The organism is Puniceicoccaceae bacterium (assembly GCA_040224245.1).
In the GTDB taxonomy this organism is placed as follows: Bacteria; Verrucomicrobiota; Verrucomicrobiia; order Opitutales; family JAFGAQ01; genus JAKSBQ01.
Window position 1 is genome coordinate 1 of sequence record JBEGIR010000059.1, and the last position, 52,913, is coordinate 52,913.

Below are 52,913 nucleotides of genomic sequence, written 5' to 3' on the forward strand. Positions count from 1 at the left end.
AACCCCAGCACCAGTGCAGCGATGCCCAAAAGACCGGCGGAAATGACGGTGCTGGCTTCGGGGACGGGTTGCAGGGAATCACCGAACGAAATGTTACCGATGCCGATGGACTGCAGGCTGGGACTGATCTTGTGCTGTTTATCCTGATCCCACAGAGCGTTGCTGCCGCTCGAGTAGTAAAATTTCACGTAGTTCACGGGATCGTTCCAGCTCACATTCATGGAAGAGGATGAACTGTCGTGAGCACTGGCGTTTTGATCATCGTAGGAACCGTCAGCCAGTGTGCCGCGATAAAGCGGACGGTTGTTGCTGGATGCATTTGCATCGGTGTAGACATTTGAACCAGTGGTGACAGTGTGGTTCTGGGTGCTGCTGTTCCAGTTTTCGTCATAGGAGGTGAATCCCCAGATCACGTCCTCGTAGGTGTAGTAGGAGTTGCCCTTGTATTTGACATCGGCTCCACGATCGATGTCAAAAATATCAAAGCTCAAATTGTTTACCGGAGTGATGGAATTGTATTCATTTAAGAATCGCATCTCGACCATCACATAGGAATTGGTGTAGATGTTGTTGAGAAAATCCACCGTGAGTTGCAGGGATTCGTCTCCATTATAAAGCCCGTCGTTTCCATCATAGCGTGCCGTATCGTCCAGAGTCACCCAGTTGCCACTCGAAATGGAAAGCGTGATTTGCACGTTATATCCCGATCCTCCGACATTGGTGATAATTTGGCTGGTACTGCCAGCCGACCAATCCGTCTGGTTCCAGTCCAGCACCACAGCGGTGCAGGAGTGAATCAGAGCAAGAAAGGCGATAATGTGAGCGATGAAATTGCGAAGCACGATAATCATGAATCCTATGATGTGAGGGTTCATTGCAATCCTACGTCAGAAACGCGAGCTTATTTAGCCACATAAACCAACGATTTACATTTGGATCATTCATACTAACGAATAACTCGGAAATCTGTTTTCAAAGGATTGGAAAATCGGAGACTTTTTCGGCTAACATGTGCTGCAATGCAACAACTGGCTGCGCGAAAACGTTCGCGTTATGAAATCGTCCAACTAAGTTGGTAATCGAAAGCAGAGCAGTGGATGAATAGAAAGCGAATGGGAATCTGGGTCGTCGCGACCGGCATTGTTTTGGGGATGGTGGTGTTCGCGAAGCCCGCGTATGTGAAATTCAGGGAATTTCGGGCTGACTGGCTCGCACGGGAGGCACTGGCGCGCTTTGAAAGCGGACCCGAAACGGTGGAAGCAACTCAAGAAGCACTGCCAAAAGCATTGAGTGCCCACCAGCTGGAACCACAGCGGTATCTGCCGCTGCGCGTGCTCGGAACCATTCTGACGCTTTCCCGTCCCCGGGAAGCCCTGGATTTTTGGACTCAGGCGAGGGCTATTCAACCGGAATTGCCGTACGACGATGCCCTCGACTATGTGCAGTGCCTGCTGGTGAATGGCAAATTGAACGAAAGTCGGGAAATGTTGCTCGAGCTGCGTGAACAGCGCGAGTCGGATCCTCGGGTGAGCTATCATCTCTCCCGAATTGCATCTCTGACAGGTGATCACGAATTGGCTTACCGCTACGCGAAGGACCTGATCTGGAGTCGAAACACTCACATGCGATACCGGTTGTTTTTTATCAAACAGGGACTTGAGTCCGGGGTGAAGCAATGGGCCAGTGATGCTGAAAACCAGATGGAACTTTTGCTGAAAAATCCTGATCTGCTTGAGGATGAGTTTCTCTGGCGCCTGATCAGTGTCGGTAACGTGGGAAAGGAACTACAGCGAAAAATGGTCGATCAGCTGGCTTCAAGAGTGGGTTCCTTTCCTCAGGAACTGCTTTGGGTTGAATATCAGATCCGAAATCAGTTCTTGAGCCCAGAGCAAGGCCTGGACTACCTGAAATCGAAACGGTCCCCTGATTCACATTCAGAGCTGATTTTATTGGCAAGCTGGTGCAATCAACGACGACTATATTCCGAAGTTGTGGAATTGATCGACAACGAAACCGCGTTGAGTCGAAGGGATGCTTATGCCATTTTGATGGCGGCGCTTCTGATGACGCAGGACTGGGATCGCGTAGAGGTGTTGATATCGAATGACAATCCTCCTCTGGAAGCATTCTGGTTCAATCTGCTCAAGGCGCAGTTAATGGCAGTCCGGGGAGAGCATTCGCAAGCCACTCACTTTTGGTACCGAGCTAAAGCAAGGGTAGTGGACGACGCGCGGGAAATGTGGAGTTTGATCGAGGTGGGGGATCGATTGGGACTTCATGAAGAGACGCGTCCCCTTCTTGAGCAGGTGGTGAACCGCTCCGGTTCTCCGGAACGTGTCGTCGAATATCTGGGAGCGAGGCTGTTAAAGCAAAAGCAGTATGGGCGATTGCTCGAGGAACTCAAACGATTTGCGGATCGCTTCCCCAGGCAGGATTCAATTGTGAGCGAGTGGGCCTACTATGCCTTTCTGTTGCAGCAGGATGTGGAGGAAGCCTCTGTGAGAATCGACGAGATCTGTGACGAGCATCCTGAAGTATTGGCATATCACATGACCTGGGCAATGGGGGAAATCATGCAGGGTCGTTACCGCGAGGTGTTGGCACGACTCAGTCAGGTTTCCGTGGACTGGGAGAACGTCTATCCAAAATGGAGGTTTATCCTTGCGCTTGCACTGGCCGGAGTTGGTGAGCATGCCCAGTCGGAGCATTATCTGAGCGGGATTGACCTTTCTGCATTGGCTGCGCCAGAGGCAGCGGTCTTACAACGCCTGCGAAAGAACGGAGCCGAATCCGCGGAGTAAGGATGCCTGTGGGAACGGATGGATAGTGTTACAGTCGGGGAGGTCAGGGGGCATCTTTCATCGCCTTAAAATGAGCGGTGAGTGCTTCATGCACATTGGGAGGAACGAGGCCCGTGTTGCGGTGCGAATACATGTGCACCTGCTTCACCAGATTTGAGGACGTGAAAAAATACTTTTCGTTGGGCATGAGGAAGATGGTTTCCACCTTGTCATCGAGCAGACGGTTCATCTGAGCCATTTGGAACTCGTATTCAAAGTCAGAGACGGCGCGAAGTCCGCGAATGAGGGCTTTGGCTTCCATTTTGACTGCAAAATCCACTACCAGTCCATCAAAGGGCATCACCGTCACATTGCTGAGGTGTGAAATATTTGCTTCGATCAACGCAATGCGCTTTTCGATGGAAAACAGAGGGTGTTTGGTTTTGGAATCCACGACCGCCATGATGACTTCATCGAAGATTTTTGCCCCTCGGGTGAGCACGTCAAGGTGGCCGAATGTTACGGGATCAAACGTACCCGGATAGATGGCTTTTTTCATTGGTGGTATGGTAGGTTTTCAGCGAAAACAAAATAGGGTATTGGTGCTTTGTGACCGAGTCAAAATTTCTTCCTTTGGCTGCGGTGCTTGAGTTTGTGAGCATAAAAATCAAAAAGAAGTTCAATAATGCCAAAATTTAACCATTAGTGCTTTGTTATGCTTGGAGTCATGAAAGACCGGCAGCATCCGGACATTTCCCATTGATCCGCAGATGATTCCATGAAACGAAACTATCAAACCCTGTTGACCCATATGTTCCTGATATCGAGCATTCCCATGACTGCTATTTCCGGGAGTGAAACCCGTTCTGAAAAGGCGCTGATCGACGATTGGCAACTGATCCCTCCCGAGACAGTGGAGTCGATGGACTCCCTGCATCAGGTAAATGCATCCCTTCCCGGTGCACACATCATATCCGTTCCATCTACCGTGTTTGGCGCACTCGTGGAGGGCGGCACTGTGCCCGATCCTTTCGTGGGTACGCGCCTCGCGGAGGTGGATACTGCACCTTATCGTCAGCCGTGGGTGTATCGCCGCCAATTTGATCTCGATCCATCATTGCCCAAGGACTTCGTGGAGCTGATTTTTGAAGGCATTCAGCAAACCGGAAAGGTATGGCTCAATGGCGAATTGCTTGCCGACAGGGACGCCTTTCAGGGGCCGTTCAAGATGTACCGATTTGACATCAGCACGCGGGTGAAACCTGAAAACAACGTGCTGGTCGTGCAGATTTTCCCACCTGAAAAAGGCGATCTTTCCATCGGCTGGGTGGATTGGAATCCCTACCCGCCCGATCAAAACATGGGCCTCTGGCGATCAGTAAAAGTGCGGCAAAGCGGACCCATCAGTCTCGAAACTCCCTTCGTTCGCACCCAGCTGGACCTGAATGCGTTCGAGTGGGCTGAACTCACGATTGAGAGCGAGGTCTGCAATCGAAGCACCGGGTTACAGCATGCGGTGCTCGAACTGCAGTTTGACTCAGAAACCGTTGAAATCCCCTTCACCCTCGATCCGGGCGAGACGCGCAAGCTGATCGCCCAGGCCAGCGATTTTGCGCAGCTGCGGCTGACGGACCCGAAGGTCTGGTGGCCCAATGGCATGGGTGAACAACCACTCTATACGCTGCATGCTCAGGTAAAACTTGCCGATGACAGTTCTGTGACTGAGCAGCGGGCCACGCGGTTTGGGATCCGCGAAGTTTCCGATTATCTGAATGCCCAGGGGCATCGTGGCTGGAAGGTCAATGGACGCCCCGTTCTCATTCGCGGCGGTGGCTGGGTGGACGATCTGTTCCTGCGCGAGCATGCCGACCGCCTGGAGGCACAGGTGCGATACGCGAAGCACATGAACTTGAATACACTTCGCCTGGAGGGATTTTTTGGTGCAACGCAGCGCTTTTATGATCTCTGCGATGAAAACGGTCTGCTGGTCATGATCGGGTGGAGTTGTCACTGGGAGTGGGAGAACTACTGCCACCGCCCTGAGGATGGCTACCTGCTGATCCGCCCCGAAGAAAATGCCTTTCATGCTGCGTCCTATCGCGACCAGGTGCTCTGGCTGCGCAACCATCCTTCGGTTTTCCTCTGGGTATTTGGCAGCGACACCATTCCTCGTCCCGAATTGGAAACCCTTCTCTACCAACACCTCGACGAGGTTGATGGTACCCGCCCGATTTTGCTGGGCTGCAAGAGTGGTTCCAATGCGGGCGAAGCCGAACGAAAGTTTGAAAGTGAAACCTATGGTCCCGTTGCGGTGAAGATGAAGGGGCCATACCACTATGTGCCGCCCATCTACTGGTTTGAAGACCGTCAGTTCGGTGGGGCTTATGGATTCAACACCGAAACCGGACCTGGTTTGCAGCCAGTGGTGTATGATTCCCTGAAAAAATTCACACCCGCTGACAAGCTCTGGCCCATGAACGAAGTGTGGGATTTTCACACCGGTCGCGGCGACGTATTTGGTTCCTTTGAACTGTGGAAGCAGCCCTTCGAGCGACGCTATGGCAGCTTTGACAGTGCTGAGGCGTTCAGCGCATGGGCGCAGGTGAGCAACTATGAGGCCATGCGACCGATGTTTGAAGCGTTTGTGAGCAACCAGCCAGAGGCAACGGGGGTGATCCAGTGGATGTACAACTCGTCCATGCCCAATCACCTCTGGCAACTCTTTGATTATTACCTGATGCCTACGGGTGCCTTCTATGCGGCACGTAAAGCGAACGAAACGGTGCAGGCGATTTACGATTATGCCCGCGAGGCAATCCTGCTCAGCAACGACGATCATGCCGCAGTCCACGAGTTGGAAGTCAAGGCCACGCTCTATGACCAGAATTCCAAGGTCCTCTGGGAACATGACAAGCGCACCGTGATGGCACCCAAGACGGTGCAGCGCATTGCGGATCTGCCCGGAAAACTGCTTCAGTCCGCTGAGCCAGGTTCAGTGTTTTTCCTGGACCTTCGCATTGAGCGACCGGATGGAACAGAACTCACCCGGAATTTCTATTGGCTCTCGCAGCAGCGTGAGCAGCTGGACTATCCGGTCAGTTCCTGGTATCAGACTCCGATTACCCGAGCGGCAGACTTCAGCGGATTGCGCAGCCTGCCCGGTGCGCAAGTGCAATCCGAGTGGAAACTCGGTGAATCCGTGAACGGGCTTCAGTCTGCGGAAGTGACGCTGACCAACGCCTCTGATCACATCGCGTTTTTTGTGGAGCTGATGATCCGTGAGAACGTGAGTGGAGAAGCCATCCTTCCCGTGTATTGGCAGGATAATTACCTGAGTCTGTGTCCGGGAGAAACCCGCACCGTGCGGGTGCGATATCCCGATCAGGACTCGACTCGAAATGCGGTCTTTTCCCTGAGTCTGCTCAATCCGCTTAACTGAGAAAGGAAGCGCCATGACACACAAACCACGATATTTCACGGTCGCGCTGATCTTCCTGATTTTTGCCGTGATCTCCTTTCTCACAAACATTCTCAATCCGCTGATCCCGGAGGTGAAGCGCAGCTTCGACCTGAGCAACGCAATGGCGGGACTGTTGCCCTTTGCCTTTTTCATCGCCTACGCGGTGATGTCGATCCCGGCTGGCATTCTGCTCGACCGCACGGGTGCCAAGTTCATGACTGTGCTGCCGTTTGCGCTGGCGTGCTTGGCGGCATTTGCCTTTGCCCTGCTTCCGAACTATGGGGTGTACCTTATTTCTCTGTTTGCGATAGGACTCGGCATGGCCATGCTTCAGGTGACGATCAACCCCTTGCTGCGTGCAGCTGGTGGTGAACCTCACTTTGCTGCCTTCTCCGTTCTCGGGCAGTTGTTTTTTGGGGCGGGCGCGTATCTGGCTCCCCAGGTCTACAAGCACCTGGTTTCAGGGCTTGCCGAGCGGGACAGTTTGTCCGGTGCCATGGCGGTCTTGGGGAAAGCGGTGCCAGAGCAACTGCCTTGGCTCTCGCTCTACTGGGTTTTTGGATTGGTGACACTGTTGATGGTGCTGCTCCTGTTGGTTGTGCGCATACCCCGCATTGAACTGACCGAGCAGGAACAGTCGGGGGACAAGCGATCCTACCTGCAGCTCATTCGCAGCCGCACGGGTTTGCTCTTCTTTCTGGGGATCTTTGCCTACGTCGGAACGGAGCAGGGCGTTGGAAACTGGATCTCCGAATTCCTGTATCAATACCACGGGGTGGATCCGCAGACTGATGGCGCCAATGTGGTCTCCTGGTTTTGGGCGGCGCTGACTTTTGGCTGTCTACTGGGGCTGGTTGTGATCAAACTCTTCGACAGCCGCAAAGTGCTGATCGGTGCAAGCGCAGGTGCCATGGTTGCGCTGCTGCTGGCACTGACCAGTGGAGAAGAAATGGCAAAGTTGGCCTTCCCCGCTGTTGGATTTTTTGCGTCGGTAATGTGGTCCATCATCGTATCACTGGCACTCAATTCGGTTGCGAGCCATCATGGTTCGTTTTCAGGAATCCTCTGCACGGGCATCATGGGCGGTGCCATTGTCCCGCTGATCGTGGGTTTTCTCGCGGATCACATTGGGCTGCGCCTGGCAATGGGGTTCCTTTTTGTGACCCTTGCCTACATCCTTTCGATTGGTATTTGGGCACGTCCGCTGATTGCGAACTCAACGGTTCAATGGCGCAGGTTGCTCCGGAAGAACGCATCAACCCCTGCTGCGCGATGATGCGAGACATGAACCTATTAACCAGCAACGACCGCGTCATCGGCGTCGACATGGGCGGAACGAAAATCCATGCGGGCCTGGTCTCCCGTAACCATGTGCAGGAGCGTTCCTTGCGACAGGTGAACGGTGCCGCGCGCAAAGAAAAAGTGCTGGCGGATCTCATCCTGTGCATTGAGGAACTGATGCAGGACTCGGTCCAAGGCATTGGAGTGGGAGTTCCCAGTCTCGTCGATGTGACTTCGGGAACGGTCTATCAAATGCAGAACATTCCCTCCTGGGATGAAGTACATTTGGGAGAAATCCTCCGGGAGCGCTTTGCTGTACCTGTCTACGTGAACAATGATGCAAACTGCTTTGCCATAGGAGAAAAATACTACGGTGCCGGGAAGCATCATGCCAATTTTGTAGGGCTGACCCTTGGGACAGGCCTGGGTGGAGGTGTGGTCATCCATGATCGCCTCTACGAGGGTACCAGTTGTTGTGCAGGAGAGTTTGGCAGCATCCCTTATCTCGAAAGTATTTTTGAGGACTATTGCAGTGGCAAATTCTTCAAACGCTTACTGGGTATGGAAGGAAGGGTGGTCAGTGAACAGGCCCGTGCGGGAGAGCATGCTGCAATCCGTGCGATGCATGCATTTGGGGAGCATCTCGGCAATTTGCTGCAGACGATCCTGTTTGCCTATGATCCTGAGGCAGTGATTTTTGGCGGTTCCATCCGCCGGGATTTTCCGCTCTTTGAACCCGGAGTCCGCCACGCACTGCAGCGCTTTCCCTATGTGCATTGTGTCGAGCGCCTGAAACTGTACGCGTCGTCACTCGCAGACAGTCCTGTGCTCGGTGCAGCAGCGCTCTACTGGGATGCGCATGCGAAGCGGGAACAGGGAGAATCCCTGGGTGTGGGCGTGAGTTGATCTGTCCTTAACGACTGTTGATTCTATGCAGGCCCGGTTCATTTGAGCCGGGCTTTTGTCGTTAAAGAGCGACCGCCATGGCATTCATGCTCCCGACTTTGATTTGCCTGAAATCTCAAAATGATCAAATAAATCAAGAGGATGCGCAATTTTAGCAAAATTTGACTCGTGGCGCTCTGCTAGAATGCCAGACAGTTCGATTGATTGCACTGCTTTGCATCGAAAAAACTCATCACTGTCAAACCTATGACTAATTGCAAACTCCCCCGGCCGTGGACCGTTTTTTCCACGCTTGCGCTGTTCAGTTCGCTGACAGTTCTCGTCGCTCAGGACGAGCTATCCGAAATCGATGACGATGTTTATGAACTATCGCCCTTCACGGTAGAATCTGATGCCGGTACGGGCTATCAGGCCACTGCGACCCTTGCGGGAACGCGCGTTCGCACCGACCTCAAGGATCTCGCTTCGTCGATCAGTGTCATCACCTCTCAGTTTCTTGAAGATACCGGAGCAAAGGGCAACGAAACCCTGCTGCAGTACACCACCAACACGGAAGTTGGCGGCATCTTTGGTAACTTCGCTGGAGTAGGCAATACGCAGGGCATCGGGGAAGGGCGCAACCTCACCGCACCGAGTACCAATACCCGTGTTCGTGGATTGGATGCGGCGGATAATACGCGCAACTATTTCCTGTCCAATATTCCCTGGGATTCCTACAACGTCGACCGTGTGGAACTGCAGCGCGGTCCCAACTCCATTCTGTTCGGGGTCGGCAGCCCTGCCGGTATCATCAATACCGCCACAGTGGTGCCTTACTTCGAGAACGGTGGAAAATTTGAGAATGTCTTTGGCAGCTATGACAGCGTGCGCAACAGCCTCGACTACAATCGCGTGCTCATCCCGGATGAGTTAGCGGTGCGCGTAACGTTGCTGCACGACGATCAGAAGTTTCGGCAAGAACCCGCCTTTGAGGAAGATCAGCGCATTTATGCAGCCCTGAGTTACCAGCCGAAATGGTTTGGTGATCATGTGAAGACGAACTTTCGTGCAAATGCCGAGCGCGGGGAGATCGAAGCCAATCGTCCCCGGATTCTGACACCGGTGGATTTCATCACACCCTGGTGGACGGGGCTGGGTCAGGGCACTTGGGATCCCGCCTGGGCCTGGAACTTTGGTGCCCAGTTGGACCGTGGAGGTGCGAGTGTCTCGCTCAATCCCTGGATCAATCAGCCATGGCTGGGCAATGACATGCCGGGCATCGCCAATACAGGAATTGCCTTCTTTTACGACAACGGCAATCCGAATCCCAGCTGGGTTCGCACACCGACCGCTGGCAAGAATTTCGGGATTGGTCCTGATGGCTCCATTGACCGCGGTATCAGCGGCTACACCTTCTCCCGTCAGATGGCGGTAGCGGGATTCAACGAGTACACCAAAAACGTTAACGCCGAGTATCCAGATCGCTATCCCGGTGCCAGCAAGGACTTTTACAAGGACTTTCACCTGACAGATCGCAGTGTCTTTGACTACTACAACCGGCTCATCGATGGTGACAACAAGCGGGAACTGTCCGACTGGACTGCAGTGAATCTGGCCTTTGACCAGGTCTTCTACAGTCGCGTGGGCTATGAGTTTGTGTTCGACCGCCAAAACTATCATGAGGAAAATTGGAGCCTGCTTGGGTATCGTCCCTTCATCGGGGTGGATTTGAACACGCACACCAACCTGATCCCGACAGAATACCCGACTGCGATTCCTCCGGAGCAGGGCGGCGGTGTTCCGGAACCGTCCACCGTACAGGGTGGGCACCTTAACCCCTTTGTTGGACGTGCTTACACCAGTGTGGACCGTCCGACGGGTTCCTCCCGCGAGACAACCCGCACGAACTTGCGTTTCACCGCCTTCGGTGAGCTGTATGGATCGGATTTCTTCCGTGACGACTCCTGGATGGCTCGCCTGATCGGGCGCAACATTTTTACGGTGCTTGCCAATCGCGATGAAAGTGACAGCGATGAGCGCGTGTGGCGTTTGTTTGGGACGACACCGGATTATGCGCAGTCCATGGATGGCAGTCTTATGGTTGATGGTTACGACCGATCGGTCAATTTTGCAGTCTATCTGAGCGGGGATCTGCGCAATACCAACTCACCGCACGGGCTGAACTTATCTGGACTGACCGAGCGCATCAGCCCGCGTGGCAATGCGACGGCCCTGGTGTTTGACTCCCATTGGAATGCACCAGATGTGGACCCGAGTGCCGCGTATCGCCTGCCATTCAGTGGAGGAACCAGTACACAGTCCGAAAATCCGGCAAACTATGTCGGGCTGAAGGAAATGACCGTGTCGGTACTCAACGCTGAGCAGGGAGACCGGGATGCACTTACGACCAGTTCGGTCAAGCGCACCGAGGTTCTCGAATCCTACGGTCTCACCTGGCAGGGCTACTGGTGGGATGGCATGCTGGTACCGACCTTTGGCTGGCGTCACGATGAAATTGAAACCTGGGGAACCTCGGGTCAGGCTGATCCCCTGACGGGCGTGGTCAGTTCCGATTTTTCGAATGAAAAGGTCGAGGGCGAATCGTTTGTCAAGTCTGGTGAAACCGTCAGTTGGGGCACGGTCTTTCACACGGCGGACTGGTTTCGCGACCGCCTGCCGCTCGATGCACACGTGAGTTTGTTTTACAATGATTCCAAGAATTTCCGCGCGGCCAATCGTGTGGGTTACAGCGGAGCGGAGTTGCCGAGTCCGGAAGGCCGCAGCAAGGACTATGGATTTGTGCTCAACATGCTCGACGACCGCATCTCCCTGCGTGTGACCTGGTATGAAACCAAGGTGGAAAATGCAGATATCGGTTCGACGAGTCCGCTGGGGGCGCAGTCCTGGTTCATGCACATGAGTGAAGCCTGGGGTACGGCTGCCGTCTGGACTGCCGAACTCTATTGGGCCGGAGAACTGCCCGGTATGAGCTGGGCGTCGAACTATGGCCTGATCGACGATGGTCGATGGGGGCAGGAGGGCTGGGAAAACGCACCATTCTCCGAGGAGGCAATCAATCATCCGTCAAATCAGGCACTGTTTGCTTCCATCGCAGACTGGTATGCCACCATGCCGAGCCAGGCCTACTTTGACGCCTGGGGGTTGCCAATTGATGTGTCCAAGGCACAGGGGTCGTTCGAAGATCGTCGTACCATGATCGCCAATGGCACCTGGAATCCCTACGATACGGTGGGAACGATTCAGGCATCCGGTGGTAATCGTGTGAACGGTCTGCTGCCTTCCATGACGATCAATCAGGAATCCAAGGGCGTTGAGTTCGAACTCACTGCTCGGGTGACTGACAATTGGAATCTCACGATCAATGCTTCCAAGACCAAGGCTGTTCGCACGGATCTTGGCAGCGAGATTCAGGAATGGATCGAATATCAACACGACCGCTATGCGGGTCCGGCAGGAGATCAGCGCTTGTGGTGGGGTGGAGACCGCACCTTCCGCGAGTACTACGAGGACTGGATCTGGGCACCTTATCAGTTTCAGCTCGATGCCAACGGGCAGTCGGCTCCTGAAATCCGTCCCTGGCGCTTCAACCTGATCACAGGGTATCGCTTCAGCGATGGGGTATTCTCGGGATTCAACGTAGGTGGAGCCTTGCGCTGGCAGGATGATGCCATTCTTGGCTACGAACTCGATGATACCCGCACCAAGCTCGACGTGCATCGACCCATCCATGGAGGTGCCGAGAGCAACGTGGATCTATGGCTGGGCTACGGACGTGAATTGACCGACAAAGTCTCCTGGCGTGTGCAGCTCAACCTCCGTAACGTGGGCGAATCTGCCCGACTGGTGCCCATTTCGGTCAATCCCGACGGTCAGGTTGCCGCCCACCGTATCGCGGATGGCATGAGCTGGGCCCTCACCAATACTTTCAGTTTCTAGCGTTATCACTATCCAGGGGTTATCCACTCACAACTCAGGGCATCCGGTTCAGCAACCGGGTGCCCTTTTTTTAAGCGAACCTGTTCAGGTAGTGTATTGCTTGCGGTATTGGGAAGGAGAGACTCCAAAGCGCAGTTTGAAGCTGCGGCTGAACGCGGAGATTGAATCGTAGCCGCACAATTCGGCAATTTCGGTGAGTGAAGTGTCCGTATTGAGTAGGTATTTGATCGCACGATTCATGCGATAATTGAGGTGATAGGTGCCAAGACTCAGTCCGGTGATCGCTTTGAAGCGCCTGCGCAGATGACTCGGGGAAATGTGCAACTTTTTGGCAAGTTCGGGAAGGTTGGCCTGCTGAAAGGTGTCTTTTTCGAGAAATTCGTTGACTCGGGATAGCAGGAATTCGTCCTGGTGAGATTTGGAGCGTTTTGCGATTTCGGGCAATTTGCCAGCCGAAGTGGCACTGTTCAGCAAGCGCTGGATCAGTCGATTGCATTGCAGAATCCAGATATTCGTGTCCACAGTGACATGGTGATCGGTCAGAATGGGATCGATGAGGCTGCGATATTGGGTGCCAATCGTATCGAGGATGCGCCAGTCTTCACGATGCAGCCATACGGGTGCATTGCGCAGGGGAATCAGCAGATCGGGTTGATCCGATAAAAAAGTCATGTAGAGCCAGGAAATGCGTTCGTCAGGAATGTCCAGGTAGAAATGGAACTGAAGCGGTGCGATCAGGAACGCTTGTCCGGGTTGAAAATGAAAGGTGTCGCCGTCGACGTTGATGCTCCCAGGAGTGCCACAGTTGAAGATGAGAACAAAGCGATGGTGGGGTCGACTCTCGAAGTTGCGGACATTCAGAAACTCGCGTGAACGCCGATGAAAGAGCAGAATGTTGTCAGCCAGAGTCAGGTTGCTCAGCTGCAATCCGTGGAAATAGTTGCGTGGATTTGGGATATCCCAGGGCGACGGGTCGAGTGGTTTGATGGCTTGGCTCATGAGTCATAAATATCAAATAATCAGTCAAATTTGCAAATACTTATCGTATTAGACTATGATATGATGACGCTGTGATGATAAATCCCAATGCGCTATACCCAAAATGAATGACAGCACGACACGATTGGAACGCATTCCAACGCTCATTTCGAATTCCGAGCAGGAGGCCGTCAGCCGCGTTGCAGACGCCATTGAATCCCTGATCCGCCAACGCCAACAGGAAGGTCTGAGTGCGGTGCTCGGTCTGGCGACTGGCTCGACACCAGTACCGCTCTATCGGGAATTGATTCGGCGTCATCGCGAGCAGGGGTTGAGCTTTTCCAATGTGGTGACGTTCAATCTGGATGAGTACTATCCGATCTCGCCGGAGCATCCGCAGAGCTACCACAGCTTTATGCGCACTCAGCTTTTTGACCACCTGGATATTCCGGATGCGCAGATCCACATTCCCCGTGGCGATTGCCTACGCGATTCTGTCATTGCACAATGTGATGCATACGATCAGGCGATCCGTGACGCAGGCGGTATCGACATTCAGATTCTGGGCATCGGCAGAACGGGTCACATCGGGTTCAATGAACCCGGGTCGTCGGTTCGGTCGAGTACGCGGCTGGTCACACTCGACAGTCTGACGCGCAGTGATGCCGCCAAGGATTTTCTGGGTGAGGCAAACGTGCCGCGTCATGCGATTACGATGGGAGTTGGAACGATTCTGGCAGCGAGGCAGATCTTTCTGCTGGCATGGGGCCGAGGCAAGGCCGAGATTCTGCAGAAAGCGATTGAAGAAGCTCCGCAGGACAGTGTTCCGGCAAGTTTTCTGCAGCAGCATGATCGGGTGAGTTTCTGCATCGACCGTGCGGCTGCCGCCGAGTTGACGCGCTGCAAGTATCCCTGGCTGGTGAGCATGCCCGACTGGGATGCGGCGATGGTTCGCCGTGCGGTTACCGATCTTTCACTTCGCCTGCGCAAACCCTTATTGCGACTGGTGGACAAGGATTACCAGGAGAATGGTTTGGCGGATCTGGTCACGGAGGAAGGGCCGGCCTATAATCTGAACATCCGCGTTTTTAATGAAGTTCAGCACACCATCACGGGGTGGCCGGGAGGAAAACCCAATACCGACGACAGTCATCGACCGGAGCGGGCGGACCCCGCCTCCAAGCGAGTGCTCATCCTCAGTCCCGAACCTCTGGATGACATGCTGGCGATGGCGGGCACCCTGAACCGGCTCATCATGCAGGGCCATGATGTTGCGGTGGTCTACCTCACCTCCGGCAACCTTGGAGTGCCCGATGCAGATGCGCGCTGGGTAGCGGAATTCATGCTCGAGGCGGGTGCGGATGCACAGGATTCCATCGCCGAGGCAGCACTGCAGGACCTGCGCACGAAGAAGGAAACCGATGAGGACAGCCCCATGCTGCGTCGTTTGAAGGGGTTCCTGAGGCGCAGTGAGGCGAGAGCAGCACTGAAGATCTGTGCCTTGCCGGATGACCATGTGACTTTTCTGGACTTGCCGTTTTATGAACAGGGGCGCTATCGGCAGTTCCTTTGGAGCGATGCGGATGTCAACGTCCTGCGTGAGGTGATTGAAACACGACGTCCACACCAGATTTTTTTCACGGGTTCTGATGCCGACCCGAGTTCGGTACATGCCAAATGCTTTCAGGTGCTGCGGCAGGTGCTCTCGCAACTGCAACAGGAAGCCTGGCTCGCCGATTGCTGGTTCTGGCAGTTTGCGGCGGGCAGCCGGGAGTGGCCACTCGATGAAGTGGACATGGCGGTACCGTGCAGTCCGGATGAGTTGGTGCGCAAGGTACAGGCCATCTACCAACACCGCTCCCAGATGAGTCAGATGCCACTGGTGCAACCTGATCATCTCGAACTTTGGGAGCAGACACGTGCGCGCAATCGGGCAACCGCTCAGCAGTATGACCAGCTCGGATTGGCCGAATATGAAGCCCTCGAATGTTTTGTAAAATGGGATCCATGGACGACCTGAGCACACCCCCCCGGATCGCGGAATCGGGATTTTGCTCCGCGCACCGCTGGATCAAATCCTATGAGCAGGAACTCCAGAGCAGTGGCACTGCCACCGAGGATTTGAGGATTGTGATTTCGGATCCTGCAGGACACTGCAAAGCGGTGACCTGCCGCATTTCCAGCGATCCCGTTAGCGACGAAAGTGCAGCGACCTTTCGCCGTGTGGAGCGCACGGTGAAGACCCTGCTTTGGCTGCATGGGGGCTGTGAGATCTGGTTGCAGGATCGAGCTGACCTTGTGAAGCTGCTGCAGCACTGCTACGGTAGCCAAGGTTCCAGGGCCTTTGATGTGCGCTTCCTTGCGGGGCAGGTCTATCATCAACCCCTTCGCTTTCACCTGGGTGCACCCTCAATGCCGCCGCAAAAGGCATGCATCCCGAGCGCAGTGCGGGAAAAGTTGGACGGTTGTCGAATCGGATACGATCTTGGCGGATCCGACCGGAAATGTGCCGCCCTGATCGACGGTAAGGTGGTCTACTCAGAGGAGATTCCGTGGGACCCCTATCATCAACCGAACCCAGAGTATCACATTTCCGGTGTGCGGGATTGCCTGCGACGTGCGGCGGCTCATCTTCCGCGCGTCGATGCAATTGGCGGAAGCAGTGCCGGTGTGATGATTGATCATGTTCCTCAGGTTGCTTCGCTGTTTCGCGGATTGTCCGAGCACCAGATGGAAACCGAAGTCCGACCCTTTTTTCGCAACCTGAGCGATGAGTGGGGTGGCGTTCCGGTAACCCTGCTCAACGATGGCGATATTGCCGCACTGGCGGGTGCCCAATGGCTGGGCGTCAACGGTGTGCTTGGAATCGCGATGGGAACGAGTCTCGCTGCTGGCTATGTCGATCCGCAGGGACAGGTGGGGGGACAACTGAATGAGCTGGCGTTTTGTCCCGTGGATTGGCGCACTGACGCTGCTGTCGATGAGTGGTCGGGTGATGTGGGTTGCGGAGTTCAGTATTTTTCCCAACAGTCGGTATTGCGTCTGGCGGGGGAGCTGGGCATCGGGCTGCCCGAAGGGGTGGATGCAGCTGAGGGGCTGCGGACGGTTCAGGATCTTGCAAAGAAGGGAAACACGCTTGCCTTGAGCATCTTCGAGCAAATCGGAATTTTCCTTGGGGAAACCTTGGTGTACTGGCGTCAATATTATACCTTTGAACACCTCGTGCTCATGGGGCGAGTCGTTTCCGGAGCAGCGGGTGCATGCATCGTTCGTCGTGCGCAGCAAGTGCTGGATGAAGTGCTCGACCCTGCGGAACCACCGCTGACCATCCATGTGCCCGACGAAACCTTCCGGCGTCACGGTCAGGCGATTGTGGCTGCGTCGGTTCCCCATCTGAAAATAACAACCTGATTCCATTTGCCATGAACGCTACTGAACTCTCTCAATTTCTGCATATCCCGGATGGTATTTCCGCCGCAAAGGCACTTGAGCGCACAACTCACCTGGCCATCGGTGCACATCAGGACGACCTCGAGATTTTTGCCTATCACGGTATCGCGACCTGCTACGACAGTGCCGGGCAATGGTTTGGGGGCATTACCGTGACGGACGGTGGTGGAAGCGCGCGCACGGGACCCTATGCGCACTACAGCGATGAACAGATGAAGGCGGTGCGCTTTGAGGAGCAAAACCGTGCGGCTGATATTGGACGCTACAGTTTTCAGGCCCAGCTTGGTTTTCCGAGCAGTGAGGTGAAATCAGCGAGTCCGTCTCATGCGGTTGTGAATGTGCTGGCTCAGTTCCTCCGCAGCTGTCGACCCCACACGCTCTACCTGCACAATCCCGCGGACAAACACCCCAGTCACCTCGCGGTGCTCACGCATTGTGTGAGTGCATTGCGTTCTCTCGAACCCGCATTTCGACCTGAACGCATCTATGGATGTGAGGTGTGGCGCGGACTCGACTGGTTGCGCGATGAGGACAAGATTGCGCTGTCAACGGACGCGCATCCTGAGCTTGCGCGGCAGTTGCTCGACGTCTTTGCCTCGCAGATTGTGGGGGGCAAAAGCTACACCACTGCCACACTGGGCAGGAGGCAGGCCAATGCTACGTTTTACCAGAGCCATCAGGTGGATGGTGCAGCAAGCCTCACATATGCGATGGATCTGCATCCATTGCTGGATGAACCTGAACTCACACTGCATGACCTTGCCTTGCGCCATCTGCATGCCCTGCGTGCAGATATGGATGCTGCCTACGCTTCACTGCCCTGCTGCAACTGTTGAAGCAGATTCATGAAACACCCCTGCATCCCACTGACTGCCTTTTTAACCCCAGCACCATTCATTGACAAATCCCATCAGTGCCATGCCCATTCCACAAAAATTCCATATCCTGACGGTACTTTGCAGTGTGATCTCAATCCTGCAAATCCCGACTGCTGCCATGCCCTCTGATAATTCCCCCTCGGCCATTTCCAGGCTCATGCCCACTCCGCAGACCGTGGTCCTGCATCCGGGCGAACCCTTTCGAATTGAGGCGGGCTTTACGGTGCAGCTCGAGGGGGACTACCACTCGCGTCTTGAATCCGCTGCGACACGCTTTCTTCGACGACTTGACCGCCGCACGGGCCTGTTTTTCACCACATCCTTCCCAGTGGTGAACGTTGACGGACAGCAGGCCGGACTTCGCATTCGTGTTAAGGCCCCTGGTAGCGTGGAACTGGGAATGGATGAGCACTATACCCTCGAAGTCTCGTCGGAACAGGTATTGCTCACGGCTGCCACGGACATTGGGGCGTTGCGGGGACTTGAAACGCTGCAGCAGATGCTCGATGTCGATTCAGGTGGGTATGTGTGGTCCGCCTGCCGGATTGAAGACGCTCCGCGGTTTCCCTGGCGGGGTCTGATGATTGACTCGTGTCGGCATTTCATGCCGCTCGATATGATCAAACGCAACCTGGATGGAATGGCTTCGGTAAAACTCAACGTCTTGCACTGGCATCTCACGGAGGACCAGGGATTTCGGATTGAGAGCAAAACCTTTCCCAAGCTACACGAAATGGGTTCCGATGGCCAGTATTACACCCATGCTCAGATTCGCGAAATCGTGGAATATGCGGATGCACGAGGCATTCGGGTAGTGCCCGAGTTTGACATCCCCGGTCATGCAACTGCCTGGCTGGTGGGATATCCGGAGTTGGGAAGTGCACCGGGACCCTACCAGATCGAACGCCAGTGGGGAATTTTTGATCCGTGTCTCAACCCGGCCAATCCCGAAGTCTATGTCTTTCTCGAAAAACTTTTTGACGAAATGACGGCACTGTTTCCGGATGCCTATTTTCACATCGGAGGTGATGAGGTCAACGGGGTGCATTGGGATGCCAATGCGGAGATCCAGCAATTCATGCAGGAGAACGGCATTGCGGACAATCATGCCTTGCAGAGTTACTTCAATCAGCAAGTGTTGGAGATTTTGACTGCCGATGGGAAAAAAATGATCGGGTGGGATGAGATTTTGCAGCCGGACATGCCCACTGATGTCATGATCCAATCCTGGCGTGGGAGGGAGTCGATGGAAGCTGCTGCGAGAGGTGGATACGCAAGCATCCTATCCAATGGGTATTACATCGATCTCATTTACCCGGCGGTGGATCACTATTTGAACGATCCGTTGCCCGAAGACACGAACCTGACCGAAGCCGAGCAGGCCCGAATCCTGGGTGGAGAAGCGACCATGTGGGCCGAGTATGTGACCGATGAAACTGTGGACAGCCGCATCTGGCCACGCACGGCAGCCATTGCCGAACGCCTCTGGTCCGACGGAAGCCTGCGAGACGTAGAGTCCATGTATGAACGACTGGATCACCAGAGCCTCTTGCTGGAGGAATTGGGACTGCGACACCTGAGCAACCGCGAAGCCATGATGCGACGGTTGGCAGGCTCTCGTGAGATCGAACCGATTCGCATCCTCTGCGATGCAATTGAGCCTTTGAAGGGATATCGCCGCTATACCTACCGCACCCAGACCCAGCTGACACCCTACACCTTGCTCGTGGACATCGCGCGTCCCGATGCACCGGACGCGCGCCGTTTCAATGTCTGGGTCGAGCACTACCTCGAGCTGGGAGACGGCTCGCTGTTGCCGCAGATCTCGGCACTGCTGGGTCAGTGGGTGCACAATGAACCTGCATTTCAAAGCATCGCAGCGCACGCTCCGGTGTTGAACGAAGGAAATGTGATCGCCACGCGGCTGCGCGAGCTTTCCGAGCTGGCCAAGGCATCGATTGCAGTCATCGAAGGTGAAAAACCGATGCTCGAAGAAGAATGGAGCAAGCGTGCGGAGCAGCTTCTGGAATCTGCACGCCAACCCATGGCCGCGATGGAGATCCAGATCGTGGATGCGGTGGAGAAGCTCTATCAGACCGCTACCGCGAAATGAAGGACTATGATTTGAGCAGTCCCACGCTTCAGGGCCTATTGAGGGTTTTCCCTGCAGCTGCAGGATTCTGCGTGCGAATTCGCCGATGCAAGGCCCTGAAAGACGCAAAACCCCGCTTCGTTCGTGGGGTCATTTCTTTCGTTTTCTGCCCATTCTATCCTGTAACGCAAATCCATCATGCAACTCGAATTCTTTGACTGGTTCATCATCCTTGCACTCTTTGCGGTGTATGTCGCTGTCGGTGTGCTGACCTCCCGAAAGGCGGGGAGTTCATCAGCCGAATACTTTTTATCCGGTCGCACCATGCCCTGGTGGTTGTTGGGGGTTTCCATGGTGGCGACGACCTTTGCCATCGACACCCCCAATCTGGTGACCGGTATTGTCCGGGATACCGGGGTCGCGGGAAACTGGGTCTGGTGGGCCTTTCTGCTGACGGGCATGCTTACTGTTTTTGTGTACTCCCGGCTGTGGCGACGTTCAGGTGTGCAGACGGATCTGGAGTTCTACCGCCTGCGCTACAGTGGCAAACCTGCGGCTTTCCTTCAGGGGTTTCGTGCCCTGTATCTGGGCGTGTTTTTCAACATCATGATCATGGCCAACGTCTGTTTGGCAGCCGTCAAGCTGGGCGGAATCGTGCTGGGACTTTCTCCCGTGGAGACCCTGCTGATTGCCTCGGGTGTGACCGTAGCCTACTCGCTGCTCGGCGGACTCAAGAGCGTGCTGGTCACGGATTTGATCCAGTTCATCATCGCGATGATCGGCTCGGTCTGGGCGGCAGTCACCCTGGTCAATTTACCGCAGGTGGGTGGACTGGAGTCCCTGCTCTCCCATCCCAATGTGAGTGGCAAGCTCAACCTGCTGCCTGATTTTGGAAATCCGGAAATTCTGATCGCAGCCTTCATCATTCCGCTGGCCGTGCAGTGGTGGAGCATCTGGTATCCGGGTGCCGAACCGGGCGGGGGAGGTTACATCGCTCAGCGCATGCTCTCCGCAAAAAACGAGCAGCACGCCATGGGAGCGGTCTTGTTTTTCAACTTTGCGCACTATGCCCTGCGACCCTGGCCGTGGATTCTGGTCGCCCTGGCCTCGCTGGTTGTATTTCCACAGTTGAGTGACCTGAGTGCGGCATTTCCGCATCTTTCAGAAGGCATCGTGCAGTCGGATCTCGCTTATCCGGCGATGTTGTCCTTCCTCCCGGTGGGACTGTTGGGCATGGTGATCGCATCGCTGATCGCCGCATTCATGTCTACGATCTCGACTCACTTGAATTGGGGAGCATCCTATCTGGTCAACGATTTTTACCGACCCTTTGTGCGCCCAAAGGCCAGTGAAAAGGAGTTGGTGCGCGTGGGGCGCCTCTCGACGCTTGCGCTGATGTTTTTTGCCGGATTGCTGGCGCTCTACCTCGAAAGTGCCATGCAGGCTTTTCAGCTGTTGCTCTCGATTGGAGCCGGGACGGGTCTGATCTTCATCCTTCGCTGGTTCTGGTGGCGCATCAACGCCTTCACCGAAATCGCTGGAATGGTGATTTCGTTTACGGTGGCGGTTTTCTGGGTGTTGATCTATCCGATGTTGGGGTTTGAGCCGATCCCGGCGCACCTGCGCCTGTTGCTGAGCGTGGGTATCACGACGGTGGCTTGGGTGTTGATCACACTGCTCACGCGACCCACCGATCCGGCAGTGCTGAGGGATTTTTATCGATTGATCCGACCCGACGGACCTGGATGGCGACGGGTGCGTGAACAGTGCATTGCGGAGGGCGTACCCGGAGCGGATTTGAATCCAAAGGATTCTCTGACGCGTGGATTGCTGGGCTTTTTCCTGGGCGTGTTGTCGGTCTATTGCGGACTCTTTGGCATTGGAGAATGGATCTACGGCAAGGCATTGTATGCAGCGTTATTGCTGGGAGTTGCTCTGCTATCCATGACGGGGCTGGCCAAGCTCTTTTTCTTGTGCCCCTCCCGGCAATCCCTATGCTCTGAGCACGATGCCGATACCTGATTCTGCACCGCATTCGGGTCGCTCCCGCCTGATTTCGCTAGATGCACTTCGTGGCTACACGATAGCCGGCATGATTGTAGTGAATTCGCCGGGCAGCTGGTCGGATGTATTTGCTCCCCTTCGCCATGCATCCTGGCATGGATTGACACCTACCGATCTGGTGTTCCCGTTTTTTGTGTTCATTGTCGGGGTTTCGATTGTGCTTTCGATGCAGAAATACCGCAATGCGGATCGGGTGGAACCACGGGTATGGCGGCGCATTTTCGTGCGTGTTGGCAAGATTTTCCTTGTTGGCATTTTCCTGAACCTCTGGTGGCGGTTTGATGTGGATTCGCTTCGATGGGCGGGTGTGCTGCAACGCATTGCACTGGTCTATGGAGCCTGTGCCTGTCTCTTTTTGCTCAGCACCTGGCGCATGCAGGTGGGGGTGATGATTACGCTCTTACTTGGCTACACGACCTTGCTGCTCTGCGTTCCTGTGCCGATGGATAGCATCAATCAACAGGCTCTGGAAAGCGGAACAGTTGAGCGAAGTCATGGTTTGATGGAAGCGGTTGAAGTGGAGGCATTTAATAGCCAATCGCTTCGTCCCAATTTTGAACCCGGAACCAACCTGAGCGCGTGGGTGGACCGCACCCTGCTGCCGGGTCGACTCTATGAAAATACCTGGGATCCGGAGGGCTTGCTCTCGACCCTTCCGGCTGTCGGAACGGGTTTGCTGGGTGTGCTCGCGGGCATGATTCTGGTGGCTCCGTGGGCGTCATTTCGACGCATTCATGCCCTGTTTCTGTTCGGAGTCGCTTGTTTGGTTTTGGGCATTGCGTGGAGCTGGGTGGAACCGATCAACAAAAACCTCTGGTCGAGCAGTTTTGTGCTGGTGACTGCGGGATGTTCCCTGCTGTGTCTGGCGTCCTGCGCGCTGCTGGCGGATGAGTGGGGATATACTCGCTGGACCTTTGTGGGCAAGGTCTTTGGCAGCAACGCCATCACGGCGTATGCACTGTCAGGCATGTTAGTGGTGCTCATTCGCACGCCAATTCCGGGAGCAGAAATGTCACTTCAGCAAGGCTTCATGCAGTTGGGGCTGAATTTTGGAATTGCCGCCAAGATGGTCTCGTTGAGCTGGGCACTGCTCTATGCAGCCTTCATTTTTGCTATCGTCTACGTATTCTATAGAATGCGCATTTTTATTCGGCTCTGAAATGCTCAGAACCCGCTTGAACTCTCGGTTTGTTTTGACTGGGAGCTTAATTCTGGGTAGCATGTTATCTGTGCCGGAATACTCCCCGGTCGGCGCGCAAGTGGCCCATTTGTGGTCACACTCCGTATCTGAATTCTGATGCTGGACAACTATAATCGTTAACCTAAGAAACCCCAAATACCCTATGATAAAATCCATTCGATTGTCGACGGGCCTCGGCCTGTGTCTCCTTTCTGCTGTATGCCTGGTTGCCAGTGATGCAGGAACCGATGTCTCCGACGAGGTTCTCGTCGAACTGTATGAAGGTGCACGTGTGGCTGATGTTGTGGACGGACTGGTCACCTGCGGTTACATGGATGTGGGGGTGATGGATCAGCGCATTTCTCCGCTGTGGACAGATGTGCAAACCATGGAACACCGGATTTCAGGAATTGCGTTGACGGTTCGCTACGGACCCACAAACCGACCGAAGAACCCGGGGTATGATCTCACCGATCCTGCGGGCTACGCAAAATACCGCGAGTGGCGCGGCCATTGGTACAACGAACTTTCACCAGAACCCTTTCACGAACTGATCAAACCCGGCACCGTGATTGTGATGGACAATCGTGAGGACAACGACACGGGTTCCACTGGTTCCAAAAACATCATGGACTGGCGCAATCGTGGGGCAGTTGGTCTCGTGAGCGCAGGTGGAGTGCGGGATATCGATGAAGTGATCCGACAGCGCAATCCTGTCTATACGAACTATCAGGAGCGCGGGCGTGGGGAACGCATCGGGCGCAATGAACTGATTGATGTGCAGCGCCCTGTGGTCATCGGGGGTGTGACCATTTATCCGGGTGATGTGGTTGTGGCAGACTCGGACGGGGTCGTAGTCGTGCCTCGCAGGGTGGCCGTTCGGGTTGGACAGATTGCGTATCAGGAGTTGGTAGACGACATCAAGGGCCGTCGCGAACTTTACAAGTCCCTGGGGATGCCATTGGATGACACCGTTCGTGAGCGCGAAGAACCACCGGCATTTTTCAAACGCCTCGGCCTTCCCGAAGACCCGAACGTGCATTGAGCTGACTGGCTACGATTCAATTTTGACGCAGGCTGCGTTGCAAAATCCCCTGTCTGAATGTGCGGGGGATTTTTTTGTGATTCCACGGGTTGGGTTGTTCGGGGAACAGGCAATTGCAACAGACTTGGGTTGGATTGGATGTTGGGCTTCGGTTTGACTTCGAACGCAGGCATTTCTAGGTATGCATGAAATGTGTTCGGTGAACTTGTGTGCTACCCTACACGACAACCGCTGATCGATGTTCTGCCTGCCCATTTTTTCCGCACGTGTTCGTGAGATACCGTTTCCACTCTGTCTGGTCGGATGGTTGAGCGTGTGCGGGTGTATATGCGGGGCTGCTGAGGAATCCTTCAGGGGAGTGGGACTGCCACTGATGAGTCACTATGATGCGTCCACATATGAATTTCATCCACAGAACTGGCAGATGGCGCAGACCCGTGATGGTGTTCTCTTTGTGGGAAATACTCAAGGTTTGCTTGAGTTTGATGGGGTTCGATGGCGGCGACATGAGTTGATTCCCGGTTCGTCGATCACGGTCTTGGCCACAGATGAGCAGGATCGCATCTACGCGGGAGGACGGGGGGATTTTGGAGTGATCGAACGTGAGCCAGAGCAGGGCATACGATTCCGGTCACTCGCGGATGGACTGTCTCCTGCAGATCGCTCCAGGGTGACCACAATCTGGAACATCGCGCTGACGGATCATGGGGTGTATTTTCGCAGTGATCGTGCAGTGTTTTGGTATGCGGGCGGAGAAGTCCAGACCCTTCCGGGGGAATTCGGATATCTGGAAGAAATCGGAGGTCGGCTGATTGCGCAAATGAAACCCCATGGACTCGTCGAGATCCAGCAGGGAGGGGTGGAGCCGATCCCGGGAACGCAGTCCCTGGCAACAGCGGGTTTGCATGCGATCTTACCCTGGGATGACGAGCAGTTCTTACTGGTCAATCGCACGGATGGATTGCTGCGGTGGGATGGAGCATCGGGGCTGGCTCCCATGCCAGGGGCTGCCAGTGAATTTCTGAAACAAAACCGTGTTTACCGGGGGATTTCTCTGAATCAACCTGGCTCCGTTCGCTTTGCCCTTGCAACGTACAATCGGGGGGTGGCATTGCTTGATGCACAAGGTGAGTTGTATCAGGTCATCGACAAGGCTTCAGGGTTGCTTGATGACAAGAGCCATTACGTTTTTGAGGATAGCGAAGGCTCGTTATGGGTTACCCAGAACTCTGGAATCTCTCGCCTGGAATTATCGTCTACCTTGCAAGTATGGGATGAGCGACTTGGCATTGAGGGATTGCCACATGCCATTGCACGCCATGGAGAATCCGTGTATGCGGGAACCAGTGCAGGACTCTTCAAACTGCCTTCTTCCGGGGAACCGGGACCGCATTTTTTTGTGCGGCACGAGGGCTTCGACAAAGCTGCGCAAATTGGGCAATCCACCGAAGTCTGGAGTCTGGTTTCGTCGGGTCAGGATCTGTGGGTCGGAGGTGCGGGTTTGGTTCACCGAATCCGCAACGGCATGATCGTGCAATCGATTGAAGTCGGATCATCGGTCTATTGCATGCTTCAGCCAGAGGGACAGACGGATGCCTGGTTGCTGGGAACGCGACGTGGGGTTGCCGTGCTGCGGCAAGATCCTGACTCGCAGTGGTCGATGAAAGGTATGCTGGACTCGATCCAGACGGTAGTGTGGTCGATGATTCAGGATGATGAAGGACGCATTTGGATGGGCACACCGAGCGAGGGTATTCTGGCTGTGGAAGATCTGAATGCGCAACGCTTGCAGGCAAAGGTGACAGTTTATGATTCTGCAAAAGGACTTCCGTCGGGATGGATGCATGTGGCTCTGTTGCATGGAGATTGCATTGTTTTACCTCAGCAAGGGCTTTTCCGCTTTGATGAGATACAAGACCGGTTTGTACACGATGTGAACTGGATGCGTGCTGCCGGACTGGAACCGAGCGATCAACTCAGTCACTTGAGCGTCGCACCGAATGACGCGTTGTGGATGATGGTGAGTGGAAAACGCTCTGGTATCCTGAAGGTGGAGTCTGCGGGAGCAGAGAGTCCGGGTGCACTGCGATGGCCCGCTTGGCGTTTGCGACAGTTAAAATCACTGACGGGCATTTTTCCAGAATCGGGTGAGCGGGTATGGTTTCTGGGACGGGATGATGTCCTGTATCTGTGGCAGGAATCGACAACTGAAAGCGATGCTCTGTCGGGTACTCTCGAAACAAGAGTGCGTTCGTTGAGTGGAACCCGCTCGGGCACTTTCTATTGGATGGGAGGGCAGGATCGTTCGGATTTTCTCAGAAGTGCCATTCCTTTTGAGGACAACCACCTGCGATTTGCCTATGCGGCAACCTCGTTTCTTGATCCAGAGGGAACGCAGTACCAGGTTCGCCTGTTACCCTACGATCAGGATTGGTCGCAATGGACAATAGAGACGCAGAAGGATTTCACCCGTCTGCCTGGCGGAAGCTACCGCTTCCAGGTGCGGGCTCGCGATACGAGTGGTCGCGTCAGCGAATTTGCCGAACTGGCACTGACGATCAAGACTCCCTGGCATCAACAGGACTGGGCCAGAGCACTCTATGTGCTGACCGGACTGCTGTTACTCGGTCTGCTGGTGCAGTGGCGCATCCATCACTACAAGAAACGGGCAAAACAACTGGAGCTTCTGGTGCAGGAACGCACGGCTGCCATTGCCCGACAGGCGGAGGAACTGAAGGAAATGGACCGCATCAAGTCTCATTTTTTCGCCAATCTGTCTCATGAGTTTCGCACACCGCTGACGTTGATCCTGGGTCCGGTGGAATCGACTCTGGAGCATTGTGAGGATGCGGAGCTGAAGCGGCAGATGTCAGTGGTGCGGCGCAATGCGCACCGGCTCAAGCGTCTGATTGACCAACTGCTCTACCTCGCCCGACTGGAGGCAAAACAAATGCAGCTGCGCATCCACCACGGAGATTTGCAGGTGTTTGTCGGTAACATCGTCTCCCTGTTCAAATCCGCTGCAGAACAGCGTGGCATTGAACTCGAATACGACATTGTGAAGCCGCTTGCGGACTACGCCTATTTTGATCCGGATGTGGTGGAGAAGGTCTGTTACAATTTGCTCTCCAATGCGCTGAAATTCACTCCTGAAGGGGGAACGATCTGGGTGCGGTTTATCGGCGGCTCACCAGTGGTCCTGGAGGTGGAGGATACGGGCTGTGGCATGACGCAGGAGCAGCAATCCAATCTGTTTCAGCGTTTCTACCAGCACGAGCGTTCGGAAAATCCGCTGCAATCCGGAACAGGCATTGGACTCGCTCTCTGCCGGGAGTTACTGGAGCTTCATCGTGGCAGCATTGAGGTCCGGAGCGGGGTGGACAAGGGGTCCACCTTCAGAGTCACCCTGCCTACGGATATCCGTGTATTTGACCCAGAAAGCATTGTGAAGGGAGACATCGATGCCGAGCTGATCAAGGACGAAGCGGATTCACCCGAGCGTGAAGCGGAGCCAGTGCATGCTCTTCCCGAGGTGGATGCAGGACTGGAATCGGATCAGAAATGGGTGCTGATCGTGGAGGATCACCCACAGGTGCGGGACTACATTCGTGAGCAATTGCAAGATCAGTTCCAAATCCTTGAGGCGGAGAACGGTGCCAATGCGCTCGAGTTGGCGCTTGAGACGATTCCGGATCTCATCATCAGCGACGTGATGATGCCGGGCATGGATGGATTTGAGTTCTGCAATCGTTTGAAGCAGGATGAAAAACTCAGTCACATCCCGGTTATGCTGCTGACTGCACGCGCGGGGGATGACTCGAGCATGGAAGGCTGGCAGACTGGTGCGGACGACTACCTGACCAAGCCCTTCAATGCAAAAGAGCTGCGCATTCGCGTCCGCAAACTCATTGAGACCCGCGAGCGCCTGCGGGAGCGCTTCCGGAAAGAGGGTCTGCTCCTGTTCCAGAGTGAAACCCTGCCATCGGCGGAGGAAGCATTTTTGGTCAAACTCGTATCGACCATCGAAGCGCATCTGTCGGATGAGAACTTTGGAGTGGCGGAACTCGGTACCCTGCTCGGCCTGAGTCGCCGTCAGCTGCTGCGCAAGCTTCAGGCGAGCACGGGACAGACCGCCACCGCTCTCATTCGCAGCACGCGCCTGAAAAAAGCGCGGCAGTTGCTGGAGGCTGGCGCGTTCGAATCCGTTACGGAAGTGGCGTATGAAACGGGCTTTCGCAGCCTCTCCTACTTCGCAAAAGCATATCGCGAAGAGTTTGGCGTTAATCCGTCTGATGTTTGATGCGCTGGAGCATGGAGGTTTTCTATATATCGAAGGAGCCGTCCCTCTGCTGAAAAGGACGGCTCCTGTGTTTACCTTCCTCCCGATGTGGAGGGACCTTGTGGGTCAAATTCAGGGTTGCGGTTCGGCGACGGTGAGCTGTACCCACTGGTAGCCGCGACCCCGCCAGTCCTTGACCGAGATCAGGAACTCCCAAGTGCCGGACTCGGTTGGCGTGCCGAGGATCTCACCGTTCTCGCCATGCAGTACGAGTCCGGGAGGCAGTTCGCCGGAGATCAGGGCGAATCCATCGCTTCCCTTGATCGGGTCCCAGAGGAAGCTCATGCGCACGGGTTGGCCCAAATCGATGCTGGCCACCAGGTGCAGGTTGACCGCGGCCACCCCGTGCTGGGCTGCCTGGATAGTGGTGCTGGGCAGGAAGCTGTCATTGAGCATCATGCCACTGATCACGGGCATGAGTGTGGGCACGAGCACCTCAATGCTGACATTGATGATGAGGGTATTGCCAAGGTCATCGGTGCCCGTGACCTGGAAGCTGACATTGCCCAGATTGCTCAAATAGCCCTGCAGGATGTCGCCCTGGAGGGTCAGCCCGCGCGGCAGACTGGCGGAGAAACTCTTACCCTGACCGAGGAAGCCATCGGGGTCGAGGTCGGCATTGACCCGGGATTCGGTGCTGGTGACCAGGAAGAGGTTGCGGGTCTGCACGACCGGTTGCGGGGTGTTGGGAGTTTCGGTTTCTTCGGTCTCAGGAGCTTCAGGTTCGTCGAGGCCGGTGAACCCGAGTTTGAGGATCCAGAGAGCACCGGAGAGCCTTGATGTTTCCGGGCTTCTGTAACCGTTACTCCCCGCGAGTACCGTGGGTAGGGCATCGGCATCCTGACTGGTTCCAAGGTAGGCAACGCTTCTTCCAAACCAAGTATTGTTAGATAGTACGCCAGAAGGAAAGCCGTTGAGACCATCTGCGATGGTGGATAACGCTTTGACAGTTCCATTTGGATTCATCAGGGCCACATGAACGACGCCGTTGTGAAATCCGTTGTCCAGGTCGCCTTCGAATCCTTTTCGCTGGAAGTCGCCGATGAGCAGATCCAATGTTCCATCCCCGTCAAAATCGATCCAGCCGGCGGTAGATTCAGGGGCATCAAATAGATCTGAGGGAATACCATTGCTTCCATTTTCCAGGCGGGTGTTGGATTGGATGCTTTGATCCGGATTCAGGAAAATTATGTCGATGGCTATGGGGTTGTACATTCCAAGCGCCAAGTCTGCCGTTCCATTCTGATTGAGATCGCCAATGACGGCGACATCGTGTCCAAGACCGGCGTTTTGGGGAATATTGGCATAGAATGCGTCAAAGGTGGGGGTGCCTAGGTCGTCCGGGAACTGGCTAATGTTTTTCAAGGAGCCATCACTGTTTAGGTGAAGTTTGAAAACCGCTCCGACGTATGGTTTATCCAGTGAGTCATGGCTCCAGGTTGAGGCGCCCACCCACAGGTCAACAACGCCATCGCCATCAAGGTCACCTGCATTGGCGATGCTCTCTCCGAATAGGTGGTTATGTTGGATCAGGGCATCTGGAAACCCGGGAGTTTCGCCTCCGATCACTTTGAAATCCTTTACGGTACCGTCGGCATTTAAGAGAAGGATGAAGACCGCTCCCGTGTTGCCGGTTGGGTTGCTGACTCCGCCTCCGTTTGCGTCATAAGCCCCCACCGCGACATCCGGAATCCCATCGCCGTCAATATCCCCCAATGCAGCCACGGAGATTCCAAAACCCCATGTACCAACAAACGTGTCTGCAGGCATTCCACCCATGCCTGGACGAATTCGCTGGTAGGATTTGACGGTGTTGTCTGCATTCATGAGCAGCACCCACACGGAACCGGCAACCGAGGCTGAATCTCCAACCATCAGATCATCGATCCCGTCGCCATCCACATCGCCAATGATTGCAACCGAGGCTCCGAATCGAACCCCACTCTCCAGATCACCATCGGTGATTCCCCCCATGCCATCAGTAATGAGGGTCAGCGAATCGACCTGCAGGAAACTCGCCCAGGTGAGGGGGCACGCCAGCAGGCTCAGGAACAGAAGGAAGGTCGTTGTGAATTTCATAACTTTATTGTTTTTGCGGTTGTGATCAATGGTTGGGATTCTCCGGGGACTGCGTCCTGAGGCCCATGGCTCGAGCTGTTGAAGCGAGTTCCTGAAGAACCGGGATCAGTTTACGTTTTTTTGATGCTTTCCCGCTAACGCTGGCGGGACATTGTTCGATGCATTTGAGGCATTGTGGTATTTTGCCCGGTAAAAGGGCGTTGAGTGAAGGAGCCGCCCCTCTGCTGAAAAGGACGGCTCCTGTGTTTACCTTCCTCCAGGAGTGGAGGGACCTTGTGGGTCAAACTCAGGGCTGTGGCTCAGCGACGGTGAGCTGCACCCACTGGTAGCCGCGCCCACGCCAGTCCTTGACCGAGATCAGGAACTCCCAGGTGCCGGACTCGGTTGGCGTGCCGAGGATTTCACCGCTCTCGCCATGCAGTACGAGTCCGGGAGGCAGTTCTCCGGCGATGAGGGAAAATCCATCGCTCTGCTTGATCTGGTCCCAGAGAAAACGCAGGCTCACGGGCTGACCCAAATCGATGCTGGCCACCAGGTGCAGGTTGACTGCGGCCACCCCGTGCTGGGCTGCCTGAATGGTGGTGCTGGGCAGGAAGTTGTCATTGAGCATCATGCCACTGATCACGGGCATCAGTGTGGGCACGAGCACCTCAATACTGACATAGACGATGAGCGTATTGCCAGCGGCGTCGGTGCCGGTGACCTGGAAACTGACATTGCCCAGATTGCTCAAATAGCCCTGCAGAATGTCGCCCTGGAGCGTCAGCCCGCGCGGCAGGCTGGCGGAGAAACTTGCGCCCTGACCGAGGAAGCCATCGGGATCGAGGTCGGCATTGATCCGGGATTCGGTGCTGGTGACCAGGAAGAGGTTGCGGGACTGCACGACCGGTTGCGGGGTGTTGGAAGTTTCAGTTTCTTCAGTCTCGGGAGCTTCGGGTTCGTCGAGGCCAGTGAACCCGAGCTTGAGGATCCAGAGTGCACCGGTAGTTCTGTTCGTTTCCAGACTTTGATGACCGATATGTCCGACCAGGATGGAGGGCAGGGCATCGGCATCCTGACTGGTCCCCAGATAGGCGACGCTTCTTCCGAAATAGTCGTCGTAAAGCAGGACTCCGGAAGGAAATCCGTTCAGACCATCTGCGATGGTGGATATCGCTTTGACAGTTCCATTTGGATTCATCAGGGCCACGTGAACGACGCCGTTACCGAAACCGTTGTCCAGGTCGCCTTCGAATCCTCTTCGCTGGTAGTCGCCGATGAGCAGATCCCGAATGCCATCTCCATCCAGATCCATAAAACCCGAAGTTTGCAACGAGTAGTTTGAAGTGGAAAAACGATCCGTCGGGATCCCATTGCTCCCATTTTCCAGGCGGGTGGTGGATTGAATGCTCTGGTCGGGATTGAGGAACACAATATCAATGGCGTTGGGATTGTTGAGTCCCAGTGCGAGGTCATGCGTTCCATCCTGATTGAGGTCACCGATGACGCTCACATCGTGGCCCAGGTAGTTTTGATCGGCGAGATTGTCATAGAAGGCATCGAATGCGGGGGTGCCGAGGTCATCGGGGAATTGGCTGATATTTTTCAGGCTGCCGTCACTGTTCAGGTGCAGCTTGAAGACCGCTCCAACTCCAAATTTCCCCACAGCATCATTGCTCCAGCCCAAGGCACCGACCCACAGGTCGACGACGCCATCGCCGTCGAGATCACCTGCGTTGGCAATGCTCCATCCGAATCGGTGGTTGTGTTGGATCAGGGCATCTGGAAATCCGGGAGTTTCGCCTCCGATTATTTCGAAATCCTTTACTGTGCCGTCGGCATTTAAGAGAAGGATGAAGACGGCTCCGGTATTGCCAGTTGGGTTGTGCACTCCGCTCCCGTTTGCGCTGTAGGCGCCTACAGCGACATCGGGAATACCGTCGCCGTCGATATCCCCCAGAGGAGCCACAGAGCAGCCGAATCCTGAAGTTCCCACAAAGGTTCCCGCTGGCAGACCACCCACTCCTGGACGGATCTGCTGATAGGCACTGACGGTTTGGTCTGCATTCAGGAGCAACACCCAAACGGAGCTCGGCGTGGCGCGTGCTCCGACAAGGACATCATCAATGCCATCGCCGTTAACATCACCAATGTTGACAACGGAAGAACCGAATTGTCCGAAGGATTCGAGGTCGTCCTCGGCGAGACCTCCCGTGCCATCAGTGATGAGGGTCAGCGAATCGACCTGCAGAAAACTCGCCCAGGTGAACGGGGCGGTCAGCAGGCTCAGGAACAGAAGGAAGGTAAGTTTGATTTTCATGACATGTGCGTTGTGATTGGGATGGTGTCTTTCCGTCAACAGGACCCGAGACTGCAGCACCATCACTGACTGCGTTCCGAATGAGGCTCCTGTTGAACCGGAAGCAGTTTACGGTTTTTTGATTTTTTCCCGCTAACGCTGAGGGGACATTGATTGACCCATTTGGGACATTTCATGCACTGCGTCCGAGTTCACGCACCTTACTGTGAAAGGTGGAATGCGCTGTGCCTGAAACTGAACTGAAGGTTTGGGAGATACTGAAAATCAAACCTGCGATGATCCCTGATACCCTTTATGGTTTAAACAACTGAATCAGGTTACATCGGCTGACGAATGTCAGCCTACAAGGCCTATGGCCTACATAACGCTGTTACACAGCGCCAAAAAAGTTTTGTGTCCTCGACTCGTCGGGGTTTTTGCAGCTCCGATTTATCGGAACGTTTGAGTTCGGCATCTGCCGAATGGTGTTTTATCAAATCCTGGGTTCAGTATGTAAAGCAATCATTCGGCTGAGTAAGTGCTATTATGTAGAAATATTTATTTCACCTTATTTTAGGTAATGAATAGGGGCGATTTCCGGGGTAGGTCAGTTATTAGGGATGAGGTTTTTGGAGGGTTGATCTGCTGTGTAGATGCAAAGCGGTCGCTATGATTCAGAGGTGTTTGATTGGAAGCCTTTTTGAAGCAGTTGAGTCTAGGAGATAAGTTACTTAATTCCGTTTTTTTTGATTCTCGTGCTTTGGTGGGAACCTTGGGTGACGTGATGCTGGGGGTGGGATGAGGATTGATGTTGGGCAAAAAACGAGCTGAAGAGTGGGTTCGTGGAGGACAGATGAAAGGCAGAAATCACAAATTAAGTGTCTCGGATGCCGAAAAGTGCACGTTTTTTGAAGGATTTGGAATAAAAATCTTAAAAATCCTTAAGTGCCTATAAATGAAATGGATCGAGAAGATATTCTAATCGAATTCATTAGTAAGCGTCGTCTGTAATGTTGAATATGGGCCTGAAGTTTTCATTTCTGTAATTCATGTTTACTCCTTTATAGCGAGTAATATCCCCCTGGTTATACCCAAAATTATTAAGATAAATATCATGATTCTCAAGAAGTTCTACTTGAGGGACGGGCATCGCTTGACCCTTTTATATGCGACAATCCTATCACTATGCATAACGTCGAATGTGCTGAACGCGCAGGATGACGAAGGTGATGTGGTTTATGTTCTGGATCCGTTCACGGTTTCGGAGACCGCGACGGAGGGCTATATTGCATCGAATTCGCTGGCGGGAACCCGTTCGAATACCCCGATCAAGGACATTCCGATCAACATCCAGGTGTTCACCAGCGAACTGGCGGACGACTTCCTCATCACCAATCAGGTGGAGCTGGAGCGTTACAATGCTGCGATGGTGAACGGAGCTGCAGACGTGCATTCGAGCAATGTGATTCAGCAGGCCTACAATAATTTCTTTTTCCGCGGCTTTCAGCAGAACTGGGGCTTGCGGGACGGTGTGCGCCAGTATGATCCGGTGGACATGGCGGGATTTTCCCGGGTGGAAGTGGTGAAGGGGCCTGCTGCGGCTCTGTATGGTCTGGCATATCCGGGCGGCATCATGAACAGTGTCACCAAGACGGTTGATTTCAGTCAGAACTTTGCGGATCTTGGACTGACGCTGGCCAGTGAGGGAGAGTACCGTGCCCAGGTCGATGCAAATTTCACCTCGGAGGTCAATCTCGGGTCCTTTGGGGTTCGCTTTGTGGGAGTCAATTCGGAAACCCGCGATTACCGCCGAAATTCTGAGGGAACCATCCAGTTCAGCCAGGTGAATCTGGCGTGGAAGCCAACACAGAAGACCACGTTGGAATTCCTGTTGGAATACGGTTATCGGGATAAAACCATGGGCCTTGGCACGTTTGAAACTGCGGAAGTGGATTCCCAGGGCAACGGTCTTGGAAATGGGGCGAGCATTCCTATTCAGATCTCACACCCCGACATCCCCTGGGACTGGAATTGGTCAACGGACAATGTGCGTTCGCTTGAAACCTCCAACATGCGTTTTCGGGTGACCCACCAGTTCAACCACAACTTCTTCGTCAATGCCTATTGGCAGTATGGCGACCGCGATCAGGTGGATAGTGACGGTCTCAACGCTGCAGGCATGGGAGGAAGTGCGGGGAACTGGGATCTCGGATTTTCATCGCGCGGAGGTGTTGCAACGGGTTGGCTCAATCCCAACACACCGGAGGAGCGCATTGCCATGCACTGGCACCACCGTGACTGGCAGAATGAGATGTGGGCTTATGGCGCAACGGCGGTATATGAACTCAATACCAACGCCTTCGACAATGTGTTCACAGTGGGGGCAAATGCCTGGTCAGAGGATTTCATCACCTTCAAGGGAACTGTTCCGGAGGGTTCCACGAGCATTGTCTACCTGCCTGTGAAGGCTAACATCGACATTCCCACTCCCATCGGTCCTCCAACGGATTATTTCATGGATACGGCGGGTGCCTACGAAACCCAGGATAATTCAAACGACTATTACTTCGCGTCCTGGCAGGCGAAATTCATGGACGGTCGTCTCAAAACCAATGTGGCGGTGAACCGTGCCAATTTTAAGCTGGTGCAGTGGGCAAACGGGAATTCACTGGTCCCTGATAATGTGACGGAAGATTCCGAAACCTCTCCGCTCTACGGGGTTGTCTTTGATGTGACCGATGATATCTCCCTGTTTGCGATCCAGTCGACCTCGCTGTTTCCGACTTCCCTTCGGGATTCCTTTCAGCGCCAACTGCCACCGCTTGTGGGAGAGAGCTTTGAAATCGGAACCAAGATTGATCTCATGGACGGTCGTGTGAGCGGAACCATCAGCTACTACACGATCACGCAAGAAGGTGGTGGAGTGGACGATCCCGATGCCTTTAACCTGGATCAGCAAATCTGGGATTCTCTCAGTCCGGCTGAGCGTGCACTTCGCTGGCCCGGGTTGAGCCGTGAGGATCTTGCGGGAGATGTGGTCGATGGAGCGGAAACCGAATCCAAGGGCTTTGAGGCTGATTTGGTTCTGCAACCCACACGGAATTGGCAGATTTTGCTGAGTTATGCACACAACAAGATCAAGATTTCGAAGCACGTGAATTCCGCACTGGTCGGTGACATTCCGTATGAAGGACCGATTGAGGATCAGTTTTCGTTCCTCACAAAGTACAGTTTCACCGAAGGCAGTGCGCAAGGTCTCTCCATTGGACTTGGAGGACAATGGGCTGGCAAAGCCTATCGCGGATCTCACAACGGTGTTGACCGGTATGATCCGAGCACTTTCTACCTTGAGGGCTTTGCAGGCTACAAGTTTGACATGTTTGGTTATCCGGCAGTGTTGCGGCTCAACATCAAGAACCTCACGGAACAGGAAGCGTTTGTCGGGTGGCGTGCAACCGGAAGCTCGAGTGTTGTGGCAACCCAGCGCTACGAAGTTCCAACCGAACGGGTGTACAGCCTGACTCTTGGCATTCGATTCTAGTGTCAATCATGCATTTGAACTTCGGCGAAGGAACTGTGCAATCAGCACAAGGGGCCGGTCTCTGGAGGCGGAGTTCATCATGGGGCAGCTCCCACTCAACATGGGTGTTAGATGACTGAGTGGGGGCCGTTTGCCCACCAGATGCGGAAAAGCTTGTTGCTTAGGGTGCAACAAGCTTTTCCATGTTCTATATGATCCGATTGAAAACGTGAGTGTATCGATGAAACCTGTGACAGATGTGCAATCTCCGGGGAAGTCCCTTCCGGTGTGGAAGAAAGCGATCCTGGGAGTTGTTGTTGCAACGGTGCTCTCACTTGGAACGGTTGGGCTGCTGGAGGCGGGTTTGGTTCTGTTTGGGGTTGGACACAGTCCGCGTTTCTACCAATCCACGCAATTTGCCGATGGTTCACCGGGATGGGGTGAAAACCGGTGGTTTGGCTCGCCTTATTTTTCCCCCGGAACGCTACGGCGACCCCAGCCCTTTCTACTCCGCAAACAGAAAGCTGCAGGTGAACGCCGGATCTTCGTATTGGGCAGTTCAGCAGCCATGGGGGATCCTGATGCATCGTTTGGTGCACCCCGCATGCTGCAGCGCATGTTCGAACTGAATTTTCCGGAACTGAATGTGCAGGTTGTCAATGCAGCGATGACTGCGATCAATTCCCATGCGGTTCGCAGAATTGCGCAGGATTGTGCGCAGCTTGAACCTGATGCGATGATCCTCTACGAAGGGAACAACGAGGTCATTGGTCCCTATGGTCCGACTGGAATCCTGTCACCCGGTCGACTTCCAGTATGGATGATCGATGCAGCCATCTATTTGCGAGAACGAAGACTTTCCCAGTTGCTGGCAGGTTATGGGCGACATGCGGTGGGGGACGTGGACTCGGACTGGGGTGGAATGGCCATGTTTCTGCAGCAGACCATTGAAGCCGATGATCTGGTGCTGGACGGAGTGGTTGACGCGTTTGAACGCAATCTTGATGACATCGTAAAGCAGGGCTTGAACGCGGGAGCCGACGTGATCTTGAACACCGTGGTTGTGAATCAACGGGATTTTGCTCCATTTCAGTCGAGCGAATGTGCCCTGCCCGAGCAGGGTGCCGCCTTCGAATCCTATAGGGCATGGGTGAACGAGGGTGACCATGCGCTCCAGCGGGGAGATGCAGCAGGTGCATTGCATGCCTATCAAAAGGCATGGAGCCTGGATGATCGGGTGGCGTCGCTCGCCTACCGCATGGGGCGCACTTTTCTGGCGATTGAAAAGGAGGACCAGGCCCGGCGTTTTCTTGCTCGCGCGCTTGAGCTGGACACCCTGCGCTTCCGAACGACGAACCCTCTCAACGCTGCAGTCCGTCGGGTTGCAAACGGATTTGAAACCATTCCGCACTTTCGGTTCGTCGATGCCCAGGCACTCTTCGCTCAATCGAGTCCCTACGGAATTCCGGGTTCGGAGTGGTTGTATGAGCACGTTCATTTGAACATGCAGGGCAACTACCAACTGGCACGGCTCTGGTATCTGACACTAGTGCAGCGGTGGCAGCAACGTGGACTGCTGCCTGACGATAAAAAAACAGTTCCGAGTCTCGACCGCATCGCCCGGAGTCTGGGCTTCACTGCCTACGATCAATCCATGATTGCGGAGGAGCTGCTCCGACGCTTTTCCCAAGCTCCGTTTACGGGACAAATGGATGCGACCCTTCGCATCGAACAGTGGTCAGCAAATGTTCAGCGACTGAGCGATCACCTCGCAGATGCTGAGCATGTCGCGCGTGTGCGCAGCGTGTATGAGCAGGCGGTTCAGGAATTTCCAGACGATGCAATCCTCGTGCGAAACTATGGCATGGCACTTTGTTTTCTGCAGCACTTTGGTGAAGCCATCCCAATGCTCGAACGTGCGGGAAAATCCTTGCGCTACGATCCGGATTTGTGGTTTGCGCTCGCGTGGGCCTATGAGCAACTGGGGGATCGGGAGCGACGCATGGCGATTCAAGCTCGATTGGAAGGCATGGAACCGGGGCATCCTGGACTGGATCGGCTGCGTTCGCTGGATTGAGTGTTCTGGCAGCGAAGAACATTTGCCTGATCTCGCAGGAAACAAATCGAATGAAGCCACCCCGGCTACCCAACGGTGATGGCGAACTCAGAACAGGGTGTAGATGAACGCGGGAGTACCTGCCTGTACGATGATGATCAGAGCGGCAAAGCTGAGCAATATGAGCACAATGGGAACGATCCACCACGCCTTGTGAACACGTGCGAAGTCAAAGAGGTCTCGGATGAGTTGTCCCAAATGTCGAAGAAAGCGCATGGTTGTGCGTGGAATTTATGCTTTGATGCGGCCTCAGTCGAGGCTGAATTCTGTGCGCCAGTCCCTGTTCTCTTTCCACTCGGGCTGATCTTGTTTGAAGAGAATGCAGTCCTCGAGCACCAGAACATCCATATCTGTTCGCATGAAACAGCGATAAGCGTCTTCCGGGGTGCAGACGATGGGTTCTCCCCTCACATTGAATGAGGTGTTGATGATGACTCCAACGCCAGTTAATGCTTCAAAAGCCTTGATCAGGTCGTAAAATCTGCCATGCGTTTTCTGGCAAACGGTCTGAATGCGGGCGGAGTAGTCCACATGGGTGACTGCTGGCAGGTGGGAGCGGATCTGATTGACGCGTTCGATCAGGTTGCCAGTTTGCAAGGGTTGCGTTGCTTGGCGATGCTCCTGCCGAATCGGGCAGACCAGGAGCATGTAGGGGGAGGGTGCATCAATTTCGAAATGCTGTTTCACGGTTTCTTCCAGGCATGCCGGTGCAAAGGGACGAAAGGACTCCCTGAATTTGATTTTGCGATTGAGCAGTGACTGCATGGAAGCAGAGCGCGGATCTCCGAGAATGGAACGTGCACCGAGGGCACGGGGGCCGAACTCCATTCGCCCCTGGAAAAGCCCAACCACTTTTTGTTCGGCGAGAAGGCTCGCAATTTGCCGACTCCAGTCCTCTCCAGTCGTCAGGTGATAGGGATAGCCCTTGGAATCGAGAAATTTCCGGATGATCGAGCTTGGAAACCGTGGACCCAGAAATCCGCCCTTCATCGCATCTGAGCGGGTTTCGGGTCGCTTTGCATTGGGGTTGAGCTGATGCCACACCGCAAGGGCTGCTCCAATGGCGGCACCGCTGTCGCCAGCCGCAGGTTGAATCCAGATTTCCCTGAAGGGTCCCTCTCGCAACAGTTTTCCATTGCTGACACAATTGAGTGCGACTCCTCCGGCCATGCAGAGTCGGGGATTGTCCGTAATACGGTGCAGATGCCGGGCGATGCGCAGCACAATTTCCTCGGTAACCGCCTGGATAGAAGCAGCAAGGTCGCATTCGCGGGAGGTAATGTCGCTTTCCGGATTTCGGGGTGGGCCGCCAAAAAGGTCGGAAAAGCGGGAGTGAGTCATGCGCAGTCCGCTCAAATAGCCGAAATAGTCCATGTTCAGGCGAAATGACCCATCCGGTTTGAGATCGATCAAATGATCCAGAATTGTCTGAACGTAACGGGGAACTCCATAGGGCGCCAATCCCATGAGCTTGTATTCTCCGGAGTTGACTTTGAATCCGGTGAAATAGGTGAAGGCCGAATAGAGCAATCCCAGCGAGTGGGGAAAGCGAAGTTCCTGGAACAACTGCAGATCGCGACCCTGTCCGGCACCAAGGGTAGTGGTTGCCCATTCACCCACGCCATCGAGAGTCATCACAGCGGCAGATTCAAAGGGTGACGGGAAATAGGCACTGGCTGCATGGGAAAAATGGTGCTCCGGGAAATAGATTGGGGGGCAGTTTTGCATTCTGCACTGGTCCAGTGCGGATTCGATCTGGAACGGAATCCAGAGTTTGTTGCGCAGCCAGGAAGGCATGGCTGCCATGAAGGGGTTCAACCCGAACGGTGCGACGCGCATCGAGGTTTCGAGAATGCGCGAAAATTTGAGAAGTGGTTTTTCGTAGTAGGCCACCGCATCAATGTTATCTGCAGATGATCCCGCTTCCGCCAGACAGTATTTCAAGGCGCGCGTCGGGAAGGATGCATCATGTTTGATACGGGTGAAGCGTTCCTCTTGTGCGGCTGCCACGATGTGACCGTCGTCGATCAATGCGACTGCCGAGTCGTGATAGAAGGCGCTGATGCCGAGGATTTTCATCAGAATGGACGGTCGAGGTGCGACTTGGCATCGTTTGTAGAGCGGTCGATCCAGTAGCTCGAGCCGCTGCAATCCCATTTTCGATGCAGGGGATCTCGGTTTCGAATGGCAAAAAGCATGCGCATGCACCCCAGAACTCCCACGTAGAAAGGAACGAGAAGCAGGTAGGTCATGATGATTCCTGCCAGGCGAGCGACAGATTTTCCAAAACGTTCGATCAGACACAAGCGTCTGGGTGCGAACAGGGCGATCATGCCAACTGCTCCGGCGAGTAGCAGCAAAACCCATGCGGCTGAATCATGCTTGAAGCCAAAGCGCATCAGTACGAACCCGATCAGGAGCATCGTGATGGGTAAAAGTGCTTTTGAACGCAATTTCCGATTGGAGATCGTGGGCTGAACAGGAGGATTCTGCCATTTCCAGATGGTGTTTGCAACGGTTTCTGATATTTCGGGATCCATGTCGCTTGCCTGTGCAAGTATCGGGCAGATGGGTGCTCGGGCAATTCAAAAACCTGCCGTGAAAACGGTTCTTGCGAGGAGGAAAGTTGCCATGCGCACAAGGATTTTTCTTAAGCCCGGGAGCGCGCTGCCGAACATGAAAGTACAGGAATATCATGAATCCAAAAATTTTTGTGAAAACCGATGACAACGAAGCACTTGCGTTGGATCGGATCATCCGTTGGCGCTGGGAGAGCGGAATGCTCACCATCCACCATGAAGAGGGCAAGATCGAGATCACAAATCCGTCCTACGTAGGACAGTTGCACAAGGTGCTGCTCTCGATGACCAATACCTTTTCGAAGTCCAAGTGAGTCCTCCAGAGCACACCCCTTTTTTCTGAGTCTTTGGAGAGGCTCCAATGCCTTTGGAGTTGCCAGTGATGGTGCAATGGAAATGCTCGATGGGGTTCATGAGAATGGAAAACATCATTACCATTGATGGCGGTGCGGCATCTGGAAAGAGTTCGACTTCACGATTGCTCGCGCAACGCCTCAACTTATTGCATGTGGATACGGGGTCTCACTATCGTAGCCTCACTCACGCGTTGATGCGCTTGGGTTGCGATCCGAAGGAACACGCACAGGTAGTGAAAGGGCTGGAACAACTGTCGCTCGACTCACGCATCGAGGGACGTCAGTCAAGGATTTTGATCAACGGAAGTCCGGTTGACGAAGAACAGCTTCGCTCAGAAGAGGTCAATCAACAGGTTTCCGCTTTTGCGTCGATTCCGGAAGTGCGTGCCAAATTGCTGGACTACCAGCGAAGTCAGGTCGAATTGTGTGAACCGGGTGGATTTGCAGGCTTGGTGATGGAAGGCAGGGACATTGGTTCGGTTGTTTTTCCGGATGCGCGCTGGCGGTTTTATCTGGAGGCTGATGCCGCGACACGTCAGGCCCGCCGTGAGCTTGAGGGACAGGTGGACTCGATCCAACAACGGGATCAGATGGATGCGGGGCGAAAGACTGCTCCCCTCAAAATCCCAGAGGGTGCGGTGCGGATTGACTCCTCGGCGTTGACCTTGGAGCAAGTCGTCGCGCGCGTGGTGTCAGCGGTAAACTTGAATAATACTGCGGGATGATGCCATGAGAAAACATGCCTTTCAGCAGTTGACATGGAATGCGCTCGATGCGCAGGCATTGCTTCATCTGATCGAACTCGCGCGTGCTGAAGATCTGGAAGGTGCGGGTCTTTTGGAGTCCTTTCCTTACGCGATGGATGTCACCTGTGCGGCCATGCTCGACGCAGGGGTGACGGGCCGTGCGCGGCTCGTGGCGCGGCAGCCGATGGTGTTATGCGGGACTCGCCTGGTCCCGCTCGTGCTGGCAGCGTATGGCGGAGACTGTGATTACATGCCCCGGTGCGATGATGGGCAGGTGCTCGATGCCGGTGCGGTCATCGGAGAGCTGTCGGGGGATGTGGTGCAGATGTTGCAGGCCGAGCGTGTGCTTCTCAATTTTGTGCAAAAATTGTCGGGCATCGCGACGTTGACATCGACCTACGTGAAGGCCCTCGACGGAACGGCGACGCGCGTTCTCGATACTCGAAAAACCACTCCCGGTTATCGAGTGCTGGAAAAGTACGCCACCGCCTGCGGAGGTGGTTGGAATCACCGGCGCGGACTCTATGAATGGATTCTGGTAAAGGACAATCATCTCAGCGGTTCAGGTGCGGAAGAAGGGGCCAGGTTGGCCGAGCGTGTCAGGCGGGCAAAACGGCGCTTCCCCGATTTGATCGTTGAAGTGGAGGTGGACCGCATGGATCAAATCGAGCCGGTCATGGAAGCCGGTGCCGACATCATCATGCTCGACAATTTTGAGACACCCAGCCTTCGTGAGGCAGTAGCCCAAGTGGGCGGACGTGCGATCACCGAAGCGAGTGGAGGCATCACATTGAACCGGCTTCCCGAGATCGGGCGGACCGGGGTGGATTTTGTCTCCTGCGGTGCAACCGTGCACCAGAGCCAATGGGTGGACATCGGATTGGATTGGGGCGAATCCCCAGGACAGTCTACCTGAGCTTGCGGTCGATGCCTTTGTGTGGATCGTGCCTTAAAACCAAGGATTGATATGCAGAACTCATCTCCTGACCACCCGACTCATCAAACTTCCCCTCTGGAGAGTGTTGTCCGATATTTTCGAGATTTTTGCGTTTTGAAAGAAACCTGCCGGGAGTTCTGGGGCATTCAAATCATCAACTTCGTGGACTGCATTGCCTACTTTGCGATGCTGACCATCGCATCCGTTTTTTTGTCGGAAGAACTGGGAATGACGGATGCACAGGCGGGCTGGACGCTCACCGCATTCACTTCGGCAACATCGGTATTCTTGTTTTTTTCGGGCACGGTGACCGATGCCCTGGGCATCCGGCGCAGCCTGCACCTCAGCATGATCGCCATGTTTGTCCTTCGCCTGGCGGTGGTTGGCATTGCGCTCGTGCCGGCGATCCCGCACAAAGGCATGCTGACGGCATTGTCGCTGTTGCTGATGGCACCCTTCATGGCGGGAGTGCAAACCATCTTCCAATCCGCGTGTAAACGCTACACGACCGCAAAATCCCGTGGAGCGGGGTTTAATGTATGGTACCTTTTCATGAATATCGGTGCGGCGGCTGGCGGAATCTCAATCGACATCATTCGCAAGGGCATGGGACTCTCCAGCGTGCACATTTTCACGCTCTCGGCGGTCTGCGCCGTTGTGTGCTATCTGGTCGCATTGACCTTGATTCACAGCGAAGAACAGCTGCGGGGTGAGGACGAACCTGCTGAACCTGAGGCAAGTGAAGTTGGGGTTCGCAACCCGCTCCACATTGCCAGGGCGGTGTTGTCAAATGCGATCATTTGGAGACTGGTGGTACTGGTGACACTGATTTTGGGAGTGCGCGCGGTGTTCACTTACCTCTACTTGCTGATGCCGAAATACTGGCTTCGCACCATCGGACCGGACGCTGCGTTTGGCACGCTCAACGCGATTAATCCCATTGGCATTGTGATCGGTCTCATCCTGATCATCCCGATCGCAAACAAGTTCAAGGTCTACAATATGCTGGTCTATGGTGCCTTGATCTCGGCATTTGCGCTGCTTCCCATGGCGATTCCATGGGAACGCTATGGCATGTCCATCGTAAGTGCGCACTATACCATGGCCCTGGTTGCAATGGTGATCCTGACTCTGGGAGAAGTCATCTGGTCTCCCAAACTCAACGAATACACTGCGGCAATTGCGCCGCATGGGCAGGAGGGAACCTACCTTGGGCTTTCGCTGGTTCCCTGGTTTTTGGCAAAAACACTGGTCAGCTACTTCTCGGGTTATTTGCTCAATCGCTGGTCTCCGGAGACGGTCGAAGTGGGCGGTGTGGACGTGCCGCTGCAACAGGCATTGATCGAAGGCCAACTCTCTTATTGGGATCGACCCGAAGCCATGTGGTTTTGGCTGGGGCTGTGGGCGGTGGTGGGTTGCCTGATCGCCATCGCACTCAAGGGGTGGATGACCCGGGATGTGAAAGATCCCCGCGTCGCATAGCACTGAAAGTTGCGCGTATTGTTTTTTTCAGATATTTTGAGTAAGGATTCGGCTCAAGCAGTCGATTCTATGCGAAGATGATGTGGTTGTTTGATCGCTCGGATGGAGTCCGTGTTTTGCCTCGGTTTGCGGTGCAGATGACCTGTTCCTGTCCGCTTGTCCCAAGGTGGATACGAAGAGCAGGAGGTGCGTTGTGCATGGTGCTGGCGAGTACACTGGCCCCATTTGCAGGAGTTTCACAGGTAGAATTCGATCCCGAGTTGGAATTTGTGGAGCGAGTCTGGGATCAACAGGCAGGAGCAACCAGCAATCGCATCAATGATGTGATAGAATCCGAGCAGGGATTTCTGTGGATGGCAACCTACGAGGGAGTTGTCCGCTATGATGGTCTGCAGGGGCGCCTGTTCTCGGAGCGTGATCACCCCAGTTTGTTGGGTGGAGCGGTGTTGCTTACAGAAACCAAACCTGGGCACATCTGGGCGTTGGCAACGGGTGGATTTTTGATTCGCATTGTACAAAACGAAGTGACGGCCTGGGAAATCGCGGAATTGGTGTCCGATCCCGATTCGGTCCGGTTGGAGCGGGACTGGATGGGGCGATTGGTCATTTTATCCAGTTCGGGAATCTTTACGGTGGATGCATCAGGATCGGTCGTACCCTATGAATTGCCTCAAAACATGCAGAGACGCACTTATCGCACCCTGCTGTTTGATTCCGAGCAGCAGGTGCTCTGGGTTGCGGATGTCGATGGAAACCTCTGGAAATTGAATGATTCCGGAGCCTCCTTCTTCGATCTCACTCAGATGGGGACTCCCGGTCCTCTCATTTATTCGATATATCCGAATGATGACGGTTCCCTCTGGCTCGCCGTCTCAGGCTATATCGCAAGGTTCGATCCATCGAAGGGATCGCTTGAGGTCATGCCGGAACAGGACTATTATCTCCCTCACCGGCGGGTGCGCTTCGCCCGAAAACGCCATGCCGATGGTCCCGTGTTGTTGGGTACGATATCCTCTCCCCTGTACGCGATTCGCAAGGGGGAGATTGAACCGGTGACCACTGCGTCCGAGGTCGAACGCATCGTTGCGATGACGGAACTTACAAATGGTGGATTCGCGCTCGCAACCTACCATCGTGGACTCGTCCTGTTGCAGCCCAGTCGAGTGAAAGCATTTCATGGGCGAAATGGATTTTTCGATGAAATCGTAAACGCAGTGGACGATGCTTCCGATGGCGGGTGGTGGGTTGCAACAGCTTCTGGTGTCTTTCACTTTGACGGCACAACTTTTCGGCCAGTCGAGCGGAATGGTGAGGCCATTTCAACCTATTCGGTGGATCTCATGGAAGACTCGAGAGGTCGGCTGTGGATTGCCACGCTTGGAGAGGGAGCGTTGATGTTCGATGGTGAGCGGTGGACGCAAATCTCGACGGAGCAGGGTCTGTTCAGCAGCTCCGTCCGCTGTTTTGCTGAAGATCAGTTGGGGCGGATCTGGATTGGAACCATTTCGGGCGTTCACTGCTGGGATGGCGAAATCATCCGCAGTCTGGGGGTGGAGCAGGGTCTGCATAGCCCCTACCTGCTGTCAATGCACGTTGACGCATACAACCGCATATGGGCTTCGACCAACTCGGGATTGTATCGAATTGATGGAGTGCGTGCGGTTGAGATGGAGGCGAGTCAGGATGTGGAAGCTCCATACGTTTCCCGCACCTTCTTTTCCATGAATGCCGACAGCCGGTCCGGTTCCATCGGAGGCATGGCCGGAGGGGTCGTGCGGGTTGAAGGGGAGAACGCATCATTCCTCGACCTCTATCAGGCATTGAACATTGCTTCCGTTTTTCATGTTCTTGATGATGGACTGGGGCATCACTGGGTCACATCGAGTCGTGGACTCTTTCGCCTGAACTCGGAGGAGTTGTACGAGAGTTTGGAATCGGGACAATCGAAGATTCGGGACATCCTGCATGTCGACAGTCGGGATGGTTTGCCGTCGGATGCGATTCGTTCGATTTCCCGGGTGCACCGCGAGGGCGCGAAATTCTGGATTCCGGCAGAGCGTGGCTTTTTTCTGCTCGATGCAGAAACATTTGAGATTTCCCGGCATGTTCCGGATGCCTGGATCGATGAGGTGGAAGTCAACGGCAAGCTACTCGAGGGTGGGTTTCCGCTTCAAAAGGGTTCGTTACGAAGTGAAGCAGGATTGAGGCGATTGCAGTTTCGCTACACTGCGCCGTATTTTGGCGAACCCAGCTCCGTGCTTTTTGAAACCCGGCTGGTCGGATTTGAAGAGCATTGGAGGGAGACTACACTGAGGGAGGTGAGTTATACCAATCTGGCTCCCGGAGAATATCGTTTTGAAGTGCGGGCCATCTCCCGAACGGGCAGTGTGGGTGATCATGCCACCGCAACGTTTGAATTGATCGTTCCTGCCCAATTTTACGAAACCGTTTGGTTCTACCTGATCATCGGTTCGGTGGTGGTCTGTTTATTGTATGGAGTTGTTCACTGGCGACTTCGGTACATGCGGCAAAGCCAGCTGCGGCTGGAGCGGATTGTGGAGGATCGCACGCGAGAGATTGAAGCCCGAAAACAGGAACTGGCGGAGAGCAATACGCGACTGCACGATCTGGTACAGCTGAACAAGGAGTTTATGGGCATTGCAGCGCACGATCTTCGCAACCCGACTGCCGCCGTGATTTCACTAGCGGAACTGCTGGAAGAGGAGCTGGTCGCCCGCGGAATTTCGGAACTTCGCGAATACAGCGAAGGTATCCGGATCAGTGCGAACAACATGTCGTTCCTGATCCGAAATCTTCTCGATGTCAACCGGCTCGATGAGGGCAAAGCGATTGCTCGACTGACTGCGGTGCACGTAGGGAAGGTCGTGCAGGAGGTGTTGGAGCAATCGCACGAGGCCGCAGAACGAAAGCGCATCCGCATGGATTGCGAAGAAGCGGATTTTGCGGATTTGCAGGTGATGGCTGATCGCGGTTTTCTGGCACAGGTTCTCGATAATTTTGTATCCAACGCGATCAAGTATTCCAATATGGGTTCGGTAGTGAAGATTGGTTGCCGGGTCCATGAGGATCAGTTGCGCGTTGAGGTGGTGGATGAGGGGCCGGGCCTCACTCGTGAGGATCAGGAGCGCTTGTTCGAAAAGTTTGCCCGCCTCTCTGCAAGGCCAACTGGTGGAGAAACCTCAAGCGGACTTGGCCTGTCGATTGCCAAGCGGTTGACAGAACTCATGAAAGGGCGGATCGGTTGTGATTCCGAACGTGGACGCGGTTCGGTGTTTTGGGTTGAATTGCCGCGTGCATAGAGCTTGGAAATCGCAGTTTTTATCAGCGATCCGTGTCACTTTGAGTATTAATTGAGATATAGTCTCAAATAATGACTTGACGAATCCAGGGTGGGTTTTTAGGCATCATCGTATATGAGACTGAATCGCAGTATCAAGAAGTTTGAATGTCGTATCGCTACACTGCTGGGTGTGATGTTGACGGGGTCGCTGTCGGCATCGGTGATCCCTCCACTTCCATTTTTGGATCTCGAACCCGTGCTCGTTATCGGGTCGCCAGCCGAAATTCAATACTTGGCAGGATCAGGGTATGTGCTCGACGACGTGACGCTCGAACAGTTTCAATACCAGGACATTCACCAGGTTCTTGCACGAGTGCCGGGAGTTTATGTGAGGCAGGAAGATGGGTTTGGGCTGTTTCCCAATATCAGTTTGCGCGGTTCAGATCCCGGTCGCAGCGGCAAGGTGACCTTGATGGAGGATTCGATTCCTATCGCACCCGCTCCCTATTCGGCACCCGCTGCTTATTTCTCGCCCACGTTGGGGAGAATGGCGAGTGTCGAAGTGCTCAAGGGGTCGAGTCAGGTTCGCTTTGGTCCTCATACTACTGGTGGGGTGATCAACTATCTTTCGACACCGATCCCCGCGCAGAATCAGACCCAGCTCACCGCAAGCTACGGAAGTTTTGGGCAAGTACGGTTGCATGGCACCACTGGCGGCATCGCTCTCCGTAGCGAGCACGCTTCGCTGCACTATCTGCTTGAGTTGCACCATGAGCAGGTGGACGGATTTAAAACGATCAGGCCTGCTGCAGGAGGAGCATATGCGGGTTCCGACGATACCGGATATGAGCGTACGGATGCGATGCTGAAAGTCGGATGGAAGCGGGGTTCGCATGAGCTGAACCTGAAGTTGGGGTATGTGGAGCTGGATTCGCGAGAATCCTATCTTGGACTCAATGATGTGGATTTTGCAAATGATCCCTATGAGCGTTATGCAGCCTCACGTTTTGATGAAATCAACGCCGATCACAAACGCATGCTCCTGACATACACCTGGAGTGTTTCCGAACGTTACCAGAGTGTGGTGAAGTTGTACAACAACCGCTTTCACCGCAATTGGTATAAGCTCGATCAGGTGAACGGACAGAGTCTTTCGACTTCCATGAGATTGGATTCGGATACCTATAAGGTGCTTGATGGTAGCAAAGAGGGAACGCTGAAAGTGAAGGCCAACAACCGCACTTACCGGAGCAACGGGATTCAGTGGTTGCACCAGCTGCAGTTGGATCTGGATCATCACACGCACATTCTCGAGGGAGGTCTTATCTTGCACAGTGATTCGATTCGACGCTATCAGCATGCCGATGTCTTTGCGCAGGAGGCGGATGGGTCAATCTCCGGGTTGATCGAAGTGCGGGGACCGGACAGGGAAGGGAACCGCAAACAAGTGAGCGATGTGACGACGTTTTATGTTGTGGATCGCATCCAGATCGGGAACTTGCGACTCGAGCCAGGATTGCGTTATGAGCAGATCGAATGGGAGTACTGGAGGGCTGATGGTCGACCGAGTCCGACCTTGCGCGAAGGGGACATGTCGATTTTTGCTCCTGGGGTAGGCATGAATTATGTGCTCTCGGAGGGATGGTCTCTCTTTGGTGGACTTCATCGTGGAGTGTCTCCGGTGTCTCCCTCAGGTGCTGCTTCAGGTCTGGAGGAAGAACGCAGTCAAAGCGTGGAATTTGGGATACGCGGCAACCAGCGCGATTGGGCTGTCGAACTGGTGGGCTTCCACACGGATTTTGAGAATCTGGTGACCTCGGAGAGCATCGCCAATGGAGGAAATGATGCCAACATTGGACAGGTGCGGGTCAGCGGACTGGAATGGATGCTTAGCCGGGAGTTGCTTGTGCAGAGCGATCAACGCCTCGTTGTGGAGCTGAGTGGCACCTATACCCGTGCGGAGATTGTGGATCCTACTGACGGTCAAAGCGATCCAGAGTCCATCTTTTTTGGTGCTTTTGATGGTAGCAGAATTCCTTACATCCCGGAATGGATGCTGCAGGCAGGTCTCCACTATTCCCATTCGCGTTGGTCTGCAGGAATCACTGCTGCCTACACTGGAAGCGTGTATGGAACGGCGGATAACCGGGAGTCGGATCCTGATGATATTCGCGTCGGACGAGTGGGAAGTCGATGGGTGGTGGATGCGCAGGTCAACTATCAGATCAGCGAACAGTGGAATGCTTTTCTGGTAGCGCGCAATGTGCTGGATGAAGTTGCAATTGCAAGCCGCCTCCCACATGGACTCAGGGCAACGCTTCCCCGGAGCCTGAAAGTCGGATTGACCCTGTCTCTGTAGGGACTTGAACCGTTGCTCGGCTCATCATCTTCTCTGCAAAAGGGAAGGGGATTGGCGATTGTTGGGTCATTCCGGTAATCCATTGTCTCTGGACCATGTGCAAAAAAAAGCGAACCCGAATGGTTCGGGTCCGCCTTTATCTGAATGAAGTTTGGGCTGTTGGCAGCTGTGCGAATCACACCTTGAATTTGCCCACCTGCTCGCGCAGGGTTTTGGCAATTTCGGTGAGTTCGTGGGCGGCTGAGCTGGTGTTGTTGGCACCTTCCACAGATTCCTTCGCTGCAAAACTGACTTCCTGAATGTTCTCGGACACCTCAGTAGCTCCGGAAGCGGCATGCTGGATGTTGATGGCCAGCTGATTGATCGCTTCGGACACGTTGCCCAGGCTGCTTGAGATCTCGTTGGTAGTGACGGATTGTTCCTCAACGGCAGAGGCGATCGTTACGGCAATGCTACTGACCTCTTCAATGATTTCGGTGATCGAGTTGATCGTTGTGATTGAAGTGTGCGTCTTGCTCTGCATCTCTTCAATCTGCTTGCTGATCTGTTCGGTGGCCTGAGCACTTTGACGGGCAAGATCCTTCACCTCGTTGGCAACAACTGCAAATCCCTTGCCTGCCTCTCCGGCACTCGCCGCTTCGATGGTGGCGTTGAGGGCCAGAAGGTTGGTTTGGGCGGCAATGTTGTTGATGATCTCCACAATCTTGCTGATCTGGTTGGCGGATTCTCCCAGCTCGGACATGACGCTGCGTGCGGATTCGGCCTCACGGTTTGCCTGTCCTGCAATCTCGGATTCTTTGGCGCAATTGTGGGCAACCTCATTGATCGATGCACTCATCTGCTCAACGGCGGAAGCAACGCTCTGTGCAGAGCTGGAGAGTTCGTCTGCGGTCTTGGACATCGTGCTGATGTTGGCGGAGAGTTCTTCACCAGCTGCAGCGACCGTGGTTGAGCGATCATTCATGTCGGTGGACTTTTCAAGCATGCTGCCAGCGGTTTCGGTCATCTGACCGGCGGATTGTGCCAGGATATCGGAAGAGTCCAGGGTTTCGCGAAGAACGGCACGCAGATTTGCAAGGGACTTGTTGAGCGATTGACCGAGAATACCGATTTCATCTTTGGTAACCTGCTTGGATTCTTTGGTCAGGTTGCCTTCTGCGATGGCTTCCACCACCTCGAGAATTTCGTTCATCGGCTTGGTCATGGAGCGCGTGATGAAAATGGCAATGCCGACTCCGAGGATCACAGCAATGATGGTCAGGGCAATGACGATGTTGCGGGAGTTGGAAAGCAGTACCTGATTGGTATTGGTGTCGGTGGTGACCCGATTCATGGACTCGGTGGAAAAGCTGAGCGTCATGTCACTCAATTCATTTCCAATGGTGCTCAGCTCATCCATGTACTGGTTGAGCTGTTCCCAGTTTGCGGTGACGCGCTGAGCGGCTGTTTGATAGCTCTCGCAGGTTGCGATGATTTCATCTACCAGACCCCGGATATAAAAATCCATCGTGGAAGCCTGGGCTTTTTGCAGATCGCTGAGGATCGTTTCAAAGTCCCCGTTGGCTTCAATCACAAGTTGGGGGTCCTGTTCAGCGATTGCACGCCAGGTACGTGTGAAAACGTTTTGACCGTTGCTGATGATGGTATTGACCACATCGATGCGATCCAGGCTCTCTCCGAGAAGTTCGAGAATGACGTCCCCGGATTCGATTTCCATGGTGAGTTCGCCTGTGAAGGTCTCGCGAATCTCACGTGTTTTTTCGACAAACTCGTTGGCACGGGTGTTCACGTCTGCGCGGTTGGTCTGCAACTCATTAATGGCGGTTTCGGTATTGGCGAGAAGTGAACTGTATCGCTCCATGGTTTGCGCACCGCGCTGGGAGATGGCCACTAGCTTGCGTTTGCCGATGTCGTCCGTGTCAATGTTACGCAGTTTTGAGAAGTCATTGGAAATAGCCTCAATATTGGCACGTGCACTTTCAAGAAAACTGCTGTCTTCGGTGGAGGTGTAGGCGCGAACGACATACTGGGTGTCTTTCGCCATTTCGGCAATTTGACTGGCAATGGTCAGCTGGGGCAGGTGTTCGGTCACCGTTGAGGCTGACTTCTGCGTTGCCTGGGTCATCCCTACAACGGCGGTCAGGGCTACGATCACCATGATGACCAGCACGATCCCAAACCCGGCGAGCAGTTTGGTTCCCAAACGCAGGTTCTTGAAAAATTGGAAGCTCATAGTCGATGGTAAGATAAATGGGTTAGTTGATATTGGGCGAACACATCGCTTTTACAATTGAACGACCAACAGAGGATACACTTGAGTCCGGATTAGTTAATTTTTGATGCAAACATGACACTTTGAGGGACAGAAGGCCGCAAAGCATCGGTTTTTCGATTGTGAGAATGCATCTGTAGTGGTTTCGGGGTTACGGTCAGCTTGCTGAGTATGGAGTTTTGTGGGGTTAGCGCAGGTAGACAGGCGCAATTCCTGTCTTCGTTTCTAAGTAGGGTTGGATCTGATATTTTGTCTGTCATTCTCCTTAACCATTGATTGATAGGTATTTAAGTGGATACAGAAATGACCGTCCCCAAATTGTGTGATTGCGAAGTGCAATAAGTTGAAAAATCAATATACATTTAACTCATTGACTGAAAGGCATTTAAGGAAGCGCCAAAAGATTTTTTCTGAAAAGGTATTGACGGTGGGAAAAGAGGGGATTGTATGGGCGTTTTTCCCGACCTGGGTTGGGAAGTTCTTTGGACAGTGAAGGAGG

30 protein-coding genes are annotated in these 52,913 nt (G+C 54.3%); 21 read left to right on the top strand and 9 right to left on the bottom strand.

The window, feature by feature from the left end; all coding sequences use genetic code 11:
• The coding region (locus tag ABQ298_09505; GenBank protein ID MEQ9824608.1) for a hypothetical protein at positions 1 to 851 on the bottom strand (851 nt) is incomplete at its 3' end.
• A 246-nt stretch (positions 852 to 1,097) separates the two neighbouring features.
• Here ABQ298_09505 and ABQ298_09510 point away from each other — a divergent pair.
• A complete protein-coding gene (locus ABQ298_09510) occupies positions 1,098 to 2,801 on the top strand; it encodes a hypothetical protein (protein ID MEQ9824609.1) in 1,704 nt (567 codons plus the stop codon).
• Positions 2,802 to 2,844: 43 nt separating this feature from the next.
• Here the strand turns inward: ABQ298_09510 and coaD are convergent, their stop codons facing one another.
• On the bottom strand, positions 2,845 to 3,339 hold the full coding sequence (gene coaD, locus ABQ298_09515; GenBank protein MEQ9824610.1) for a pantetheine-phosphate adenylyltransferase: 495 nt from the start codon (positions 3,337 to 3,339) through the stop codon (positions 2,845 to 2,847).
• A 219-nt stretch (positions 3,340 to 3,558) separates the two neighbouring features.
• On the opposite strand from coaD, the gene ABQ298_09520 reads away from it, so the two are divergent.
• The 4 genes from ABQ298_09520 (at position 3,559) to ABQ298_09535 (ending at position 12,363) form a co-directional block, all read left to right on the top strand.
• Complete coding sequence (locus tag ABQ298_09520) at positions 3,559 to 6,219, top strand: glycoside hydrolase family 2 TIM barrel-domain containing protein (protein MEQ9824611.1); 2,661 nt, start codon at positions 3,559 to 3,561, stop codon at positions 6,217 to 6,219.
• Between the two features lie 13 nt (positions 6,220 to 6,232).
• A complete protein-coding gene (locus tag ABQ298_09525) occupies positions 6,233 to 7,516 on the top strand; it encodes an MFS transporter (GenBank protein MEQ9824612.1) in 1,284 nt (427 codons plus the stop codon).
• Between the two features lie 8 nt (positions 7,517 to 7,524).
• Positions 7,525 to 8,427 carry an ROK family protein gene (locus ABQ298_09530; protein ID MEQ9824613.1) on the top strand — a complete coding sequence of 301 codons (903 nt, stop codon included), beginning with the start codon at positions 7,525 to 7,527 and terminating at the stop codon, positions 8,425 to 8,427.
• Positions 8,428 to 8,673: 246 nt separating this feature from the next.
• Positions 8,674 to 12,363 (top strand): TonB-dependent receptor plug domain-containing protein, encoded by a 3,690-nt coding sequence (locus tag ABQ298_09535; GenBank protein MEQ9824614.1) that lies wholly within the window; start codon positions 8,674 to 8,676, stop codon positions 12,361 to 12,363.
• 84 nt (positions 12,364 to 12,447) lie between these two features.
• Here ABQ298_09535 and ABQ298_09540 read toward each other — a convergent pair whose 3' ends face one another.
• Positions 12,448 to 13,362 (bottom strand): AraC family transcriptional regulator, encoded by a 915-nt coding sequence (locus ABQ298_09540; GenBank protein MEQ9824615.1) that lies wholly within the window; start codon positions 13,360 to 13,362, stop codon positions 12,448 to 12,450.
• A gap of 103 nt (positions 13,363 to 13,465) precedes the next feature.
• On the opposite strand from ABQ298_09540, the gene nagB reads away from it, so the two are divergent.
• From nagB to ABQ298_09580, 8 genes are all read left to right on the top strand, one after another.
• On the top strand, positions 13,466 to 15,361 hold the full coding sequence (gene nagB / locus ABQ298_09545; GenBank protein ID MEQ9824616.1) for a glucosamine-6-phosphate deaminase: 1,896 nt from the start codon (positions 13,466 to 13,468) through the stop codon (positions 15,359 to 15,361).
• Positions 15,349 to 16,752 (top strand): ROK family protein, encoded by a 1,404-nt coding sequence (locus ABQ298_09550; GenBank protein ID MEQ9824617.1) that lies wholly within the window; start codon positions 15,349 to 15,351, stop codon positions 16,750 to 16,752. The genes nagB and ABQ298_09550 overlap by 13 nt, the downstream gene beginning before the upstream one ends.
• Before the next feature lie 11 nt (positions 16,753 to 16,763).
• Positions 16,764 to 17,627: a PIG-L family deacetylase gene (locus tag ABQ298_09555; GenBank protein MEQ9824618.1), complete on the top strand. Its 864-nt coding sequence runs from the start codon at positions 16,764 to 16,766 to the stop codon at positions 17,625 to 17,627.
• Positions 17,628 to 17,709: 82 nt separating this feature from the next.
• Positions 17,710 to 19,782, top strand: a complete 2,073-nt coding sequence (locus ABQ298_09560) for a family 20 glycosylhydrolase (protein ID MEQ9824619.1) — start codon at positions 17,710 to 17,712, stop codon at positions 19,780 to 19,782.
• A 177-nt stretch (positions 19,783 to 19,959) separates the two neighbouring features.
• Positions 19,960 to 21,783 (top strand): sodium:solute symporter family protein, encoded by a 1,824-nt coding sequence (locus ABQ298_09565; protein ID MEQ9824620.1) that lies wholly within the window; start codon positions 19,960 to 19,962, stop codon positions 21,781 to 21,783.
• Positions 21,770 to 22,984, top strand: coding sequence for a heparan-alpha-glucosaminide N-acetyltransferase domain-containing protein (locus ABQ298_09570; GenBank protein ID MEQ9824621.1), 1,215 nt, complete (start codon positions 21,770 to 21,772; stop codon positions 22,982 to 22,984). Before ABQ298_09565 ends, ABQ298_09570 begins: the two co-directional genes overlap by 14 nt.
• A 184-nt stretch (positions 22,985 to 23,168) precedes the next feature.
• Complete coding sequence (locus ABQ298_09575; protein ID MEQ9824622.1) at positions 23,169 to 24,050, top strand: RraA family protein; 882 nt, start codon at positions 23,169 to 23,171, stop codon at positions 24,048 to 24,050.
• A gap of 373 nt (positions 24,051 to 24,423) precedes the next feature.
• Entirely contained in the window at positions 24,424 to 28,350 is a 3,927-nt protein-coding gene (locus ABQ298_09580) for a response regulator (protein MEQ9824623.1), read from the top strand.
• Positions 28,351 to 28,461: 111 nt separating this feature from the next.
• Here ABQ298_09580 and ABQ298_09585 read toward each other — a convergent pair whose 3' ends face one another.
• A complete protein-coding gene (locus ABQ298_09585) occupies positions 28,462 to 30,468 on the bottom strand; it encodes an integrin alpha (GenBank protein MEQ9824624.1) in 2,007 nt (668 codons plus the stop codon).
• Positions 30,469 to 30,754: 286 nt separating this feature from the next.
• Positions 30,755 to 32,767: a VCBS repeat-containing protein gene (locus ABQ298_09590; GenBank protein MEQ9824625.1), complete on the bottom strand. Its 2,013-nt coding sequence runs from the start codon at positions 32,765 to 32,767 to the stop codon at positions 30,755 to 30,757.
• Between the two features lie 1,093 nt (positions 32,768 to 33,860).
• Here ABQ298_09590 and ABQ298_09595 point away from each other — a divergent pair.
• Entirely contained in the window at positions 33,861 to 36,287 is a 2,427-nt protein-coding gene (locus ABQ298_09595; GenBank protein MEQ9824626.1) for a TonB-dependent receptor plug domain-containing protein, read from the top strand.
• Between the two features lie 220 nt (positions 36,288 to 36,507).
• Positions 36,508 to 38,343: a hypothetical protein gene (locus ABQ298_09600; GenBank protein ID MEQ9824627.1), complete on the top strand. Its 1,836-nt coding sequence runs from the start codon at positions 36,508 to 36,510 to the stop codon at positions 38,341 to 38,343.
• 87 nt (positions 38,344 to 38,430) lie between these two features.
• Here ABQ298_09600 and ABQ298_09605 read toward each other — a convergent pair whose 3' ends face one another.
• From ABQ298_09605 to ABQ298_09615, 3 genes are read right to left on the bottom strand one after another with little or no spacing between them, the layout of a single operon-like run.
• Positions 38,431 to 38,598, bottom strand: coding sequence for a DUF5989 family protein (locus tag ABQ298_09605; GenBank protein ID MEQ9824628.1), 168 nt, complete (start codon positions 38,596 to 38,598; stop codon positions 38,431 to 38,433).
• Positions 38,599 to 38,631: 33 nt separating this feature from the next.
• On the bottom strand, positions 38,632 to 40,464 hold the full coding sequence (locus tag ABQ298_09610) for a carbamoyltransferase (protein MEQ9824629.1): 1,833 nt from the start codon (positions 40,462 to 40,464) through the stop codon (positions 38,632 to 38,634).
• Positions 40,461 to 40,922 carry a hypothetical protein gene (locus ABQ298_09615; protein MEQ9824630.1) on the bottom strand — a complete coding sequence of 154 codons (462 nt, stop codon included), beginning with the start codon at positions 40,920 to 40,922 and terminating at the stop codon, positions 40,461 to 40,463. The genes ABQ298_09610 and ABQ298_09615 overlap by 4 nt, the downstream gene beginning before the upstream one ends.
• Before the next feature lie 155 nt (positions 40,923 to 41,077).
• On the opposite strand from ABQ298_09615, the gene ABQ298_09620 reads away from it, so the two are divergent.
• From ABQ298_09620 to ABQ298_09645, 6 genes are all read left to right on the top strand, one after another.
• A complete protein-coding gene (locus ABQ298_09620) occupies positions 41,078 to 41,275 on the top strand; it encodes a hypothetical protein (GenBank protein MEQ9824631.1) in 198 nt (65 codons plus the stop codon).
• Positions 41,276 to 41,373: 98 nt separating this feature from the next.
• Positions 41,374 to 42,042, top strand: coding sequence for a (d)CMP kinase (cmk, locus tag ABQ298_09625; protein MEQ9824632.1), 669 nt, complete (start codon positions 41,374 to 41,376; stop codon positions 42,040 to 42,042).
• A gap of 4 nt (positions 42,043 to 42,046) precedes the next feature.
• Positions 42,047 to 42,979, top strand: coding sequence for a carboxylating nicotinate-nucleotide diphosphorylase (nadC, locus tag ABQ298_09630; GenBank protein ID MEQ9824633.1), 933 nt, complete (start codon positions 42,047 to 42,049; stop codon positions 42,977 to 42,979).
• Between the two features lie 135 nt (positions 42,980 to 43,114).
• Complete coding sequence (locus ABQ298_09635; protein MEQ9824634.1) at positions 43,115 to 44,482, top strand: MFS transporter; 1,368 nt, start codon at positions 43,115 to 43,117, stop codon at positions 44,480 to 44,482.
• 197 nt (positions 44,483 to 44,679) lie between these two features.
• A complete protein-coding gene (locus tag ABQ298_09640; GenBank protein ID MEQ9824635.1) occupies positions 44,680 to 47,802 on the top strand; it encodes an ATP-binding protein in 3,123 nt (1,040 codons plus the stop codon).
• A 114-nt stretch (positions 47,803 to 47,916) separates the two neighbouring features.
• Complete coding sequence (locus ABQ298_09645; GenBank protein ID MEQ9824636.1) at positions 47,917 to 50,142, top strand: TonB-dependent receptor; 2,226 nt, start codon at positions 47,917 to 47,919, stop codon at positions 50,140 to 50,142.
• A 175-nt stretch (positions 50,143 to 50,317) separates the two neighbouring features.
• Here ABQ298_09645 and ABQ298_09650 read toward each other — a convergent pair whose 3' ends face one another.
• A complete protein-coding gene (locus tag ABQ298_09650) occupies positions 50,318 to 52,375 on the bottom strand; it encodes a methyl-accepting chemotaxis protein (protein MEQ9824637.1) in 2,058 nt (685 codons plus the stop codon).
• Positions 52,376 to 52,913: the final 538 nt, after the last annotated feature.

Coding starts and splice junctions, on each gene's coding strand:
- ABQ298_09620 (MEQ9824631.1), top strand. CDS start 41,078: ATGAATCCAAAAATTTTTGTGAAAACCGATGACAACGAAGCACTTGCG.
- ABQ298_09550 (MEQ9824617.1), top strand. CDS start 15,349: ATGGACGACCTGAGCACACCCCCCCGGATCGCGGAATCGGGATTTTGC.
- ABQ298_09535 (MEQ9824614.1), top strand. CDS start 8,674: ATGACTAATTGCAAACTCCCCCGGCCGTGGACCGTTTTTTCCACGCTT.
- ABQ298_09640 (MEQ9824635.1), top strand. CDS start 44,680: ATGGTGCTGGCGAGTACACTGGCCCCATTTGCAGGAGTTTCACAGGTA.
- ABQ298_09560 (MEQ9824619.1), top strand. CDS start 17,710: ATGCCCATTCCACAAAAATTCCATATCCTGACGGTACTTTGCAGTGTG.
- ABQ298_09600 (MEQ9824627.1), top strand. CDS start 36,508: ATGAAACCTGTGACAGATGTGCAATCTCCGGGGAAGTCCCTTCCGGTG.
- ABQ298_09580 (MEQ9824623.1), top strand. CDS start 24,424: ATGAGTCACTATGATGCGTCCACATATGAATTTCATCCACAGAACTGG.
- ABQ298_09510 (MEQ9824609.1), top strand. CDS start 1,098: ATGAATAGAAAGCGAATGGGAATCTGGGTCGTCGCGACCGGCATTGTT.
- ABQ298_09540 (MEQ9824615.1), bottom strand. CDS start 13,362: ATGAGCCAAGCCATCAAACCACTCGACCCGTCGCCCTGGGATATCCCA.
- ABQ298_09615 (MEQ9824630.1), bottom strand. CDS start 40,922: ATGGATCCCGAAATATCAGAAACCGTTGCAAACACCATCTGGAAATGG.
- nagB (MEQ9824616.1), top strand. CDS start 13,466: ATGAATGACAGCACGACACGATTGGAACGCATTCCAACGCTCATTTCG.
- coaD (MEQ9824610.1), bottom strand. CDS start 3,339: ATGAAAAAAGCCATCTATCCGGGTACGTTTGATCCCGTAACATTCGGC.
- ABQ298_09595 (MEQ9824626.1), top strand. CDS start 33,861: ATGATTCTCAAGAAGTTCTACTTGAGGGACGGGCATCGCTTGACCCTT.
- ABQ298_09530 (MEQ9824613.1), top strand. CDS start 7,525: ATGAACCTATTAACCAGCAACGACCGCGTCATCGGCGTCGACATGGGC.
- ABQ298_09585 (MEQ9824624.1), bottom strand. CDS start 30,468: ATGAAATTCACAACGACCTTCCTTCTGTTCCTGAGCCTGCTGGCGTGC.
- ABQ298_09570 (MEQ9824621.1), top strand. CDS start 21,770: ATGCCGATACCTGATTCTGCACCGCATTCGGGTCGCTCCCGCCTGATT.
- ABQ298_09605 (MEQ9824628.1), bottom strand. CDS start 38,598: ATGCGCTTTCTTCGACATTTGGGACAACTCATCCGAGACCTCTTTGAC.
- ABQ298_09645 (MEQ9824636.1), top strand. CDS start 47,917: ATGAGACTGAATCGCAGTATCAAGAAGTTTGAATGTCGTATCGCTACA.
- ABQ298_09575 (MEQ9824622.1), top strand. CDS start 23,169: ATGATAAAATCCATTCGATTGTCGACGGGCCTCGGCCTGTGTCTCCTT.
- ABQ298_09525 (MEQ9824612.1), top strand. CDS start 6,233: ATGACACACAAACCACGATATTTCACGGTCGCGCTGATCTTCCTGATT.
- ABQ298_09590 (MEQ9824625.1), bottom strand. CDS start 32,767: ATGAAAATCAAACTTACCTTCCTTCTGTTCCTGAGCCTGCTGACCGCC.
- ABQ298_09565 (MEQ9824620.1), top strand. CDS start 19,960: ATGCAACTCGAATTCTTTGACTGGTTCATCATCCTTGCACTCTTTGCG.
- ABQ298_09650 (MEQ9824637.1), bottom strand. CDS start 52,375: ATGAGCTTCCAATTTTTCAAGAACCTGCGTTTGGGAACCAAACTGCTC.
- ABQ298_09555 (MEQ9824618.1), top strand. CDS start 16,764: ATGAACGCTACTGAACTCTCTCAATTTCTGCATATCCCGGATGGTATT.
- ABQ298_09520 (MEQ9824611.1), top strand. CDS start 3,559: ATGAAACGAAACTATCAAACCCTGTTGACCCATATGTTCCTGATATCG.
- nadC (MEQ9824633.1), top strand. CDS start 42,047: ATGAGAAAACATGCCTTTCAGCAGTTGACATGGAATGCGCTCGATGCG.
- cmk (MEQ9824632.1), top strand. CDS start 41,374: ATGAGAATGGAAAACATCATTACCATTGATGGCGGTGCGGCATCTGGA.